52 protein-coding genes and 5 pseudogenes are annotated in these 55,859 nt (G+C 61.0%); 32 read left to right on the forward strand and 25 right to left on the reverse strand.

Annotated elements, in window-relative coordinates; all coding sequences use genetic code 11:
- Positions 1–206: 206 nt before the first annotated feature.
- Together HFO71_RS16450 and HFO71_RS16455 are read left to right on the forward strand one after the other, a co-directional pair.
- Positions 207–557, forward strand: a pseudogene (locus HFO71_RS16450) (transposase); the annotation flags it as partial.
- Positions 534–786 (forward strand): annotated as a pseudogene (locus tag HFO71_RS16455) (ISNCY family transposase); the annotation flags it as partial. The pseudogenes HFO71_RS16450 and HFO71_RS16455, both read left to right, overlap by 24 nt.
- A 72-nt stretch (positions 787–858) precedes the next feature.
- On the opposite strand, the gene HFO71_RS16460 reads toward HFO71_RS16455, so the two are convergent.
- From HFO71_RS16460 to HFO71_RS16470, 3 genes are all read right to left on the reverse strand, one after another.
- Positions 859–1,884: an ABC transporter permease gene (locus HFO71_RS16460; RefSeq protein WP_131642692.1), complete on the reverse strand. Its 1,026-nt coding sequence runs from the start codon at positions 1,882–1,884 to the stop codon at positions 859–861.
- Positions 1,885–1,928: 44 nt separating this feature from the next.
- A complete protein-coding gene (locus tag HFO71_RS16465) occupies positions 1,929–3,470 on the reverse strand; it encodes a sugar ABC transporter ATP-binding protein (RefSeq protein ID WP_168258405.1) in 1,542 nt (513 codons plus the stop codon).
- Between the two features lie 79 nt (positions 3,471–3,549).
- Complete coding sequence (locus HFO71_RS16470) at positions 3,550–4,512, reverse strand: sugar-binding protein (protein ID WP_131642690.1); 963 nt, start codon at positions 4,510–4,512, stop codon at positions 3,550–3,552.
- Between the two features lie 348 nt (positions 4,513–4,860).
- Here HFO71_RS16470 and HFO71_RS16475 point away from each other — a divergent pair, with 348 nt between their 5' ends.
- Together HFO71_RS16475 and ilvB are read left to right on the forward strand one after the other, a co-directional pair.
- The gene (locus HFO71_RS16475) at positions 4,861–5,949 is read left to right on the forward strand and encodes a LacI family DNA-binding transcriptional regulator (protein WP_131642689.1); all 1,089 of its coding nucleotides are present in this window, start codon (positions 4,861–4,863) and stop codon (positions 5,947–5,949) included.
- Positions 5,950–6,371: 422 nt separating this feature from the next.
- A complete protein-coding gene (gene ilvB, locus HFO71_RS16480) occupies positions 6,372–8,078 on the forward strand; it encodes a biosynthetic-type acetolactate synthase large subunit (protein ID WP_131642688.1) in 1,707 nt (568 codons plus the stop codon).
- Positions 8,079–8,245: 167 nt separating this feature from the next.
- Here ilvB and HFO71_RS16485 read toward each other — a convergent pair whose 3' ends face one another.
- A complete protein-coding gene (locus tag HFO71_RS16485) occupies positions 8,246–8,596 on the reverse strand; it encodes a type II toxin-antitoxin system RelE/ParE family toxin (protein WP_072638442.1) in 351 nt (116 codons plus the stop codon).
- Between the two features lie 2 nt (positions 8,597–8,598).
- Positions 8,599–8,850, reverse strand: a complete 252-nt coding sequence (locus tag HFO71_RS16490) for a ribbon-helix-helix domain-containing protein (RefSeq protein ID WP_027665810.1) — start codon at positions 8,848–8,850, stop codon at positions 8,599–8,601.
- A gap of 274 nt (positions 8,851–9,124) precedes the next feature.
- On the opposite strand from HFO71_RS16490, the gene HFO71_RS16495 reads away from it, so the two are divergent.
- Positions 9,125–12,370 carry an adenylate/guanylate cyclase domain-containing protein gene (locus HFO71_RS16495; protein WP_168258404.1) on the forward strand — a complete coding sequence of 1,082 codons (3,246 nt, stop codon included), beginning with the start codon at positions 9,125–9,127 and terminating at the stop codon, positions 12,368–12,370.
- 74 nt (positions 12,371–12,444) lie between these two features.
- Positions 12,445–13,125: a peroxiredoxin-like family protein gene (locus tag HFO71_RS16500; protein ID WP_131642686.1), complete on the forward strand. Its 681-nt coding sequence runs from the start codon at positions 12,445–12,447 to the stop codon at positions 13,123–13,125.
- A 61-nt stretch (positions 13,126–13,186) separates the two neighbouring features.
- Here HFO71_RS16500 and HFO71_RS16505 read toward each other — a convergent pair whose 3' ends face one another.
- The 3 genes from HFO71_RS16505 to copM all read right to left on the reverse strand — a co-directional run bounded on the left by HFO71_RS16505 (position 13,187) and on the right by copM (position 14,629).
- Complete coding sequence (locus tag HFO71_RS16505) at positions 13,187–13,741, reverse strand: c-type cytochrome (protein WP_077980980.1); 555 nt, start codon at positions 13,739–13,741, stop codon at positions 13,187–13,189.
- 112 nt (positions 13,742–13,853) lie between these two features.
- Complete coding sequence (locus tag HFO71_RS16510) at positions 13,854–14,186, reverse strand: four-helix bundle copper-binding protein (RefSeq protein ID WP_221988231.1); 333 nt, start codon at positions 14,184–14,186, stop codon at positions 13,854–13,856.
- Between the two features lie 11 nt (positions 14,187–14,197).
- Positions 14,198–14,629, reverse strand: a complete 432-nt coding sequence (copM, locus tag HFO71_RS16515; protein ID WP_131642685.1) for a CopM family metallochaperone — start codon at positions 14,627–14,629, stop codon at positions 14,198–14,200.
- 520 nt (positions 14,630–15,149) lie between these two features.
- Here copM and HFO71_RS16520 point away from each other — a divergent pair.
- From HFO71_RS16520 to HFO71_RS16570, 11 genes and pseudogenes are all read left to right on the forward strand, one after another.
- Positions 15,150–15,653 (forward strand): cytochrome b, encoded by a 504-nt coding sequence (locus HFO71_RS16520; RefSeq protein ID WP_077980984.1) that lies wholly within the window; start codon positions 15,150–15,152, stop codon positions 15,651–15,653.
- Between the two features lie 162 nt (positions 15,654–15,815).
- On the forward strand, positions 15,816–16,220 hold the full coding sequence (locus tag HFO71_RS16525) for a hypothetical protein (RefSeq protein ID WP_077981266.1): 405 nt from the start codon (positions 15,816–15,818) through the stop codon (positions 16,218–16,220).
- A 94-nt stretch (positions 16,221–16,314) separates the two neighbouring features.
- Complete coding sequence (locus tag HFO71_RS16530) at positions 16,315–16,542, forward strand: hypothetical protein (RefSeq protein WP_077980985.1); 228 nt, start codon at positions 16,315–16,317, stop codon at positions 16,540–16,542.
- Positions 16,539–18,005, forward strand: a complete 1,467-nt coding sequence (locus tag HFO71_RS16535; protein WP_132609453.1) for a TolC family protein — start codon at positions 16,539–16,541, stop codon at positions 18,003–18,005. Before HFO71_RS16530 ends, HFO71_RS16535 begins: the two co-directional genes overlap by 4 nt.
- A gap of 15 nt (positions 18,006–18,020) precedes the next feature.
- Positions 18,021–19,367 (forward strand): multicopper oxidase family protein, encoded by a 1,347-nt coding sequence (locus tag HFO71_RS16540; protein WP_131642681.1) that lies wholly within the window; start codon positions 18,021–18,023, stop codon positions 19,365–19,367.
- Between the two features lie 30 nt (positions 19,368–19,397).
- Positions 19,398–19,877: a cupredoxin domain-containing protein gene (locus tag HFO71_RS16545; protein ID WP_072638454.1), complete on the forward strand. Its 480-nt coding sequence runs from the start codon at positions 19,398–19,400 to the stop codon at positions 19,875–19,877.
- A 22-nt stretch (positions 19,878–19,899) separates the two neighbouring features.
- On the forward strand, positions 19,900–20,187 hold the full coding sequence (locus HFO71_RS16550) for a copper-binding protein (RefSeq protein WP_077980988.1): 288 nt from the start codon (positions 19,900–19,902) through the stop codon (positions 20,185–20,187).
- A 56-nt stretch (positions 20,188–20,243) separates the two neighbouring features.
- A complete protein-coding gene (locus tag HFO71_RS16555; RefSeq protein ID WP_168258402.1) occupies positions 20,244–20,705 on the forward strand; it encodes a DUF411 domain-containing protein in 462 nt (153 codons plus the stop codon).
- A gap of 113 nt (positions 20,706–20,818) precedes the next feature.
- Positions 20,819–20,979: pseudogene (locus HFO71_RS35845) on the forward strand (AhpC/TSA family protein); the annotation flags it as partial.
- A gap of 167 nt (positions 20,980–21,146) precedes the next feature.
- The gene (locus HFO71_RS35850) at positions 21,147–21,485 is read left to right on the forward strand and encodes a hypothetical protein (RefSeq protein ID WP_168258401.1); all 339 of its coding nucleotides are present in this window, start codon (positions 21,147–21,149) and stop codon (positions 21,483–21,485) included.
- A gap of 169 nt (positions 21,486–21,654) precedes the next feature.
- Positions 21,655–22,188 carry a YidB family protein gene (locus tag HFO71_RS16570; RefSeq protein WP_221988234.1) on the forward strand — a complete coding sequence of 178 codons (534 nt, stop codon included), beginning with the start codon at positions 21,655–21,657 and terminating at the stop codon, positions 22,186–22,188.
- A gap of 18 nt (positions 22,189–22,206) precedes the next feature.
- Here the strand turns inward: HFO71_RS16570 and HFO71_RS16575 are convergent, their stop codons facing one another.
- The gene (locus HFO71_RS16575; RefSeq protein WP_168258400.1) at positions 22,207–23,715 is read right to left on the reverse strand and encodes a winged helix-turn-helix domain-containing tetratricopeptide repeat protein; all 1,509 of its coding nucleotides are present in this window, start codon (positions 23,713–23,715) and stop codon (positions 22,207–22,209) included.
- 143 nt (positions 23,716–23,858) lie between these two features.
- On the reverse strand, positions 23,859–24,770 hold the full coding sequence (locus tag HFO71_RS16580) for an agmatinase (protein WP_168258399.1): 912 nt from the start codon (positions 24,768–24,770) through the stop codon (positions 23,859–23,861).
- 345 nt (positions 24,771–25,115) lie between these two features.
- Between HFO71_RS16580 and HFO71_RS16585 the strand changes: the two genes are divergently transcribed.
- The 3 genes from HFO71_RS16585 to HFO71_RS16595 all read left to right on the forward strand — a co-directional run bounded on the left by HFO71_RS16585 (position 25,116) and on the right by HFO71_RS16595 (position 27,567).
- On the forward strand, positions 25,116–26,228 hold the full coding sequence (locus HFO71_RS16585; RefSeq protein ID WP_168258424.1) for an MFS transporter: 1,113 nt from the start codon (positions 25,116–25,118) through the stop codon (positions 26,226–26,228).
- 116 nt (positions 26,229–26,344) lie between these two features.
- Positions 26,345–26,833 carry a MarR family winged helix-turn-helix transcriptional regulator gene (locus HFO71_RS16590; protein WP_132609467.1) on the forward strand — a complete coding sequence of 163 codons (489 nt, stop codon included), beginning with the start codon at positions 26,345–26,347 and terminating at the stop codon, positions 26,831–26,833.
- Positions 26,833–27,567, forward strand: coding sequence for a GNAT family N-acetyltransferase (locus HFO71_RS16595; protein WP_168258398.1), 735 nt, complete (start codon positions 26,833–26,835; stop codon positions 27,565–27,567). The genes HFO71_RS16590 and HFO71_RS16595 overlap by 1 nt, the downstream gene beginning before the upstream one ends.
- Here the strand turns inward: HFO71_RS16595 and HFO71_RS16600 are convergent.
- On the reverse strand, positions 27,510–30,428 hold the full coding sequence (locus HFO71_RS16600; RefSeq protein ID WP_168258397.1) for a M16 family metallopeptidase: 2,919 nt from the start codon (positions 30,426–30,428) through the stop codon (positions 27,510–27,512). The two genes, HFO71_RS16595 and HFO71_RS16600, sit on opposite strands and share 58 nt — an antisense overlap.
- Before the next feature lie 229 nt (positions 30,429–30,657).
- Between HFO71_RS16600 and HFO71_RS16605 the strand changes: the two genes are divergently transcribed.
- Positions 30,658–31,638 carry a substrate-binding domain-containing protein gene (locus HFO71_RS16605; protein WP_168258396.1) on the forward strand — a complete coding sequence of 327 codons (981 nt, stop codon included), beginning with the start codon at positions 30,658–30,660 and terminating at the stop codon, positions 31,636–31,638.
- A gap of 71 nt (positions 31,639–31,709) precedes the next feature.
- On the opposite strand, the gene HFO71_RS16610 is transcribed toward HFO71_RS16605, so the two are convergent.
- The 6 genes from HFO71_RS16610 to HFO71_RS16635 form a co-directional block, all read right to left on the reverse strand.
- Positions 31,710–32,975, reverse strand: a complete 1,266-nt coding sequence (locus tag HFO71_RS16610; RefSeq protein WP_077980993.1) for an ABC transporter substrate-binding protein — start codon at positions 32,973–32,975, stop codon at positions 31,710–31,712.
- Between the two features lie 26 nt (positions 32,976–33,001).
- Positions 33,002–33,838 (reverse strand): carbohydrate ABC transporter permease, encoded by an 837-nt coding sequence (locus tag HFO71_RS16615; protein ID WP_077980994.1) that lies wholly within the window; start codon positions 33,836–33,838, stop codon positions 33,002–33,004.
- On the reverse strand, positions 33,835–34,758 hold the full coding sequence (locus tag HFO71_RS16620; RefSeq protein WP_077980995.1) for a carbohydrate ABC transporter permease: 924 nt from the start codon (positions 34,756–34,758) through the stop codon (positions 33,835–33,837). The genes HFO71_RS16615 and HFO71_RS16620 overlap by 4 nt, the downstream gene beginning before the upstream one ends.
- Positions 34,751–35,977: an ABC transporter ATP-binding protein gene (locus HFO71_RS16625; protein WP_168258394.1), complete on the reverse strand. Its 1,227-nt coding sequence runs from the start codon at positions 35,975–35,977 to the stop codon at positions 34,751–34,753. Before HFO71_RS16625 ends, HFO71_RS16620 begins: the two co-directional genes overlap by 8 nt.
- Entirely contained in the window at positions 35,974–36,804 is an 831-nt protein-coding gene (locus HFO71_RS16630) for a metallophosphoesterase family protein (RefSeq protein ID WP_131642670.1), read from the reverse strand. The genes HFO71_RS16625 and HFO71_RS16630 overlap by 4 nt, the downstream gene beginning before the upstream one ends.
- Positions 36,805–37,005: 201 nt before the next feature.
- Entirely contained in the window at positions 37,006–37,401 is a 396-nt protein-coding gene (locus tag HFO71_RS16635) for a hypothetical protein (protein WP_131642669.1), read from the reverse strand.
- A 145-nt stretch (positions 37,402–37,546) separates the two neighbouring features.
- Between HFO71_RS16635 and HFO71_RS16640 the strand changes: the two are divergent.
- Both HFO71_RS16640 and HFO71_RS16645 read left to right on the forward strand, forming a co-directional pair.
- Positions 37,547–37,848 (forward strand): annotated as a pseudogene (locus HFO71_RS16640) (hypothetical protein).
- A 156-nt stretch (positions 37,849–38,004) separates the two neighbouring features.
- Entirely contained in the window at positions 38,005–38,193 is a 189-nt protein-coding gene (locus tag HFO71_RS16645) for a hypothetical protein (protein ID WP_003539671.1), read from the forward strand.
- Positions 38,194–38,214: 21 nt separating this feature from the next.
- Here HFO71_RS16645 and HFO71_RS16650 read toward each other — a convergent pair whose 3' ends face one another.
- A complete protein-coding gene (locus HFO71_RS16650) occupies positions 38,215–40,587 on the reverse strand; it encodes an alpha-amylase family glycosyl hydrolase (protein ID WP_168258393.1) in 2,373 nt (790 codons plus the stop codon).
- A 255-nt stretch (positions 40,588–40,842) separates the two neighbouring features.
- On the opposite strand from HFO71_RS16650, the gene HFO71_RS16655 reads away from it, so the two are divergent.
- From HFO71_RS16655 to HFO71_RS16675, 5 genes are all read left to right on the forward strand, one after another.
- Positions 40,843–42,708 (forward strand): calcium-binding protein, encoded by a 1,866-nt coding sequence (locus tag HFO71_RS16655; protein WP_168258392.1) that lies wholly within the window; start codon positions 40,843–40,845, stop codon positions 42,706–42,708.
- A 164-nt stretch (positions 42,709–42,872) separates the two neighbouring features.
- The gene (locus HFO71_RS16660; protein WP_025394552.1) at positions 42,873–43,379 is read left to right on the forward strand and encodes a winged helix-turn-helix transcriptional regulator; all 507 of its coding nucleotides are present in this window, start codon (positions 42,873–42,875) and stop codon (positions 43,377–43,379) included.
- A gap of 13 nt (positions 43,380–43,392) precedes the next feature.
- Positions 43,393–44,658 carry a beta-ketoacyl-ACP synthase II gene (gene fabF / locus HFO71_RS16665; RefSeq protein ID WP_131661917.1) on the forward strand — a complete coding sequence of 422 codons (1,266 nt, stop codon included), beginning with the start codon at positions 43,393–43,395 and terminating at the stop codon, positions 44,656–44,658.
- An 81-nt stretch (positions 44,659–44,739) separates the two neighbouring features.
- On the forward strand, positions 44,740–45,168 hold the full coding sequence (locus HFO71_RS16670) for a DUF4864 domain-containing protein (protein WP_020049925.1): 429 nt from the start codon (positions 44,740–44,742) through the stop codon (positions 45,166–45,168).
- 109 nt (positions 45,169–45,277) lie between these two features.
- Entirely contained in the window at positions 45,278–46,363 is a 1,086-nt protein-coding gene (locus HFO71_RS16675) for an acyltransferase family protein (protein WP_221988235.1), read from the forward strand.
- 3 nt (positions 46,364–46,366) lie between these two features.
- Here the strand turns inward: HFO71_RS16675 and tgt are convergent, their stop codons facing one another.
- The 5 genes from tgt to coaD form a co-directional block, all read right to left on the reverse strand.
- Entirely contained in the window at positions 46,367–47,497 is a 1,131-nt protein-coding gene (gene tgt / locus HFO71_RS16680) for a tRNA guanosine(34) transglycosylase Tgt (RefSeq protein WP_025394548.1), read from the reverse strand.
- The gene (gene queA, locus HFO71_RS16685; RefSeq protein ID WP_168258391.1) at positions 47,494–48,579 is read right to left on the reverse strand and encodes a tRNA preQ1(34) S-adenosylmethionine ribosyltransferase-isomerase QueA; all 1,086 of its coding nucleotides are present in this window, start codon (positions 48,577–48,579) and stop codon (positions 47,494–47,496) included. The genes tgt and queA overlap by 4 nt, the downstream gene beginning before the upstream one ends.
- A 74-nt stretch (positions 48,580–48,653) precedes the next feature.
- On the reverse strand, positions 48,654–49,163 hold the full coding sequence (locus HFO71_RS16690; RefSeq protein WP_025394546.1) for a peptidylprolyl isomerase: 510 nt from the start codon (positions 49,161–49,163) through the stop codon (positions 48,654–48,656).
- Between the two features lie 29 nt (positions 49,164–49,192).
- Positions 49,193–49,765: a peptidylprolyl isomerase gene (locus HFO71_RS16695; protein ID WP_025394545.1), complete on the reverse strand. Its 573-nt coding sequence runs from the start codon at positions 49,763–49,765 to the stop codon at positions 49,193–49,195.
- A 51-nt stretch (positions 49,766–49,816) separates the two neighbouring features.
- Positions 49,817–50,311, reverse strand: a complete 495-nt coding sequence (coaD, locus tag HFO71_RS16700) for a pantetheine-phosphate adenylyltransferase (protein WP_020049920.1) — start codon at positions 50,309–50,311, stop codon at positions 49,817–49,819.
- A gap of 90 nt (positions 50,312–50,401) precedes the next feature.
- Between coaD and HFO71_RS16705 the strand changes: the two are divergent.
- The 3 genes and pseudogenes from HFO71_RS16705 to HFO71_RS36205 all read left to right on the forward strand — a co-directional run bounded on the left by HFO71_RS16705 (position 50,402) and on the right by HFO71_RS36205 (position 51,139).
- Positions 50,402–50,690 (forward strand): annotated as a pseudogene (locus tag HFO71_RS16705) (hypothetical protein).
- 122 nt (positions 50,691–50,812) lie between these two features.
- Entirely contained in the window at positions 50,813–50,968 is a 156-nt protein-coding gene (locus tag HFO71_RS16710) for a hypothetical protein (protein WP_003539654.1), read from the forward strand.
- 36 nt (positions 50,969–51,004) lie between these two features.
- Positions 51,005–51,139, forward strand: coding sequence for a hypothetical protein (locus HFO71_RS36205; protein WP_018445350.1), 135 nt, complete (start codon positions 51,005–51,007; stop codon positions 51,137–51,139).
- A 164-nt stretch (positions 51,140–51,303) separates the two neighbouring features.
- Here HFO71_RS36205 and gyrA read toward each other — a convergent pair whose 3' ends face one another.
- A complete protein-coding gene (gyrA, locus tag HFO71_RS16715; protein WP_168258389.1) occupies positions 51,304–54,141 on the reverse strand; it encodes a DNA gyrase subunit A in 2,838 nt (945 codons plus the stop codon).
- 236 nt (positions 54,142–54,377) lie between these two features.
- Between gyrA and HFO71_RS16720 the strand changes: the two genes are divergently transcribed.
- The gene (locus HFO71_RS16720) at positions 54,378–55,025 is read left to right on the forward strand and encodes a MarC family protein (RefSeq protein ID WP_012757442.1); all 648 of its coding nucleotides are present in this window, start codon (positions 54,378–54,380) and stop codon (positions 55,023–55,025) included.
- Between the two features lie 98 nt (positions 55,026–55,123).
- Here HFO71_RS16720 and HFO71_RS16725 read toward each other — a convergent pair whose 3' ends face one another.
- Positions 55,124–55,633 carry a single-stranded DNA-binding protein gene (locus tag HFO71_RS16725; RefSeq protein WP_012757440.1) on the reverse strand — a complete coding sequence of 170 codons (510 nt, stop codon included), beginning with the start codon at positions 55,631–55,633 and terminating at the stop codon, positions 55,124–55,126.
- Positions 55,634–55,859 lie beyond the last annotated feature (226 nt).

Below are 55,859 nucleotides of genomic sequence, written 5' to 3' on the forward strand. Positions count from 1 at the left end.
CTCCGGTCGGGGGCTTGCCTCAGCGCAAGTGGACATGCCGAGTGTCGCATTTCTAAATGGCTGAAGACACACCCAAAGTGACACTTCTACTTTGCACACAAACGGACATTCCAACCCTGCCGCCACAGTGTTGTAAGGGGGTGGGTTCAAGGATGAAGTGCGACTTGCAATAGATAACAACGGTTTATCCTTGCAAGGAACGAGACATGAAGCGCACCTACTCCCGGATCGATATCGATGAACGCCGCAAGATTGCCCGCTGGCGCACGGCTGGGGTCAGCGTTGATGTGATCGCCGAGAAGCTGCACCGACATCGCTCAACCATTTTCCGTGAGCTGCGCCGCAATACGTTCGAGGATCGTGAGATGCCGGACCTCAACGGTTACTACTGCGTGATGGCCAATGACATGGCGCGAGAACGGCGTGCCAAGCTGCGCAAACTTGCCCGGTTCGCGCAGCTCCGCCAATCGGTGATCGAGCGCATCATGCATGGCTGGTCGCCGCAACAGATCGCCGGCCGATTGCAGCTTGAGCGCCAGCCGAGCAACCGGCGCCACTGCGAGGAGTTTCGCAATGCGGCGCTGGATCTGATCCGGGAGCGCTATCTGGACGCTGGCTCGCGAGAAGCTGATCGAGCTGCACCGGATCTCGGTGGCCAAGGAAACGCTGCGGCAATGGATGACCGAGGGCGGCATCTGGGTCTCGCGTCGCGAGCGCAAGAAGCGGGTTTTCCAGCCACGCGGCCGGCGCGACTGTTTCGGGGAGCTGGTTCAGAACGATGGATCGGCGCCCTCACCCGCCCCGATCTAATCTTGCAACGGGGCAAAGGTCACGACACGCATGGCCCGATCAATTGACCTAGTCCTGATTGGCAACCGCTGGCAAACTGCCTTCGTTCGAAAGACGAGTTTCGGTCTGCCGGGCGGCCGAGACAAGGCGGCGCTTTGCGCGGATCGCGTGCCATTGTTGGTCAATCAGGACGCCGATGAGGATCACGCCACCCATGACAGCGAAATTCAACGACGAAGGGATACCAAGGAGATTCACGAGATTCTGCAACTCCTGGAGCAGGACCGTGCCCAGCACGACGCCGACAATCGATCCCTCGCCGCCGCGGAGCGAAAAACCGCCAAGTACAGCAGCAGCAATTGCGTAGAGTTCGTAGAACTGACCATGGCTCGCCGGCGAGATCGAGCGTGTGTACATGGCGAAATAAATCGCCGAAAGCGCCGTCAGCAGCCCACAGATGACATAAGCCGACATGACCATGCGGCCGGTACGGATACCGGAATAGCGGGCCGCCTCCTCGTTCTTCCCGATTGCGTAAAGATAACGCCCGAAGACAGAGCGATGCAGCATGATCCACATGACCACGGCAATGATGACGAGTGCGATGAAGGTGTTGGGAACGCCGTAAAACCGTCCAGCGGTCAGGAATTCGAGGTCTGGAAAATTCTGGCCGAAAGCAAAGCCCGCGGTTCCGTCAGCCGTATAGAAGCGCGCTGCCCCACGATAAATCAGGAGGCCGCAGAGGGTGACGACGAAGGGCTGCAGGTTGAGCCGGGTGATCAGCCAGCCGTGGACGGCGCCTATGACCGCGCCGAGCGCGAGAATGAGCGGCAGCGCCAGCATCCATGACATATCCTGGACCGCGATGAAATCGACGAAGAGCACGCCGAGAAGTGCTACCAGCGAGCCCACGGAAAGCTCGATACCGCCTGTAATGATGACAAAGGCCTGGCCGATCGACAGGATGCCGAACAGACCGATCAGGTTGGCAGTGTTGGCCAGGTTGATCGGCAGCAGGAAGCGCGGATTGATGATGGCGACGACGATGCCGACGACGACGATCAAAAGCAGCAGTCCGAGATCTTTTTTGATCATTCGAGATCCATCCCCCGATACCTTATTTTTATGTGCCGCAGCGGCTATTTTACCCTTTTGCCGACGGCAAGCAAAAGGACGCTTTCCTGGCTGATTTCGTCCTCTTCCAATATGCCGGCGATCTGGCCCTCGTGCATGACGGCGATGCGGTCAGAAACGCCGATCACTTCTTCCATGTCGCTGGAGATCATCAGGATCGCCACTCCGGCATCGGCAAGTGCTCGCATCAGGCCGTAGATCTCGTTCTTCGCGCCGATATCGATGCCGCGTGTCGGCTCGTCGAAGATCATCACCTTCGGGCTCATCGACAACCATTTGGCAAGTACCACCTTCTGCTGGTTGCCGCCGGACAGAGTGCCGGTTCGCGTTGAAACGGAGGGCGCCTTGATACCAAGGCGAACGCGCTGCTTTTCGGCCGCCGCCCTCTCCCGCTCGGCAGAAAGCATGAAGCGGCTGGAGAGCCGGGGAAGGTCGGCAAGGCTTATGTTCTGGGCGATCGGAAGATCAAGAAGAATGCCGTTGTGCTTGCGATCCTCCGGGACCAGGAAAATACCACGAGCGACGGCATCTCGGGCAGAACTGACCGCAATTTGCCGCCCGTCCTGCAGAATGGCTCCGCCGTAGCTCCGGTCGATGCCGAAGAGTACTTTTGCAAGCTCGGTGCGGCCCGACCCAACGAGCCCTGCAAGCCCCATGATTTCTCCATACCGGATTTCCAGATCAACGGGGCGGCCGGGATAGGCCTCGGTGCGCACGCCGCTTGCCTTCAGCGCAACCGAGCCGGGCGAGCGCTGCGGTTTTGCGGTCCGGGCCGCAAGCACCCGGCCGATCATCAGCTTGACCATCTGGTCGTGGCCGATGTCTTTCTTGGCAAGCGTGCCCACAAGCGTGCCGTCGCGCAGGACTACGACCCGGTCTGCGACGCGCTCAACCTCGTGGAGGCGATGCGAGATGAAAACCACACTGATGCCATCGGCTTTCAGCGATTTGATAATGCTCAGGAGACGCTCGGTTTCGGCCAGCGGCAGGCTGGACGTGGGTTCGTCGAAGATGACGAGCCTGGCATTGATGGACAGCGCCTTGGCGATTTCCACCATCTGCTGCTCGGCAAGGGAAAGCGATGCCACGGGTGTGTCGGCGGAAAAATGAGCCCCTACCCGCTTCAAGAGCGGCTTCACCATGTCTCGCAACCGATTGCGATCGACGAGCTTGAGAGGTCCGGCCTTCAGCGGCTCGCGGCCCAGGAAGATATTGGCGGCAACGTCGAGATTCTCAAAGAGATTGAGTTCTTGGTGAACGAAGGCGATGCCGGATGCGATGCTCGATTCCACAGTGAGGAAACGAAGCTCTGCTCCGTCGAGCAGAATCGTGCCTCGGTCGGGTGCGATCACGCCGCCGAGAATCTTCATCAACGTCGATTTTCCAGCCCCGTTCTCGCCGACGAGGCCGATGACCTCGCCTGGTATGATGTCGATCGACAGGCCCTCAAGCGCAACGACGCCCGGATAGGACTTGCCAACGCCGGAAAGCGAAAGGAACGGCGTTGCAAGCGCGTCCGGTGACGGGAAGTCGGAGCTGTGGTTCATCGCCTGTCCATAGCTGCTAATGCTGTCGGCATGGGACGTCTTTCGCGGCGGCGGCAAGTGCCCCCGCCGCGAAAGAGGGTTATTTTCCAGACATGGCCTTCAGGCTGGCGGCATATTTGTCAACGTCATCCTTGCCGATGATTACCGTCGGTATGATGATCAAGCCGTTGCTAGGAACGCCTGACTTGTCGCCCTTGAGGTAGGCCGCCATCAGCTTCATGCCCTGATAGGCCCATTCGAACGGCTGTTGCACGACGGTCGCTGCGACCGTGCCTTCCTTGACGCCGCCGAGCGTGATCGGATCGTCATCAAAGCCGACGACGGTGATCTGGCCGAGTTTGCCGGCGTCGCGCAACGCCTCATAGATGCGCGGCGTATTGTAGGAGTAGAAACCGACCATGCAGGTGACGTCGGGGCTGGCCACCAGCGCATCCTCGACGTTCTTCTTTGCGCGCGTCTGGTCGATATCGTCGCCGCGTACATCTGTCAGCTCGATCTTCGTGCCCTTCAGGCCGTCCTTCATGCCCTGGATGCGTTCCTTGGCATTATCGGCGCCGAGCAGGCCGACGAAGCCGATACATTTGCCGCCGTCCGGCATCGCTTTCTTGGCGATTTCGGCGGCCTGCATGCCGGCGTCGATATTCGATGAGCCGATATAGGCGACGCGGTTGGTCTGCGGCGCGTCGCTATCTGTGGTGAAGAGAGCAGTCTGCGAGCCGATCTTGTTCAAACCGTCCGTCTGGGTCTTGGGATCGACTGCGGAAACCATGATCCCCTTGACGCCGGCACTGACCAAGTCTTCCATAAGCCGTTGCTGAACGGCGACAGATGCCTGCTCAGGGTACTTCAGCTCCATCTGGTAGTCGGGCATCTCGCCCTGCGCCTTCTTCACGCCCGCCTCTGCGGCTTTCCAGAAGTCGGATGCGCCGTTGACGACAAATGCGAGTGTCGGCTTGTCGGCAGCATTTGATACGGCAATCGGTGCCGCGCTCAGCATCAACCCGGCGAAGAACAAGGCTGCATTGCGTTTCAGCTGTTTCATAATACACCTCCCGAGGGCCGCAGTTGCACGGGCCCGTTTCCGATTTACGGCCGGCCGGATGCGCGCCCCCTCCTAGGGCCGTCGCAAAGCGACGAGTGGCATTGGTTCCGATCGCTCCTTGACGGTATACAAGAAATTTAATTAGTAAATAGTATTATCAATGCAGATCAAAACATTTCATCGTGCAATGGCTACGATGGCGATTTTGTACTGACACTTGCCAATAACTGATAGAGTTGCAACAATTCCTGCAATTGCCAGCGCTTTCAGATAGATGATAATATTAATTACCAAAACCGACAATCAATCACCCTGAACCGTTATCCCAAGCAGAGACAGTCTCCACGAATGCGAAAGTCCAAGACCCAAAATAAGCCTGTGCGCGTGACGATGATGGACATCGCCGCGGCGGCTGGCTGCTCGCAGGCGGCCGTCTCCTTCGTCCTCAACGACACACCCGGCACCCGCATCTCACAGCAGACGCGCGATCGCGTATTGGAGGCGGCGCGCGCGCTCGGTTACATGGAGAAGACCTATACGACGAAGGCCTCTTATTCGGGACTGGACAACGTCATCGGTTTCGCCGTGGATCAACTCGCCACCAGCCCGGAAGCGATCGTTGCGATCGAAGGCGCGCGGCAAGCCTCCTGGAACGCCGGCAATGTCCTTCTGGTAACCCAGACGCTCAGTGACCCCGTCATGGAGCCGAAAGCAATCGAGGCGTTGACGAACGGAGGCATATCGGCGCTCATATATATGACAATTTATACTCGCCAGGTGGAGCTTCCATCCTATGTCAGCAAGCTCAACATCCCGACGGTCCTGCTGAACTGTTATACCGCGGACCATGCCTTTCCCGCCGTGGTGCCGAGTGAGATCGCCGGAGGGCAGAGCTCTACCCGGCATCTGATCATGCACGGACACCATCGTATCGCGACGATCACCGGTGAAATCTGGATGCAGGCGGCGCAGGACCGGCTGACGGGATATCGCCGCGCGCTGGCGACCGCCGATATACCCTTCGATCCGGAATTGGTCATTGAAGGCGACTGGTCGGCCAGTGCCGGCTATGCCGCCACGATGAAACTGCTTGCTCTGAAAGAGCCGCCCACTGCGATCTTCTGCCAGAACGACCGCACTGCCATCGGGTGCTACGAAGCGCTCAAGGATGCAGGGCTTCGCATTCCCCAGGACATGTCGGTGGTGGGTTATGACGACGAAGAAATTTCACGACATCTCGTACCCCCGCTGACGACTTCGGTCCTTCCCCATCTTGCCATGGGGCAATGGGCGATCGAACATCTCAACCCGGAAAGTGTGCCCGGCAAGCGCTATCCCATTGCGAAGCTCGAATGCTCGCTCGTTAAGCGTCATTCCGTCGCCGCGCCGCGGGCCGAGGCGCGGCAGATCCTCGATGGTGCATATACGTCGCCATAGCGTTCGCGCCGGGTCACTCATCCACTGAGTGGAGCCCAGCTCGCTCGGAACTCCTGACCGGCCCACATTGGAGGAAGTGGTAGAAATCACTTCTCGAGCGATAGAGCGGGCAGAGCTTGCCGTTGGTCGATAGGCTTGCGAACGGATCGCCCTGCCCTTGCGTCGTCACTGACGAACCACCGATCTCAAATAATCTCAACCACAGATACAATCTACGCAGAGGCGACGTTGACGACGTGTGGATTTAGAGCTAGCTCTAGCGCCATGAAAATCGCAATGGTTCTCGTAGTGGTGATATCGCGCATGGGCAGGACGGTCTGATCGTCCGGCAATAGCCACCCATGCGCCGAAAACAGGTCCCTGACGGGGCCTTTTTTTATGCCCCGTCGCACCCATCACCTCACTCACGACGGAACCCAGATATGACCGGCGAGACAGCCAACTCTTTTCTCAACACCCCCTCTGATCGTCGCATGAACGGCGGCGAGATCGTTCTGCAGGCGCTGTGCGACAACGGTGTCGAACACATTTTCGGTTATCCCGGCGCAGCGGTGCTGCCGATCTATGACGAAATCTTCCAACAGGAGGACATCAAACATTTCCTGGTGCGCCATGAGCAAGGCGCCGGACACGCCGCCGAAGGCTATGCCCGCTCGACGGGAAGAGTTGGCGTCATGCTGGTGACATCGGGACCAGGCGTTACAAATGCGGTTACGGCGCTGCAGGATGCTCTTATGGACTCCGTTCCGCTCGTCTGCCTCGCCGGCCAGGTGCCGACAAGTCTCATCGGTACCGACGCTTTTCAGGAATGCGATACGGTCGGCATCACCCGCCCCTGCACAAAGCACAATTTCCTCGTCAAACACGTCGACGATCTGGCCAAAACGATCCATCTGGCTTTCCGGATCGCGGCGGCCGGCCGACCCGGCCCTGTTCTCGTCGACATGCCGAAGGACGTGCTCTTCGCCAGCGGGACCTACGTTGCACCTGACCAGGTAGCTGCGCTGACGAGCTACCAGCCGGCAATGCAAGGCGATCGGAACGCGATCCGAGCGGCGGTCGCATTGATGGCCGAAGCCCGGCAACCCATCATCTATGCCGGCGGCGGCATCATCAATTCGGGACCGGAGGCGTCGAGATTGTTGCGTGAGTTCGTCGACCTCACCGGCTTTCCCGTAACGTCGACTGTCATGGGGCTTGGAGCCTATCCCGCCAGCGGGCGGAACTGGCTGCGCGTCGCCGGACAGGACGGATCGCATGAAGCCAATATGGCAATTGGCGACTGCGATCTGATGCTCGCCATCGGCGCGCGGTTTGACGATCTCGCGATCTCGCGCGTCCATGAGTTTTCGCCTCACTCGAAGAAAATCCAGATCGATATCGACGCCTCGTCGATCAACAAACGCGTTCCCGTCGACATCGGCATTCAAGCCGACGCCGCGCATGTGCTGGCGGATATGATCCATGCTTGGCGGTCGCTCTCCACTATGCCCGACCAGAAACGGTTGCGGGCGTGGTGGACGCAGATCGACCATTGGCGAACCCACGATTCGTTTTCCTACGAGCGGCTGGACCATGCAATCATGCCGCAACATGCGCTGGAGCGTCTGTATGCGCTGACAAAGCCGCACGACCCGATCATCGCCACGGAGATCGGTCAGCAGATGTGGGTGGCGCGGTTCTTCGGTTTCGACAGGCCCAATCGCTGGATTACCTCAGGGGGATTGGGGACTATGGGTTTCGGCCTTCCTGCCGCGCTGGGGGCGCAGCTCGCAAATCCCGGCCGCCTTGTCATCGACATTGCCGGCGACGCGTCGGTGCAAACGACGATGAAAGAGCTGTCGACGGCGATACAGCATCAAGCGCCGATCAAGATTTTCGTCTTGAGCGATGAGCATCCGGGCATGGCGCAAGAATGGGATTCCATACCGGATGGCAACAGTCGAGCGCGCTCTTATTCGGCCTCACTGCCCGATTTCACCAAACTCGCGGAAGCCTATGGCGCCATCGGCCTTCGTTGCGAAAGCCCAAGCGAACTCGACGCCAAAATCAAGGAGATGATCGACGCGGACCGGCCGGTGCTCCTCCACTGCCGGGTTGCAAGGCTGACCGATACCCATCGGCAGTAACGGCTGATGATCGAACACCCCAAAAGCAAGCCGTGCGATCGTGCAGCCCGCAGTCATCGTCTATCCTAGCCGAAGACCTCATGATCGAGACTGGCGTCTCGATCATGGATTTATGCCGTTCTATGAGATCGATTTTCTTCAGCCCGCTTCTGATCAAAGATGCTGTGTCACGACTCTTTGTTTGAAAGAGCGGCCAAGTCCTCTTTAAGCCGCACCGGTAAATCCATCCGTTCGTGAAGAATGCTCATGACGCCAAGATCACCGTTCTCAAGCTCACGAAAGAATAGGTAGTGATGCTCATAGCGGCTGAAATAGGCCCGACGCCTGATGTCAGCGGGAACTGCCAACCGTTGCGGAAGCTGTCGCCAGATCAGTCGATCTTCGCATAAACGCTGCAAATAAACATGCAGCCCGAGAATGTACGCATCTGCCTGTTTTTCTCCCCACGCTTCGAAAGTGTCACGCCAAATCTTGTCCTGCGCGGCGTCAGCGCGTGGATAAAACCGATAGGCTACCATGCTCAGCGGCGCTTGTTGCGGCGGATAACGTCTTCAGCGGAAACGACGACAAACTCGCTGTCGTCGGCACGCATTGCGGGTGCAAGCTCCTTTTGCAGGCCATCCCATGCCTCGTCGCGCGTTTGCAAATCGCGTCGGATCAGGGCGCGAATGTACTCGCTCGCATTCTCATAGAGGCCGTCGTCACCGATCTGCTGCTGAATGTGATCTTGCAGCACGCCGCTGACCTTCACATGAATGCTGCCCGATGCCATGGGCATACCCTTTCGTTCTTCCTCTATCGTGGTGCAGCGTAGCATATATTGTCCATATTCATCACAAAGAATTCAATCGTGACATGGTTTCTCGAACCTCGCTCGGCGACTCGGCTGGCTTAAAGATGTTGCGAACAGGATCATCATCGTCGGTTCGCCGTTTGTTTAGTGCTTGCGGGCCTGGGGCAGCAGGTTCATGCTTGTTCCTGTTTTGAGGCCCGCTGGTTGCGGCTGAAATAGCCGTAACAGTTTGGGCTTTCGTGAGACGCGTGCGATGGAGTGCGCCGGCTGCGGGTTCAATATTCAGAGCGGTTTTGCTTTCTGTCCGCGATGCGGCGCAAGGCAACCGATCTCGTGCGCTGCCTGCGGCTATCCCTGTCAGCCCGATTTTGCCTTCTGCCCCAGCTGTGGCGCGTCGGTTTCAGGCAAAGTCCAACCCGCGTCGAAGCCAAACATCGAGACGGTGCAGTCTAAATCTGACGGCGATGCCGACCGGCGGCCGGTGACCGTGCTCTTTGCCGATCTCTGCGGCTTCACGACTCTGAGCGAGCAGATCGACCCTGAAGTCATGCGGGTGCTGCAGAACGAATTGTTCGAAGAGATGACCCAGGCGGTCGAGGCCTATGGAGGCTTCGTCGACAAGTTCGTCGGCGATGCGCTGCTGGCGCTGTTCGGCGCGCCGGTCGCTCATGAGGACGATCCGGTCCGGGCGCTTGGTGCCGCACTCGATATGATCAGTCGGGCCACGCAGGTCGGCGAGCGCTGGCACGCCCGGGCCGGCGTGCCGCTGCGTCTGCATATTGGAATCAATAGCGGCCCTGTCGTTACCGGCGGCTTCGGTGCGGTCAGTACAAAATCCTATTCGGTGACCGGCGACACGGTGAACACCGCCCAACGCCTGCAATCCATGGCCGGCGAAAACGATATCCTTGTCGGGCCGCTGACCTATCGCCTCACCCGCCATGCCTTTGCCTTCGAGAGTCTCGGTGCGCAGGCGTTGCGCGGCAAAAGCGGAAACGTCCTTGTCCATCGGCTGACAGGGCTGTTGGAAGCGCCGCATGCGGCGCGCGGGCTCGAGAGTCTCGGCCTTCAGGCGCCGATGATCGGACGAGATACGGAAATGTCGCGGTTGCTGACATGCCTCGATCTTGCCTGCGGCGGGGCAGCACAGCTTGTCCGCCTGATCGGCGAAGCGGGTATCGGGAAGTCGCGGCTGGTCAATGAATTCGTCGTGATAGCCAGCAATGCCGCTCGTTTCCAGGGCCTCGCCATCCGCAAAGCGACCTGCTCTCCCCTCGGCGAACAATCCTATGGCACGCTCGGCGCGGTCGTGCGCAGCGCCTACGGCATTGGCGAGCGAGACGATCTCGACAGGGCGCGGCAATTGCTGGCAACGGGGTTTCGCGCGCTCGATCTGACGCAGGAGGAGGTCGAGGGACTTCTGCCGCTCTTTCTGCATGTCCTCGGCCTCGGCGATCCCGATGGCGCGTTGCGGTACATCGAGCCGGAGCAGCTGCGGCGGCAGATCTTCTATGCCGTCCGCACCGTCTTCGAGCGGCGACTGGCGCAAGGTCCCCTGCTGCTTGTCATTGAGGATCTGCACTGGGCGGACGCTGCCTCGCTGGAAGTGCTTCGCTTCATGATGGACCGGCTGGAGCGCAGCCGGTTGATGCTGCTGGCGGTCTACCGGCCGACATCGCAGACCGACCCACTGGACTCCAATCGTGTCAGCGTCACCGTCCAACGTCTTGCCCCACTCTTTGCGGCCGACGGGCAGAAGCTGCTTGCTGCGTTTTTTGGCGAGAGCTATGCCAAGTTGCCAGTGACGATGCGCAAACGCATCCTCGACCGCGCCGGCGGCAATCCGCTTTTCATCGAAGAAACCCTTCGGGCGCTGATCGACATGGGCACGTTGCACAATGACGGCCAGCGCTGGCATGTCGCAGCGGAAGACACGGATGTCGATATACCGGTGAACCTGCAAGCCCTGTTGCTTGCCCGCGTCGATCGTCTGCCGCAGGAGATCAGACGGCTGGCGCAAGAGGCGGCGGTGGTCGGCCCGAAGTTCGATACCGCCCTGCTCCGCACCGTCGCCACAGACCCGGCCGCCATCGATGCTGCATTGGATCATCTCTGCGATGCCAATATCATCGAGGAATTGCGCGGGCCGGATGCCGGCGGCTCGCCGGGCTATCGCTTCAGCCAGACGCTGATGCATGACGTCATCTACCACAATCTCCTGCTGCAACGGCGCATGGAGCTTCATCAACGGATCGGCCGGGTTCTGGAACGTCAATATGGTGCAGCGCCCGACCGGCCCGAGCATCTGGCACAGCTCGGCCATCACTTCAGCCTGACCACCGAAAAGGCCAAGGGCGCCACCTATCTGATGGCGGCGGGCGATCTGGCGCGCAAGGCCTACGCCAATGACGATGCAATGCGCCTCTATCGTCAGGCCCTTGCGGCCTTCGCAAACGAGGCGGAGGTGACACCAGAGCAACAGGCGCTCCTGGAGCGTCTTGCCGATCTCTGCGGTCCCGCCGGCCTGCGCGACACCGCCTTGAACCATTATCAGCGGGCGCTGACGACCCATCGCACCAAAGATGACCCTATCGCCGCGGCGAGGATATTGCGCAAGATCGGCCGTTTGCATCTCGATGCAGGACGCCGCGATCAAGCGGAGACACATTTGGCCGAAGCCGAAGCGATGATCGCAACGATCGACGCGCCGGTCGAACGTGCACATGTTCTGCAGGAGCGCGGCCATCTGGCCTTCCGCATGGGGGATCAGTCCGCTGCCGCAGAGTGGGCGACGCAGGCGCTGCAATGCCTGCAAACGCTGCCGATCGACGGGACGACCGAGGCCGGACGGGAGACAGCGCGAGCGATGGCGGAGGCGCTGAATACCAAGGGGGTAGCCTTTGCGCGGCTCGGACGCCGCCGCGAGGCCGTGCAGGAAGTGGAGCGTAGCCTCTCTGTTGCCGAAAAGGCGGATCTGCAAAGTGCTGCCTGTCGCGCCTATTCCAATCTTGGTGTTCTCTACACGATTGTCGATCCTGCTAACGCCATCAGAATCTGCCGGCGCGGTCTGGAGGTTGCGATCCGTATCGGCGATCTCGGCTTCCAGGCGCGCCTTCTCGCCAACCTCGCAGTTGCCTGCTGTACCTTCACTGATCGCTGCGCCGCCGAGGGTGTACCAGCGGCGGAGAAGGCCGTCGAAATCGACCGGGCGCTCGATCAGCGTGACCACCTCTCCGTGCCGCTGATCGTGCTGGGCCAGATTCATCAGTGCCACGGGAAGCCGAAGCTAGCTCGTAAGTATTACGAAGAAGCCCTTGAGGTTGCGAAGGAAATTGATGAACCGCAACTGCTCTTTCCGTGCTATGATGGCTTGGCGACACTCAGCCTTGAGCATGACGACATGGACGAGGCGGAACGGTATTTCACGCTGGCACAGGATGTGTGCATCCGCCACAACCTCGACCCCGGCACGCTCGTCGTCTTGCCGTTTCTCGACTGACTTGTCCTCGTTGCAGTGATCGCCGGAGATCGATTAGGAAAATCGATTCAAGAAGATAAAGGGAGGAACGAAACATGCAGGAGAACCACGCCGCAAGACCGTTACAGCCGGGAGATCGCGCACCGAACGTGGTGCTGGATGCGATCACCCGCCAGGGCAAGGTCGCCATCGACGATTTTCGCGGCCAGAAGCCGGTGCTCATCGGTTTGTTCCGCGGATTGCATTGCCCCTTCTGTCGCCGGCAGATCGCCGCCATGGCCGAACTCACCGATGCCTTGCAGGAGAAAGGCATCGACAGCCTGACCGTCGTCAACACGCCGATCGACCGCGCTCGCCTCTATTTCCGCTACCATCCGCTTCCCAATCTGCTGGCGGCCTCGGACCCGGAACGGGTATCGCACAAGGCCTTCGGCCTGCCGAATCTGCAGTTCACCGAAGATGAGAATGAGTGGCCGCGCAAAGTCAGCATGAACACGGTGATGTCGATGCGCATCGACATGCCGGGCGAGCTTCCAGCGCCTATGGACCCGATGGCGGCGTCGGAATTCCTCGACAAGGCGGACGGCTATGAAATCACCGAGGATGACAAGCAGATGATCGCCGCCGGCCACGGCCAGCTCGTCGGCGAATTCCTGCTCGATCGGGATGGCGTCGTGCGCTGGTGTTTCACCGAAGTCGAGGAGGATGGCCGCCATATGTTCGGCGGTCCGGCCCCTCGGGAAGTGATGTCGGCAGCGTCGAACATGGCTGTTTGATGGGGCCGAAAGGTCGGACGCTTGAACAAGGCGAGCAATTCCCGGTCCCGCGTGATCGCCCCTATTCCATCCTGAATTTGGCGTGGCAGGTCGTACAGGTCTGAAGCATAAGGTGGAACGCGTGTTCCGCCGGCATTGCCAGCAGTTCCTGCTCGTTGCGAACATGGGTGCCGAGCGGGCCGCCACCCATCGCTTCCCCAGGCTTCATGCGCATGCTGGCGGACATCTGTCCTGGGTTATTCTGCGCGGCGGCGTCCAGCGCGACGGCGTAGTCGCGCAGGTCGTTGGCGATGCGGTCGAACCGGTCGCGCTCCTTAAGGATGTTCGGCCCGGCCTTCGATTGCCGACTGTCGGCCTCGGACGCGAAAAGTGCGGAGAGAATACTCCCGGACTTGTCGCGGATGGTGTCGGCCGCCCATTTGAACTCGCTGGCGTTGTAGGCCGCCGGATCCTTGAACATGCCGGAGATCGTCTTCGCCGCGGCGGCCATGGCCTTCATGTCCGCCTGTCGACGGGAGACGAGGTCCTCCGAGGCTGGCGATGGAAGCCCGGCCATCAGGACTGCTCCCACGATGGAGAGCAGCCCAGCCTTCTTCATATAAGCGGGTTGTTTCATAAACGCTGCGTTCCAAACCGGGCCATGCCGCTTGCTTCGGATATCCGTCGCTTCAACGGATATCCGTTCTCATCTGGGCAGGAAGGGGGCGGACGGAGAACGCCCTCCCCGATCACGCCGCCATCTTGCGGCAGCTATCGGCGCAACGGCGGCAGGCGTCGACGCAGCTTTGCATGTCGCCCACCCGCTCGCGGTCTTCGGCGCACTGTCCGCAGATTTCTGCGCATTCCCGGCAGACATGCTTATGGTGCTCCGAGCCGATCAGCATGAAGTGCGCGGAGGTCCGGCAAATCTCCGCGCATGCCATCATCAGCTTGAAGTGCGGAGGCTTGGTGTGCTCCCCGCCCAGTTCCAAGCAATGTCCCATGGCCATCGACAGGCATTCGCTGTAGCAAGCGAGGCAATTGTCGATGCAGGCTTTCATTTCAGTCGACATGTGATGCATGGCTCAATCTCCTATTTGGCTTCCTTGTCCACCCACTTGGACATCTCTTCGATCTCCTTTTTCTGGGCTTCGATGACCTTTTTGGCCATCTGCTTGGCCTCTTCATTGTCGCCGTACTTCAGTTCGACCTCCGACATGCTGATCGCGCCCATGTGGTGGGCGATCATGCCGCAGACGAAGGAGACGTCGGCGTCCTTCTTCATCATCCCCTGCATCATGTTCATGTGCATATCCTTCATGCCGTCCATCGACGCCTTCTGGTAGTCGGTCATGTCGCCCATCGGCATGCCGCCCGAAGGCATGTCCGCCTTCGACATGTCCATGTCTTTGGACTTGCATTTTTCCGGATAGGCCATCGTCGACTGGGCGGAAACCGCCGATGGCAGGATAGCAAAGCCGGTGGCGACTGCCGTGCACAAGGCAAGCTTGGTGAACGTCTTCATTTTTCGATCTCCGAAATCTGGTTGATTGTTTGGTCCGTCTTAGCCCGCCTGAAATCGGGGCGGCGGATCGATTGAACGGACCAGCAGGAGCGGCCTGTCGACGGGCTCCGTCCGTTCATGCCTCCCCGGTTCGAAGCGCGGAGCCGCGACCTTGGCAAGTTCCGCAAGGATCGGACAGCAGTGCATCGCCGAACAGCACCCGGCCTGCGTGCCGCAGGCATGCCCCGCATGGCGATCACGCTCCCCCACGACGGCACAGTGCTGGCTTTGCAGGGTGCTCGGCGCCGCGGCCATGCCGAAAGAACTCGCCGCCACCAGGAGAGCGACGAGCAAAAGCTGAGCGTACCGGAAGATGCTTCCAAGTCTCATTCGGCTGGGTTCCCTTCCGGCGCCGAACTGGGCGCCAGCAGAAATGTTCCAATGGAAGGTTGATCTGTAGCACTTATTTCTTTTAGCAACGGCCGATGAGGAAGCATTAACCGTCGCGGGCTAGTCTGCGCCTCTCGCTCGGAAAAATTCGATGAAACCTGGCTATTCGCTGGCCCAGATAGGACTTCACTGGCTGATCGCCCTCTTGGTGCCGGTCCAGTATCTGACGGGCGGCAGCATCGAGAGAACCCATCACGCCGTCCACATGGGCATGACTCCGGCGTACTGGGACGTCGTCCAGCACCATCTCCACAACTACGCGGGTATGGCGATCGGCCTGCTGATGGGCCTGCGGTTGGTTCTTCGTCTTCTTCAGCCCTCCGAAACCAGCGCACCCAGCTCATGGAGTGAGCGAGCAGCCGCGGCGCTTCACCACGCCTTCTACGCCGCGATCATTGGACAGGCCTGCATGGGCCTCGTCGCGAGCTACTTCTGGTTCGGGATTGCGCCATACCACGTCGTCGGATCGAGGATAATCCTGGCGATGGTGGCGCTGCATCTCACGGCGGCGATTTGGCACACGATCGTCGCTCGTGACGAGACGGTCGACCGGATGGTGTTCCCGCGCCGGAAGCGGTCAGCCGAGGATCTGTAACGTGGCGAACAGCAGCACGACGTAGCGGCCGGTGTTGGCTGAGAATCCAGGATCTGAACGGCAAGCGGTTCCGTGCCACATAAAGGACGCGAACATCGACGACAGATGAAGTCGCAATTGAAATCGAGCTGCATTGCGTGTAGTTCGAGGAGCATGGGCAAGATGTACCGAATCGCAATGAGCAGGCTGCTCGTGATGATGCGGCTGGTGATCATCGTATCACTGGCGGGGTACTCGCTGTCGAACGCCAGCGCCGCCATGCATGGCTCCTCCTTCCCCGAGGCGGCAGCGGTACTGTCCGAGTCCGATGCAATGCAGCATCATGATGGCCATGACATGACGCAGATGACTGTCCATGACCACTCCCAGGGCGACGTCAGTGATGACGCCGATGGCGTATCGAAGCCTGTCAAGCAAGAATGTTGCAAGGATTTCTGTGGCGGGCTCGGCATCATTTGTGAAGGCCAGGATGTCGACGGACCCGTCGTAACCTCGATCCGGCAGTTCATCGACGACCGGACGACCCTTGGCGAGCTGCCGCCCCTCCACCGTCCCCCGAATATCTGAATAGAGACCTACCCGTTTGATCGGGTCTAGTCGGACGCTTGCCTGCTTCCGGGCGAGCGCGCCGTAAGGCTATCTCCTATTCGGAAATTTCATAATGAAACCCTCGCTTTTCGTGGTGGGGCTGCCGCTTGTCGTCGGCGGCTGCGCATCCACACTTCCTCCCGACGTGGTGGCGTTTCCCACCGCTGTCGACCAGCCGTCCGCACCTCCGGCGGCATACAGGTCGCCGATCGCAGGCTACGTCGCCCGGCAGCCGGTCGATCCCAAGCCCTGGCGCAGACAGAACGATCTGCAGTCTCCCATGAATGGAGACGACTCATGATCGGCACCAGAAAACTGATCTTGGCGCTGGCATTTCCGCTCGCTTTGAGCGGCTGTGTCACAGGCGCCGAGTATTCCCGCAAAGAGGCGGGCTTCACCTCCGTTGCCAACAAAACCGCCACCGTCACGGCGAAAGAGACCGTCTGGATCCAGAACCAGAACCAGGCTCGATCGGCGGCAGCTCAAGTCAAAAGCCTGCTTCCTCGAACGAAGCCTCTCGACGTCGAGACGGCCGTCCAGATCGCGCTGCTCAACAACAAGGGACTGCAGGCCGCCTACGCCGATCTCGGCGACAGCGCGGCCGACGCCTGGCAAACGACGATGTTCCTCAACCCGTCTGTCTCCATCGGCACTACCGGCATGGGCGCGCCGGGCCTGGAGGCGTTCAAGACGATCGAAGGAATGATTGCGACGAACATCCTGGCGCTCGCCACGAAGAACAGGGACATGGCGATCGCCGACACCCGCTTCCGGCAGGCGCAATTGACCGCGGCGGTGAAGACACTTCAGGTCGCCGCCGACACGCGGCGCGCCTGGATCGGCGCGGTGGCGTCATGGGAGACCGTCGGGCAGCTCCAGCGTGCCCAGGCGACCGCCGACGCAGCCTCGGAACTCGCGGAGAAGCTTGGCGAGACCGGCGCTATGACCAAGGGCGCTCAAGCCCGTGAGCATGTCTTCGTCGCCGAACTCGCCGGAGAAACGGCGAAGGCCCGCCTCTCCGCCCGTCTTGCCAAGGAGGAGCTGACGCGGCTGATGGGCCTCTGGGGCACCGACCTGGACTATCAGGTTCCCAACGGTCTGCCGCCGCTGCCCAAGTCCGTCATCAGACGCGATACCATCGAGGCCGAGGCTCTCAGGAACCGCATCGATCTGCAGATCGCCAAGCTCGACCTTGAGGCCACGGCCAAGTCCTACGGCCTCACCGAGGCGACGCGCTATGTGACCGACCTCGACATCCTGACCGGTTTCGAAACGGAACGCGAAATCGAGGACGACGAGAAGAAAACGCGAACCACTGCGCAAGTCGAGCTTGAGTTCGCCATCCCGATCTTCGACACCGGCAAGGCGCGGATGCGCAAGTCTGAACTGGCCTACATGCGGGCGGCGAACCTGCTGGCGGAGAAAGCCGTCAACGTCCGCTCAGAAGCACGCTCCGCCTACGAGGCTTACCGCTCGAACTACGACATCGCGCGGCACTACCGCAACAGCGTCGTGCCGCTGCGCACCAAGGTCGAGGAGGAATCCCTGCTGACCTACAACGGCATGATCTCGAACACCTTCGAGCTGCTGACAGACACCCGCGACAAGATCAACTCCATCCTGCTCTCCGTCAACGCGAAGCGAGATTTCTGGCTGGCCGAAGCCGATCTGGCGCCTGCGATCTACGGCGGCGGCGCGACGAAGGCGTCGGCAGAGACCGAGGTCGCCACTGCTTCCGAAAGCAGCGCTGGCGGCGGTCATTGAGAAAGGAACATCGCTATGTTCAATAGAAGACAGATCATTGGAGCCAGCGCCGCTCTGCTTTCGACGGCCGCCTGGACAAAGACGTCGGCAATGGGCTTGCCGGACGCACCGACAATGGAATCGGCGGATATGCAGCCGCCGCTCCAACCAACATCGGGACCAGATTACCAGCCAGTGGTTACGCTGAATGGCTGGACCCTGCCCCATCGGATGAACAACGGCGTCAAGGAGTTCCACCTCGTCGCCGAGCCCGTCGAACGCGAGATGGCCGACGGCATGACCGCCTATCTGTGGGGCTACAACGGCCAATCTCCGGGGCCAACCATCGAGGCCGTCGAAGGAGATCGCGTCCGCATCTTCGTCACCAACAAGCTGCCGGAGCACACGACGATCCACTGGCACGGCATGATCTTGCCATCGGGCATGGACGGCGTCGGCGGCCTGACGCAGCCGCATATTCCAGTCGGCAAGACCTACGTCTACGAGTTCGACCTCGTGAAATCCGGCACCTTCATGTATCACCCGCATTCCGACGAGATGGTGCAGATGGCCATGGGCATGATGGGTTTCTTCGTGATCCATCCGAAAGATCCCAAGTTCATGCGCGTCGACCGAGACTTCGTCTTCCTGCTCAACGCTTACGACATCGACCCCGGCTCCTACGTGCCGCGGATCATGGAGATGACCGACTTCAACATGTGGTGCTGGAACAGCCGCGTGTTCCCGGACATCAGCCCTCTGGTCGTGTCGAAGAACGACAGGGTGCGCGTCCGCGTCGGCAACCTGACGATGACCAACCATCCGATCCACATGCATGGCTACGATTTCGAGGTGACCTGTACCGACGGTGGCTGGGTGCGGCCGGAAGCGCGGTGGCCGGAGGTGAGCATCGACATTCCCGTCGGCGCGATGCGCGCCTATGAGTTCGACGCCAAGTATCTCGGCGACTGGGCGATCCATTGCCACAAATCGCACCACACGATGAACGCCATGGGTCACGACATTCCAACCTTCATCGGTGCGGACAAATCGAAGGTCGCCGAAAAGATCAGGAAGCTGCAGCCGGAATACATGCCCATGGGCACCAAGGGCATGGCCGACATGGGCGAAATGGAAATGCCTATCCCCGAGAATACCGTTCCGATGATGACCGGCTGGGGGCCGCATGGTCCGATCGAAATGGGCGGCATGTTCTCAGTCGTGAAGGTCCGCGAGGGCATCTCGGCAGACGATTACACCGATCCGGGTTGGTACGAAAACCCACCCGGGACCCAGGCTTGGGAATGGACTGGCGAATTGCCAGACGCGACCAAGGCCAAAGACGCAAAGACGCAAATTACGCCGAAGCCGACAAACGGCTGAGGTCCATCTCAACATCGAAAGGAATTACGGATGAAGAATTATCTCATGGCACTGGCGCTCGTCGCCCTCGCGTCTCCAGCGCTCGCTTCCGGCAATCATGCCGGTGGCCACGGTGAGAAGATGGCTGTCGGAGAACCCGGCGACAAGGCCAAAGCGACACAGACCATCCGCGTCACGATGAAGGAAACTGACGACGGAAAGATGCTCTTCACCCCCGCGGTCTTCAACGTCCGCAAGGGGCAGACCGTCAAGATCGCGATCAAGAATGCCGGAACCATCGACCACGAATTCGTGCTCGATCAGGAAGACAAGATTCTGGAACACAAGAAGGTCATGGAGAAGTTCCCGGAAATGGAACATGCCGACGCCAATTCCATCCGTCTTCCGGCAGGCCAATCCGGCGAGATCGTCTGGAAATTCACCACCGACGGCGAGTTCAAGTTCGCCTGCCTGATCCCCGGCCACTATGAAGCCGGCATGCACGGCGACGTCACCGTTGCCGGGAAATAATCCGCAAAAAGGAGCTACGAACATGAAAACTGCCATGATCAAAATCAGCGTGGCCGCCCTGCTCTCTGCCGGTGCGGCTTTCGGTGCGTTCGCCCAGGAATTCACCAAGGGTGTCGTCAACAAGGTCGACGCCAAAGCGAACAAGGTGACCATCAAGCATGAGGACCTGAAGAGCCTCGACATGCCTGCGATGACGATGGTTTTCCGGGTCGAAGACCCAGCTCTGCTCGAAAGGCTGAAGGAAGGTTCGAAGATCGAATTCGTCGCCGAACGGGTGAACGGCAAGCTGACCGTCACCGAAGTAAAATAGTGGGCTCCTGCCGCCCGGTCTCAATCCGGGCGGCAGGACATCAAGGAGTGGAGATGATGTACAGGAGAAGCTTCATTACAATGGCGGCATCCGCCATGGCGTTTCTTGGCGGAGGGACACGTGCCGCCACGCCGACGAAGATGACGGTCTACAAGGATCCAAACTGCGGCTGCTGTCATGAATGGTCGCAGGCGATGGCGGCAGCAGGATTTTCGCTGGACACTCGCGACACCGACGACCTTTCAGCGATCAAGGCGCAGTTGGGCGTGCCGGCCGACGTGCAGGGCTGCCACACCGCCGTCATTGAGGAATACTACCTCGAGGGACATGTGCCGCTCGAGGCCGTCCAGCGCCTGTTGCAGAAGCGGCCGTCGGTCCGGGGGCTGGCCGTGCCGGGCATGCCGTCCGGCTCGTTGGGAATGGGCGACGACCCGCAGGCGTCCTATGACGTGTATGCGATCCCATCGGGAACCGGCGCGCCATACGTATTCATGGAGGTCCGTCCCCGGAAGGGCTGAGGTTGCGATCGATCTGGCCAGAACCGGACGACCGATCAGGAAACCGGAGCGGAACCACCGTGCGCCAGACTGAGACTGATCGACCGGTTGCCGCCGAACGACGCTGCGTGATCGCCATCGGCGAAGGCCAGCCCGCAGGCGAATTTCTGCTCGATCGGATGGTGTCGTGCGCTGGTGGGTGTTTCACCGAAGTCGAAGCGGATGGCCGCCATATATGTTCGGCAGTCCCACCCCGCGGGAGGTGATGTCGGCAGCGTCGAACATGGCTGTTTGAAGCGAATGATCTTTAAAGCGCGTCGCATCGAAATTGGATCCATGTGACGCGCTTTCCATGAGACGAACTACAAGTTCGTCGCTCGCATCGACTCCTCTTATCTCAAGGAACAAATCTCGCATGGCGATGTTGTCATTTATATAAACATTGAACCATGGGAGGAACTCATGCGGAAATCTCTTCAGTTCGTACTGGTCGGCTTGGCCGCGATAACCGGGTTGACGATCTCGCCGACGATCGCGGCCGCGCAGGATTTGGAGCTGCGGCTCGGCCCCGGTGGCGTCGGCGTTTACGACCGGGATCGCGATCGTGATCGATATGGATATGACCGCCGCGGACCGCGAGGCTGCGACCCGGATGATGCTCTCGACATCGCGCGGAGCGAAGGACTTCGCAGAGCACAGATCGTACGCGTGTCTCCCCGCAGAATCGTTGTGCAGGGGATGACGCGCCGTGGACCGGAACGAATGACCTTCGCAAACCAGCGCGGCTGCCCGGAAATCTGACCGCGGCGTGAGCCATGAGGTGGGACGGCCGGCCTTCGAGACCATCGAAGGATTCCAACCGTGCGGCCTTGTTTTCAAAGCGACGGAACCTTTGGCCCCTCTGGACATTGCTGCCCATGCAGCGCTCTGCTTTGGGTCGCGTGCATTGAGCACCATAGGAGGATTCATCATGATGAGCGGTCAATTGAAGGCGCTTCTCGCCGTGCTTGCCGTTGCCGGCTACCAAAATAGAGACAAAATCGGAGAGCTCCTACGGGGCATTCAGAATCCTCAGCAGGCCGGCGCGGGAAACCAGCAGCCCGGCGGGCTTGGCGGCCTTCTTGGCGGACTGGCCGGTTCGGGTGGTCTCGGCGGACTTCTCGGCGGGCTGACGTCCGGAAGCGTCGTCAGCGGCGGTTTGGGCGATCTGCTGAAGACGTTTCAGCAGAATGGTCACGGTGACAAGGCGGAGTCGTGGGTAAAACCCGGTCCGAATGCGGACATTAATGACGGCCAGCTCGCGGAAGCACTGGGACCGGACGTTCTCAACGAGATCGCGGCCAGTACCGGCCTTTCGCATGAAGAGATTCTGGGGCGCCTCAAGCGCGGTCTTCCCAAAGCGGTGGACGACCTGACACCCGAGGGAAGAGTACCCACCGCCGAAGAGAGCTTTTTGTCTTCTGCAAGTCAATCGACCACCAGTGGACGACCCGGCACCCTCTAATTTCGTCGCACCAGCGCATCACTCGGGGAGACCGGCCTTGCGGTAGCCGTCGATGAAATGCGCAAGCGTCCGAGCGTCACGGAACGGTTCGGCCGCCGCCCAGTGGCGGGTTGAAAAATGCGGGTTGGCGACGAGGAACAATTCGACCTCGGCATGCGCCTCGTCGAGCCGGCCGAGTTGGGCAAGGCTTGCCGCCAGGAAACGGCGTGAGCTCGTGCGATAGGTCTCGTCCCGGCGCAGCGTCTCGATGGCGGCTTCGTACTGGCCGGCGGCATATTGCGCCTGGCCGAGCGTCAGATAGTACCAGCTTGCCGGGAACGGGTTCAGCCGAAAGGCCTTGGCGATGTGCTCAAGGCCCTCCCCGATCCGCCCGGCCAGGACCGCGATGTCGGATAATGCCGCAAAGGTGTCGGCGTCGTTGGGGTCGAGCTCGATCGCCCTGGCGAATTCCGCATCCGCCTCGGCGAAACTGCGCTCATAGGCAAGCAGGTAAGCCAGGACCCAGCGGCAGCCGGCATCGTTGGGATCGATCGCTACAGCCTTGCGCGCCAGTTGCAGAGCATTCTTGCGCGTAGGCTCCGTCGGTCCGCCGGAATGCACCTCACCCATCCAGTGGTTTATGGCAAGCCAGCGATAGGGCTCGGCATAATCAGGGTCGAGCGAAATCGCGCGTGTCAGCATCAGATGCGCTTCCCGCGCCGTCTGTGGCGTATCATCCATCAGCCTGCGCGCCCGTACGCAGAGATCGTAAGCGTCGAGATTCTTGGGCCGGTTGCGCGGCGGCGGTGTGCGCAGCCGGCCGAGCAAGGCCTCCACGATCTTGGCCGTCACCTCGTCCTGAACGGCGAAGATATGGTCCAGACTGCGATCGAAGCGTTCCGCCCACAGATGATCGCCACTTGCCGCATCGACCAGTTGGGCGTTGATGCGCACCTGTCCCGCTGCGCGTCTTGCGCTGCCCTGCAGCAGGTAGCGCACGCCGAGCTCCTCGGCGATTGCGCGCACGTCCTTCGCCCTTCCCTTGTAGGCGAAGGCCGAGCTGCGGGCGATGACGAACAGGCCCGGCATCCTGGAAAGGTCGGTGATCAGGTCTTCGGTCAGGCCATCGGCGAAGGATTCCTGCTCGGGATCGTTGCTGATATTCACGAAGGGCAGCACCGCTATCGATGGTTTGTCGGGCAGCGGCAAAGGTTTTCGCTTCACACCGCCGAGCTGATCGATGGCGCCGGTGAAGCGGTAGCCGACACGCGGCACCGTGGAGATCCATTCACCGCCGTCGGCGGCCGGACCGAGCAGCTTGCGCAGCTGCGCGATCTGGACGGTGAGGTTGCCTTCCTCGACGGCCAAGCCCGGCCAGGCCGCATCCATCAACTCGCCCTTCCCCAGGATTTCTCCGGGTCGTTCGACGAGCGCTGAAAGCAGCTTGACACCCCGGTGGCCAATGGCAACGGGATCATCGTTCCGAAGGAGGGTTCCAGCCACCGGATCAAGCACAAACGGACCAAAGGCAAAGCGCGATCCCTGCATCGAGCGCATCCTAGAGACTTTCAGCCTTCGTTGGAACTGTTCAGCAGGGGACAATTCGGTCCAGTTCAAGGCTCTAGCCGCATCAGAACACCCTTTCGCTCGTCGATGAAACCTTGTCCGGCTACGATGCCGCGAGCCGGATCTCAAACCTGCCGGGCGATGGCGCCGACTACATTGACGAGAAGGCGCGCGGCGGTCAGCGCCGACAGGCGGTCGATGTCGGCGGGAGGATAGAGCTCGACAAGATCGAATCCTGCGATCCTGGCCCGCCTGCCAAGGCCGGCGATCAGGTCGATTACCTCGGTATAGGTGAGGCCGCCGGGCGTCCGCGCCGCCACACCCGGCATGATGCTGGGATCGAGGCTGTCGCAGTCGAGCGTGACGACGACCCGCGCTCCTTGCGGAATATGCCGGAGAGCGGCTTCGGCGCCCTCAGCATGAATTTCGCGGGCAGTGACGAAGCGGCTGCCGTAACCCCGCGCCGCTTCGATGTCGGCGAGGCGTGCGCTGCCGACACTACGGAGGCCAACCTGCACCATGCCGGCGACATGCGGCATCTCGCTCGCCCGACGCATCGGGCTCGAATAGCCGAAACGCTCGCCATGCACCTCGTCACGCCAGTCGATATGGGCGTCGACCTGCAGGATCCAGACCGGTTCGTGATCGGCAAAGCCGGCGAGGAAAGGAATGGTCACGGAGCAGTCGCCGCCAAGCAGGATCGGCATGGCTGGCATTGACAGGATCTCGCGCGTCTTCACCTCGATCCGGGCGCGGTTGCCGGCATTGTCATGCATGGTGGTTTCGACGACACCGGCGTCGATGCAGCACACCGGTTTGCCATCGAACAACGGTCCGCCGAGATCGAAGTCCCAGTGCTCGACCAGCGCGGCATCGTCCTGGCTCACAGCGCGGATGGCGTCGGCGGCCAGGACATAGCCGCTGCTGTCCTTGCCGGGATAGGTGCTGCCGTGACCGGCCGCGAAGATCACCGCACGGGGCAAACGGCCGTCGGTGAGGCGATTTGGAAGGCCAAGAAAGGAAGGCGAGGCGGTCATTTCCAGATGGTCCTGATGATGTCCGGCGGAATTGCTGTGGTGAGGGCTTTTGGCCGGGGAAAAATTCTATGCAGACCTGTTTAGTCCCTTTGGAAGTTTTTGAGAACTTTTTGGACGCGCTTAATTACGGCGCTCGCCGTATCCCGCAGAATTCATCCTCTTTTGAGCTTGAAGGTTCCCGCACCTTCAAACCCCATGGAGGCTGCCATGAACGATACTTCCACCCCTGCATTGGCGCCGCATCACGCGGCGCGGGCGGGAACGTCTGTGGAGTCGTCGGACGTGTCGGATCGGCACTTGCCCGGCACGACATCGCTGCAAGCGGATCGGATCCCATGGGCCGCGATGGCGGGCATCATCGCGACCGTCACGGTATTTGCCGTGGCGCAGGGGCTGACCTATCCGCTGCTCAGCTTCATCCTGGAGCGGCACGGGACCACATCAGCCCTGATCGGATTGTCGGCGGCTATGACGCCGCTCGGATTCATTCTATCGGCGCCTTTCATTCCGGCGCTTTCGCGGCGCGTGGGTGCGGCTCGGCTGGCGATCCTGTGTTCGAGCCTGGCCGCGCTCACCCTGATGACGATTGCCTGGGCGCAGGACGTCTGGGCCTGGATGCCGCTGCGCTTCCTGCTCGGCGTCTTCGCCAATCCGCTTTACGTGATCAGCGAAACCTGGCTGATCTCGATCACACCGGCGCCGCGCCGGGGCCGGATCATGGGTCTCTATTCATCGATCGTTTCGGGCGGCTTCGCCATCGGCCCGCTGTCGCTCTGGCTCACCGGCACTGAGGGTTGGCCGCCTTTCGTGATCGGCATTACGGCCTTCCTCCTCTGCGGCCTGATCGTGCTTGCGGTCGTCCCACGCCTGCCGGACATGCCTGGTGAAGGCGAGGCTACAACGGTGGGCCGCTTCTTCGCGCTGGCACCACTGCTGTTGTTTGCCGTTTTTGCCGCTGCCGCCTTCGAGCAGATCCTGCTTTCACTGTTCGCGGTCTATGGTGCAGCACTCGGCAGCGCCGAAGGGCGCATCGCTTCGCTCATCACCTGTTTCATCGCCGGCAATGCCATGCTGCAGATTTTGCTCGGGCGCTTGGCCGAACGGTTCGGCTCGACACGGATGATGTTATTCTGCGTCCTGGCCTGCCTCGCCAGCTGCCTGCTGCTGCCGTCGGCCTTCAATTCGTGGCTTATCTGGCCGCTCGTTTTCGTCTGGGGCGGGGTCTCGTTCGGGATCTACACCCTATCGCTGATCCAGCTCGGCGAGCGTTTCACCGGCCAGGCCCTGATCGCCGGAAATGCGACCTTCGCCTTGGTATGGGGCATCGGCGGCATCGTCGGATCGCCTGCGACAGGACTGGCGATGCAACTGAACGGACATCAGGGTCTGCCGTTGTCCCTTGGCCTGCTCAGCTGTGTGCTGGCGGCGTTGCTAATGGCCAGGAGATGGCGGGGCTGATCGAGGCACTTGCTTGTGCCGCCCTGCCCCGGCTTGACCTGCCGGCCCTTTGCTCAGGAGAATTGCCATTTAATGTATAACATGTTATATAATTTCCCATACAAATGGAGATCGGCATGGTCGAGGATGTGGTCCGGACGCTGGGATTTCTGTGCATGGGCAGCCGGCTGCGGCGCATCGGAGAAAGGCTGCAGGCCGATACGCAGCAGGTCATCGACGAAGCAGGCCTTGGCATCCAGGCTGGCCAATATCCATTCCTTGCAGCGATCGATCGGTCTGGGCCGCTGACGATCGGCGAGCTCGCGCAGGCGGTGGGCATCACCCAGCCCGGCGCAACCCGCACCGTCGGCCAGCTTCTCGAACTTGGTTACGTCGACATGCAGCCGGCCCCGGATGATCAGCGTCGCAGACTGGTCTCGCTGACCGACAAGGGACAGGACCTCGTCGACCATTCGAAAAAGGTGATCTGGCCGCGCATCGCCGCCGCCGTTGCAGATCTCTGCGGCGATCTCGACGGGCCGATCCTCGAACAGCTCGCGGCCATCGAGGACGGGCTTGCGGCGGTGCCGCTTGCGCGCCGCAACGCCGCCGAGGAGGAACGATAATGCCCCATATCCTCGACCGACCGATCTGGAGCGCGCTGGAGACCGCCCATGCCTATCTTGCCGAAGGCGGCAAGTTCGCGCGGCGATACCCTCCCTCCATCGTCCCTTTCGCGGCGTCCGCCGACGAAACGCCGGAGAGCCTCGACGCCCTGGAGAACCTGCTTTCGCAGGAGGAGAGCATGATTCTCGTCGAATCCGGTCCGATCGCCATTCCACCGGGTCTTGCCGTCGCAACGGAGGCATCGGTGGTCCAGATGGTTGCCGAGCGGCCCCATGAGCGGATTTCCGATCCTCGCATCCAACCGCTGACGGAGTCCGATGCCGCCGACATGCTTGATTTGGCGACACTGACGAAACCCGGGCCGTTCACGTTGCGAGCCCAAAGCCTCGGCAGCTTCTGGGGGATCAAGAGCGAGGGCCGCCTCGTGGCGATGGCCGGGGAACGGATGCGGCAGACAGGCTTCATCGAGCTCAGCGGGCTTTGCACCCATCCGGATTTCAAGGGACGCGGCCTCGGCACCCTGCTCTTCCGCTTCGTTGCCGGCGAAATCGCATCGAGCGGCGACACCGCCTATCTGCACGCCTATGCGGCGAACACATCGGCCATTTCGCTCTACAAGACACACGGCTTTGCGCTTCGCGCGGAGATGAACATGCGCGTGGTGAAACGCCGTTCCTATCGCACCGCCGGCGGCAGCACTTCGAATTTCCAGAATTTTTCCGGGCTGAAATAGGTCGTGGCAAAAGCGCGAATATCTGCGGCGGCAACCTTCTCGTAGCCGCTGAGATTGTCGCGTATCCGGTCTAAACCACGCGAATCCGTCTGAGCGCCGTGCAGATATTCGATCCAATATTCGTTACCCTGCTGCTGATGCTTCAGTGTCTCGATAATGGGTTCCCGGGCGCGCGTGAGTTCGTCCGGGGAGACATCACGCGACCGCAGATCCTTGGCGATCTCGTCGACGAGTGCGTAGAAGCGCGCGACCTTTGCCGGGTCTGTCTCGACGTAGAAATATGCGTAGCCGTAGCCAGGGAGTTCACTTGACAGGTCAGCATCGCCCTCCATCACATAGCTTGATCCCTCTGCGATACGAAACTGGTCGATCAACCTGTTTTGGAAAATCTGGGTGGCGAGATTGGCGGTGAAGGACCGCGGCAGGTCGGAAAGCAAATCGCCAATGGGAACCCCTACCGCGGCGGCGGCGTTATCTGCCCTGCCGTTATGGGCCTCCACAACGGGCTTCTCGGTCGTCGCCGGAAAACGCACGTCGCTCCCGTCGTCGCTCGACGTCGTCTGCGAGCGCGGCGGCAAGGCGCCAAAGGTTTCAGCTGTCAGCCGGATCGCGTCGTCCACCGTCACGTCGCCGACGATGGTGATATCGATTGGGCCGTTGGAGATCATAGGTTGGAACAGCGCCTCGAAATCGTCTGGATGAGCGGCCGACAACTGTGCGCGATCGGGGAAGGTCCAGCGCGGGTCGCCCGAATGGACGAGACCTGGGAAATCGCGGCTGACAACGCCGCCGGGCGTCGCCTCATACTGATCGATACCGCTCAAATAGGCTTGCTGCACACGCTTGAAAGCCTCGGGGCGATAGGCGGGATCGGAGGTGTATGCGGTCATGAGCTGCAGCTGCGTTGCAAGATCTTCAGTCCTTGTACGACCGTCGAACCTGAAGGAGCTATCGCCTACCGAGAAATCGATGCCGACGATGTTGGCCGTCAGCGCTTTCTGGATATCCTGGTAATCTATGGCCTTGACGCCGGACAGCACGACGGCCGGAGATGCCCAGATCGGGGCGGAACGGTCGTGCGGCAGGTCCAGCCGACCACCGCCGATATTTTCACGCACCAGCACTTCGTTGGCACGCAGCTTGGTTGGCTTGACGGTAAGCCGTACGCCGTTGGAAAAGCGCACCATGGCCAAGCCGAGATCGTCGACGGCGCGGCGTTCGACCACGGCGCCCGGCGCGCCGAAATGGGCGTAGGGCCAGGCGACGTCAGCTGCATTGGATAGCGCCGAGACGGCAACGGCATTCGAAGCATCGTAGACTTGCCGAACCGCGTCGGCTCCGCCCTCAGGTGATTGGGCCGTCTGTAGCACGACCTGCGGACCGTTGCCGGAGAACGCACGCTGCAGCGCCTGATTGACCTCGGCCGCCGTGACGCCGTTCGTCATCGTCTCGAACAGCGAGAGGTCTTCGGCAGGCGAGGTGAAGACTTGATAGTCATCGACGCTGCTCGCCAGCAGGGAAGCGACGTCGGTGGTCGTGCGCGTCGCGGCTCCGGCCGCAGCAGCCTGCAGGGCCGAACGATAGTCGAGGATTTCGCGATCGATCTCCGCCTGCGTAGCGCCGAACTCCTGGATACGACGCTGTTCCTGGTCAATGGCCGTGAGCGCCGCCTGCCATTTGTCCGGCTCGGAGTTCGCCGCAATCAGCACGACATGAGCGGAATCGACGATATCCTGAGAGCCGACACCCGCACTGATGAACGGGGCATCCGCCTTGCCGGCGATGGTGCTCACCCGGCGATTGAGCACCATAAGTCCGAGACTTTCAATAAGTTCGGCCCGGCGCTTGGCGAAGGTGTCAGGCGCCGCGTCAAAGAGACGTGTCCAGGCGACCTGTACGCTCGTCATGCCGCCGGGAACAACGATGAGGTCGGCGCTTTCGCCTTTCGTCACCAGCGTGCCGAGATCCGGCTTTGCCGGCGCCGGATCGACGGCCTTCCAATCGCCGAAGCGCTGCAGGATTTCCGTTTCCATGGCGGCGGGGTCGATATCGCCCACCACCATCAGCGTTGCCCGATCGGGTCGGTAATTGGCCCGGTAATAATCACGGACGAGGGCCACAGGCGCATTGCTGATGATGTCGGCTTTACCGATCGGTGCCCGCATGGTCGCACGCTTACCGGCAAGCAACGAATTCATGATTTCAAGCGCCGCGCGATACTGCGGTGTGTCGCGCAGCCGCTCCTCCGACAAGATGACGCCGCGTTCGCGATCGAAGGCGTCGGCGTCGAGGCTCAACTCGCTCGCCGTTTCTCGCATCAGCATCAGGCCCGTCGAAACCGTGTCTGCATCGACCTCGGGCAGATCGAGTGCATAGACAGTCTCGTCATATGAGGTATGGGCGTTGGTGTCCGGCCCGAAGGCCAAACCCTTGCGCTGCAAGATACGGATCATCTCCCCTTCGGCGACATGTGTGGAACCCTTGAAGGCCATGTGCTCGAGAACATGCGCCAGACCCTGCTGGTTGTCGTTTTCGTCGAGCGAACCGGAGCCAATGCGAAAACGGATCGCCGCCTGTCCGGGCGGCGTGACATTGCGCATGATCGCAAATCGCATGCCGTTGGCGAGCATGCCGAAACGCACGTGGGGATCGGCTTGGATGTCGCTTTGCGTTTGTGGCCAGGGCACGGACGGGCTGTCCGCATAGGCTGGCGACATGAAGTTTGCGGCGAGGGAGATCGTCGCGAGAAACCACCACACCGTGGAGCATTCCATTTTTTTGTGAGACATTCTTGTCCAGGTGATGAGAATGAAGAGGGTAGATCGCGCCAACCTGACTATTCCACAGGTTGCATTCCCCATCAACTTCCATGTTTGTAATGAATAAGAAGTAGATAACTCTCCCTAGGACAGGATGATTTTACGCCCGGTCGGCCAAAAATCTGAATCCTGTTCTCAATTAAAGAGTTAGAGCATGATGTCGTCCGAAAACTGCTCACAGGTTTCGGCATCATGCTGTGGGTGTCAGACCAATGTCATCGAACCCGCCTAAGGGATTGCGCCTCGATACTGTCACCAGGAGGCGTTTTCGATGGCGACATTGGAGCAGGTCGCGTTCCGGGCAGGATGCTCGCTGGCGACCGCAAGCAGGGTTCTCAACCGCAACGGACCGGCCAGCGACCTGATGGTGCGCAAGGTGCGCCGTGCGGCCGCCGAACTCGGTTATCGCCCGGCCGGCTCGTCCGCCGGCAGGCTCGGACGCAGGCCTGTGATCGGCGTGCTGATTCCGAGCATCACCAATCCGGTGTTTGCCTCGTCGCTGTCGAGCATCCAGAACCGCATGCTGGTGGCCGGCCATGGCGTCCTGATCGCCCAGTCGAATTATGATCCGGCGCGCGAGGCCGATGCCGTCGCAGCACTCCTGAACGACCGGCCGACCGGGCTGATCCTCACCGTCTGCAATCCGTCGACCAGCCAGGCGCTGCTTGCGAAGCTCCCGCCGACCGTGCTGCTCAACAACCTGCCGACGGCGCAGTTTCCGGCGGCTGTTACCGCCGACAATCGTGGCGCCGGCCGCGAGGTCACAACATTTCTGATCGGCATGGGCCATCGCCGCATTCTATTTCTCTCCGGCAATTTCGCCGCCTCCGACCGCGCCCACCTTCGCTACCGCGGTTATCTCGACGCTATGGCCGAGAACGGGCTGACACCACTCGATGCCGTACAGATCCCGTTCGTCAGCGGCTATGACCAGCTCGATCTTGGCGTCGCGATGACTTCGCTTGCGCCGACGGCGATCATCGCCTCCAACGATCTCCTGGCGCTCGGCGTCATCGGCGCGCTGAAGCGCGAGGGGCTTTCCGTGCCTGGGGATGTTTCGGTCGCCGGCTTCGACGGCATCGCCATCGGCCGGCTGATCGATCCACCGCTGACGACCATCGAAATGCCGGATGCCAGCATGGGGGCGACGGCCGCCTCGCTGCTGCTCGACATGGCGGAGAATGCCGCCCCTGCCCGCCATCTTAATGTCGCCTATACGCTTCGCCGCGGTGGCACCGTGCGCGCCATCTGACGCTTGCGAAACAACAAGGCCGCCACGCGCTCGGCGTGGCGGCCCTGCCCTGTTCCCGATTGGGAAACCGATCAGCTGCGCGGCAGCATGCCCTCGACATCGGCGGCTGCGTCATCGAGCGCTTCCTTCGGCTCGGCCGACTGGTCGACGATGCGCGAGAGATTGTCGACGATGGTCTGCGTGACCTTGACGCCATTCGAGCCTGGGAAGGCATACCAGGGGATCATCACCGGCATCTGGCTGAGGCCTGCCTGGAACAGCGGGTTCTGCTTGTAGAAATCGCCGAGATAATCGGCCGACTTCGCGGCGAGCTCGTTGTTCGGGACATAACCGGTGCCGGGCACGACGACGGAAGCGCCATAAGGGCCGGCGGCGAATTTGGCGAACTTCCAGGCGGCATCCTGCTTGGCGGCGTCATGCGTCAGGATGACGACGGCGTTGCCGCCGGTCGGCAGGCGGCCGTTCACCGGATCGATCAACGGGATCTTGGCGGTGCGCAGATCGAACTTGTTGCCGACATTCTTGATCGTGTTGCGCAGCGCGCCTGTGGTCTGAAACTCAAAACCGACCTTGCCGGCTGCGAAAGCCTGTTCGCCGGCGGCCTTGGTGAACACAGGCATACCGCCTTCGGTGACCAGGCGATGCAAGACTTCGACGGCCTTCTGGCCTTCCGGCCCATTGAAGGCAACCTTGCTTTCGTCGTCGCTCAGCATCTTGCCGCCGGCGCCGAAGAGCAGTGCCGAAAACATCCAGTCGTCGCCCTGCCAGCGGAAGTCGATGCCGTCGACGCCATTGCCGAGCGCCTTGATCTTGCCACCGAGCGCGATGACCTCATCCCAGGTCTTCGGCGGATTTTCCGGATCGCCGCCGGCCGCCTTCACGAGATCGGCGTTGTAATACATGATCGGGTTGGAGGTCGCGAAAGCCAGGCCCACCTGCTTGCCCTTGACCTGAGCAAGCTTGAGGATCGTGTCGGAGAAGCCCTGCTCGCCCATGTTGCCGTCCTTCTGGACGAGCGGACCGAGGTCGACGGCGACGTCGCGTTCGTCGAGCATGCGCAGGCGATTGAGGCCGATGAAGGTGATATCGGGCATTTCGCTGGTGCCGACCTGGCGAAGGATCGTCTGGATGCCTTCTTCATAGGTGGCCGACGGGCTGGCGAACTGGATCTTGATATCGGGATTTTCTTCCATGAACTTCTTCGAGATCGTGTCCATCACGTCCTTGAAGAAGCCCGGCATCGGGTAGTGAACCGTCAGCGTCGTCTCGGCATGCGCGGGAAGCGCGATTGCCATCGAGACGGCCGCTGCGGCGAGAAGCTGGGTGATATGTTTCATCGCTCGTTCTCCTGGGTTGAAACCGGTCAGCCTTTGAGACCGGTCATGGTGATGCCTTCGACGAAGCGCTTCTGCGCAAGCAGGAAGGCGATGACGAGGGGAAGGGTAATGGTGAGGGTCGCCGCCATCAGCGCGCCGTAGTCGTCGCCGGCCTCGGCGGCGCGGAAATACATCAGGCCGAGCGGCGGTGTGGCATAGTCCTGCTTGCTGATGACGATCAGCGGCCAGTAGAGATCGTTCCAATGGGCGACGACCGAAAAGATGGCGAAGGCCGTGACCGCCGGCCAGGCATTCGGCACGATGACGCGGGCGACGATTCCGAGTTCCGACATACCGTCGAGACGTGCGGCATGGATGAGATCATCAGGCATGGCGCGGAAGAACTGCAGGAACATGAAAATTGCGAAGACCGAAATGGTGAAGGGCGCGACCAGGGCGGCATAGCTGTTGAGCAGCGCGGCGCGGTCGAAGGCGACATAGAGCGGCAGCGCGGTCGCATGGATCGGCACTAGCAGGCCGAGCATGACAAGCACCATCATGGCGCGGGCGGCGCCGAAGCGCAGCTTTGCCATGGCGTAGGCGCAAGGGATCGCCACCAGCACCTGGAAAAAGAAGATCAGCCCGCAGACGACGACGCCGTTCCACAACAGATGCGCCATCGGTACCCGGCTCAAGGCCTTGGCGAAATTTTCGGCATAGGTGAAGTGCGCCGGGATCAGCGACAGCGACGAGGTGAAGATGTCGCTTTGGGCCTTGCCGGCCGTCGAGATCATGAAGACATAGGGCGACAGGAAGATGATTGCGCCGAGCGAAAGCAGCGCCAGGCGGATGATCCTGCCGAGGGAAGAAGCGTTCGTCATCATGTGTAATGCACCCGGCGATCGAGAACGCGGTACTGCAGGAACATCAGCACCACCAGGATCAGCAGAAAGACCACCGTCATCGCGGAGGCATAACCGACGCGCAGATAGACGAAGCCTTCCTGGTAGATCGTGAAGAGCAGCACCTCCGACGCCTTGTTCGGGCCGCCCTCGGTCAGCGTCTTCACCGTCTCGAAGACCTTGACTGAATTGGTGATGCTGATGGTGATGACGAAAAGCGTCGTCGGCCCGAGCATCGGCCAGGTGACGAGCAGGAACCGGTCGAGGGAGGATCTGGCGCCGTCCACTTCGGCTGCCGCGTAAAGCTCGCGCGGGATTGCCGTCAGTCCGGCCAGGAACAGCACCATATTGAAGCCGGCCGATTGCCAGACGCCGATGATCGAGAGGCTGTAAAGCACCGTGCCGGAGCTGCCCAGCCAGTTCGGGCCGGGAATCCCGACGAGGGCGAGCAGTGCGTTGAGCGGGCCGATTGTGGGGTGGAACATATATTGCCAGACGGTCGCCATAGCGACGATCAGCGAGGCGACCGGGAGGAAATAGGCAGTGCGGAAGAAGCTGCGCGCCTTCGTCTCGCTCTCGATCAACATGGCGATGCCGAGACCGAGAAGGATCGAGACGGGTGCTACGACCGCGGTATAGACCGTCGTATTCCACAGCGACTTGCGAAACGTGCGGTCGGTGACCAAATGCGCGTAATTCTCGAAGCCGACGAAACGGAACTTGCCGTAGCCGAGTTCGAAATCGGTGAAGCCGAGCACGATGACTGATGCAACCGGCAAAAGCACGAAGAGGAATAGCAGGACCATCGCCGGCATCACCAGCATCCAGGCGATGCGGGCCTCGCTGCGCCGATGCGCAACGGCGGCATCCTGCGGCACGGCCATGGAGACGATGCTAGCCATGCGCCCTCTCCCGCTGGGCATCGCTTATTGCGAGCCCGGCATCGCTTGTAGCGAGCCCGGCATCGGCAGCGCCGAGCCCTGCATCACCCACTGCAACGCCGCCGGCCAGCCGGCTGCCGTCTTCGGCAAAGATCAGCGTGCGGTCGGGCAAAAGCCGCAGCCCGACCGGATCGCCGGCAACAAGGCCGGAGGCTTCGGCCGGTTGAACCTTGGCGACGATAGTCTCGCCGATCGCGTCCAGCCGGCAATGGAGGATGACTTCGGAGCCCAGGAATTCGACGCGTTCGATACTAGCGGCAAGGCCGTCATGCCGGCTCTTGGAGACAAAGACGAATTCCGGGCGAATGGCGAGCGTGACCGGCATCTTGCCGCCGGGCGCATTCTCAAGCGCCAGGCGCAGGCCGCCGCAGAGAATGACGCCGCCTTCGGCAAAGGCCGGCAGGAGATTGATGCGCGGCTGGCCGATGAAGCGGGCGACCTCGATATGGGCGGGATCGTCGTAGATGACCTCGGGGCTGGCGATCTGCAGCAACTTTCCGCCCATCATCACGGCGACACGGTCGGCCATGGAAAGCGCTTCCGCCTGGTCGTGAGTGACATAGAGCGTCGGCACGCCGGCGCGGCGATGCAGGTCGACGATCTCGCCTCGGGCGTGAACGCGCAGATTGGCATCGAGATTGGAGAGCGGTTCGTCCATCAGGAAGATGCTCGGCTGGCGCACCATGGCGCGGGCCAGCGCCACGCGCTGACGTTGGCCGCCCGACATCTGGCCGGGCTTGCGGTCAAGCAGGTGGTCGATCTTCAGCGATGTCGCCATATCCCTGACGTCGCGGGCGATCGCCCTCCGGGTGGCGCGCTGGCCCGGCATCAACGACCCGATGAAGGGCAGCCGCTGCATCCTCGACAACCGACGCATCGCCAAAGGCACGGCGATATTCTCAGAGGCCGTCAGATGCGGATAAAGCGCGTAGGACTGAAAGACCATGGCGATGTTGCGGTCGGCGGCCGCAACGCCGGACATATCCAGCCCGCCGATCAGGATCTCGCCCTGGTCGGCGTGGTCGAGGCCGGCAAGGACGCGCAACAGCGTGCTCTTGCCGCACCCGGAAGGACCGACCAGCGCGATGAATTCGCCGGCGGCGACATCCAGGCTGACGCCATCAAGGATCTGGTTGCCGCCGAACGCCTTAGCGATGCCGCGAAGCGAGAGCGCGCTCATTCGACGGGTTCCCGCTGCTTGACCGCCTGGGGGTAGACCTCGTGCACGACATCGTCGAGCACATGCGCGGTCATGCCGGGAACGGCGACGATCGTGCTTTCGACACCAGTATCGAACTCGTGGACGACAGCGCCGATCAGGCGCTCGCCCGGCATCTCGCGCTCCATCTTGTCGATGATGAAGGCGGCCGACGGACCCCATGTCAGCTGGGTATTGCCGAAGCGACCCTGCCAGGCCCAATGGAGATGGCCGCTTGCGAACAGCGCCACGTCATGAGCAGCGATCAGATCATAGAGCCGCCGGCGCTGAGCCGGGCGAACGCTCCAATATCCGGTATCGCCTTCGTCGGGTGCATCGACGAATAGCGGCTTGTGCGCAAACAGCGCCACCCGCCGCCCTGCCCTGTCGGACAGCGCCTGGTGAAGCCATTCGAACTGCGCCTCTTCCTCGTCATCCTCATGACCGAGAAGCAGCGAGTTCAATCCGATGAAGCGCCATCCGGCCGCATCTTCCAGCCAGCGGTCGTCGCCGGCAAGGCTGCGCCAGCGGGACAGCCGCTCGGCAGTGACGGGCTGATCCGATCCCTTGAGGTGGCCGATATCGTGATTGCCGGGGACGATCAGCATCGGGATCGACACCTGACGCATCAGATCCATAGAGAAGGTGATGTCGTCGTCCTTGTCGGCGCCATCGACGGTGAGATCGCCAGTATGGACGATCAGGTCGGCACCGGTCGCTTCGATCCAGGTCAGAAGCGGCGCCCAGTTGCCGTTGAAATGCGGCTTGCCGGGGCTGAAATGGGTGTCGGTGATCTGAATGATTTTCATGGGGGCGCGTCTCCGAGACGTCGGCAGCGCCTCACGGGCGCTCCCTTCTCGTGCCCTCTCTAGAAGGCTCCCATGTCAATCACACAGCTGGAATTTTCACCTGTTTCTCAGTTTTGACATCAATCTGTCATGTAAGAAGAAGGCTGCCCGCGGGAACCGGGGCAGCCTTCGCCTGCATTTGGAATTGAGATCGCGGTGAAATCAGTGCCGTCGTGCGTTGGCGGGAATGGATGATACCGTTGCCGAGACAGGGTCGCTTGCAGGAAAGCTGTCCTCGAGGCCTTCATCGAGTTCCTCTTCCAGCGTTTGCCTGTCGCCGGCCGAACGCGCACTCGGCTGGCCGATCAAGCCCTTGCTGCCTTCGTCGAAATTGCCGTTGCTCAAGGCATCGTAACGGTTGATGCTGCCGTCTGCTTCTGCGCCGGCAAAGGCGGTCACCTGAACCATCATGACCTTGGCGTGGTCGACCGCCGTCGTATCGTCGAGCTCGCCATGGGAGTTGTCGATTTTGACGGAAATCGATTCTCCTCCCTCGCCCAGGAATTCGACGGTGAAGATGTCGCCGGCTTGTGTCACCCGAGTATCGATCAGCTGCATGGAAACCTCCTGTGTTCATGCACCTCAACGGCCATCGAGGTCCGGAGTTCCATTTCAATGCAAGCGGCCGGCCTCGCGACGATTGACCGGCTCGGGAACAAATAATGCGGATGCGAGCTCGTTCGAGGTTCAACAGGTCGCGTCCATGTCGAAGTCACCACTGTCGCCCTCTGAAAAACGCTCGTTCTGCGATATTCCGGCAGATCGGAAACGCGCATTGATATCGAGCTATTCGGAGGCGTTGCGCAAACTCGCCAGATCGGCCGAAGCGATCGGACGGGCCGACATGCTGCCAGCGCTGATTGAGGTGGCGGACGGATTGAGAGCATGGCAACCACGATTGCCGAGACAGAGGCCGGCGCCGAAGTGCTGGCGCGCACGGCGCGGCTGGTCCGCGCGACTGAGGGAATGCTGGCGTCGATGTCCTCGTCGTCAAACGTCCATTGAACGTTCCTGAGAACGATCGCGGCTGTCCGGCTAGGCCGGCGGCGATCTCCTTTGCCGAAGACCGGCATTTATGGTTAATTTATTAATAATTGCGGGATTATGAATGGAACCAGACAACCTTTCCAACTGTTGATGCTGCGCCGTGGAGGAACCCCGATGATCCTGAAAATCCTTGCACCCAAGATCGACGCCGATTGCCATGACACCGGCACCTGGCCCGATGGGATCTTTGCCGAAAACCGGATCGATCTTTCCGCTCGCCGCGACGGCCGTCGTCGCTCGCCGCATGAGCGCGACTACGGCAATGACAGGAAAGTGGAAAACCTGCCGCTCGGCTTTGCCTGACCATACGGGACGTCGGAAGCGTCAGAGCCTGCGAAAGACCAGAACGCCTGATGCCGGCAACACGGCATTCAGCACTCCCGCCGTTGCTCTGATTCTTCCGCCGCCATTTCCGACGTTCCAGCCGCCATATATCTGAGCATCGGTGTTGAAGATCTCCTCCCAGAGGTCATCGCCCAGGCGTTCGCTGTACAGCCGATAGCCGTGTTCGAAGGGAGCGTCGTTCAGCGACCCCACGACGAGGCAATCCTCGCCGTCGTTCCATCGATGAAACGCGATCACCCGATTTTCGTCGTGAACCACGGGAATGGCGATGTTGCGGGATCGAATAGCATCCTGATGGACGCTGAGCGCGATGAGATCGCGATAACAGCTGAGCATCCCCGCGCCGCTACCATCAGCTTCGCCGAGAATATTCTCCCGGTTCTCGAGGAAATCATTGTAGCGATAGGGTTTCTGGGCGCCGATTTCCTCACCCATGAAAAACATCGGCGTCCCCGGCGATAGCAGCGTCATCGCCGCTGCGAACCGGGATCTCGCCTCCGCCCACGCCCTGGTCTCACCGGCGATTGGCGCGAAATTGACGGCGATAACAGCGGTTCGCGCCGATCCTTCACGATTGCCGCAATCGTCATGCGACTGGTTGTAGACCACCTTGGATCGCGCGCTCGTCTGCAGCGCGCCGGCAAGAGACGACATGGTCAGCGCCCGCTTGTCGCCGAAACCGGCATTCTTCAACAGCTGCGCCTGCGCGCCGCCGTGATATTCGACGAGGTTGTGATGAAAATCACCGTACCAGGTCGCATCGAAGCCGAGCCCGTCGCCGGTCAGGCTTGGCTCGGTCATCGCCGACCAATCCGAATAATCCTCGGCCGTCAGGAAAAGCTGCGGCTTGATCAGCCGCATCGTGCGGGTCCACTGCTTCAGGAACTTGGCCCCGAAGGCCGCGGCCCGATCGGCGCGCCGGCCATCGGCATGCAGCACCGGATATTGATGGATCGAACTGGTCTGATCAAGGCGGAAACCATCGATATGGCAGACGGAGACGAGAAATGCCGCGCTGGAGATGAAAAGCTGGCGCACGGCTTCCTCATGGAAGCGGGGCGCCCATCCCGTGGAGATGTTGTCGATATAGCCGCCTGTCGGATCGGCGTAGTCGCCGGGGCGTCCCTCATACCAATAATAGATGTTGCGGGTGTGATCGGTGGAATCATAGGCCCATTGCGCCCGCTCGCCATCCGGATCGAAGTGGTTATAACAGACATCGAGGATAACGGCGATGCCGCGCTGGTGGCAGACCTTGACGAACATCTTCAGCCGATCGGTACCGCCAGCCCCCTGGTCGGCGGCAAAGAAATGCGACGTGCCGTAACCCCAGTTGGCCCGGGTCTCGAATTCCGCAATCGGCAGCAGTTCCACGGCGTTGACGCCGAGCGCCGACAGATGCTCAACGAAGGCAATGGCATCATCAAGTGTGCCGGGCGCGGCCTTGCCGAAACCGAGTGCGCCGACGTGCAATTCATAGATCACCAGATCCTCGAGCCGCTCCGGAAGTGTTCGGCCGCCAACGAATTCGTCAACCCAGAACGTCTCGGCGGCAACCTCCTGCCCGGATGGAAGTACGACCCGCTTCGGATCGCAGACGACCGAGCAGCTTTGCGGTCCGTCCAATGCCGCCGGCGATCCGTGATAGACGGCTCCATCCGGATCGAAGTCTCCGGCGCCGATCTGCATGAGCGACCAGATATCCGTGCGGTAAGCAACCGATCCATCATCCCTGGTGATGCGGTACATATAGGGCGTGCCGACCATGCTGTCGAAATCGGAAAGGCCGTCGTCCTCGCCGGTTTCAACGCTCCAGAATCCATCAACGGTCCTTCGCATCCCGATGGTTGCGACCGTTCCGGTGCCGTCGTCGGCGACGTAGCCGATGGCAGGATCGGCTATCACGAGCGAAATCGCCCTGGCGTTTGGCGCCCAGACCGAAAAGCGGATGCCGTCGGAACTGTTGGGCTTCTCAACCCGGTTCGCTCCCAGACGGCCGATCCACGTCAGATAATAGGTCTGCGGCCCGATTCCCTGCTGGAGATGGAAGGAGCATTCGCGGCGCGAGGAGGCCTCATCGTCCAATTCAGCGGCGATCGCCCATAGGTCTGGAATGCCCGGCCGATCGAGTTCGATCCCCCAGCGAAAATGCGTACCGATCTCGCCATCGGGAAAGGGCACGCGGGCGACAAAAACATCATAGCCATCCTCGTCACGAGAGCGCTGCATCGGATGAGACGTCCACCCGTTCGAGGGACGGCCTTGGTCGTCCCAACTGCCGCGGAGACGGACATTGTCGAACGCCATCGAAGGCAAACCGCTGCGAAACCGGAATTGAACATTGACGGTCATCGGATCCTCCAAGCCGTGTCGGATTTGCGGTCCCCGCTCATGCGGCCATCTCACTCGGGCATGATCAGCCGGCTGAATACAAAAATGCAAGCATAGATTCGGCATTCAATGCGATCCGGAACGGGCCACATTCATGACAACATATCATGGTTAACGGGCAATACTGCGCAGCCCTCCTTCTGTATTAAATCGAATCGGCATCAGAAATGGGATAAATTCCCATCGCCAATTCCCTCATGAACTGGGAGAAAAAATTTGGCTCAAGCCGTTAGAACAAACGATATTATTCGTTCCTTTGGAATTGATACGCATATCGACTATACCGACGGAAAATATTCCAATGTTGGAGAAGTTGTTAAGGCTCTCGACTATCTTGGCCTTGATACGGTCCGCGATCACGCCCCAAACTCCGCTTCCGACCCCAATGGCCAAACGCATCTGGGCGATGCGGCCGAGGCCGGCGTGCAATTCGTCTTCAGTGCCCAGCGGGAAGTCGACCCCGCCACCGTCGCCCAACGGCTGCACGCCTTCGTGCAGGCCCATCCCGGATCGGTCGTTGGCATCGAAGGTCCGAACGAAGTCAACAACTGGCCGGTCAGCTATCATGGCCTGAGCGGCCAGGCAGCAGCGGTTGCCTATCAGAAGGATCTGTTTGCGGCCGTCAGCGCCGATCCCTTGCTGAAGAATATCCCCGTCCTCGGCTTTACCGGATATACGGTCGCGTCGGCCTCCGACTACACGACGATCCACACCTATGCGAAGGATGGCGACCAACCATTCTCATGGCTTTCCCGAGAATCCGGCGTTCAGCGCGCTGCCGATCCGGGCAAGCCGCTGGCGATCACCGAGACCGGTTACCACACCTCGCTCACCGCCGACACCAATGGCGGCTGGGAAGGCGTCAGCGAAGCGACGCAGGCAAAGCTCCTGCTCAATACGCTGATGGACGGCGCGGCACTCGGATCGAAACAGACATTCATCTACGAACTGCTGGACGCCTATTCCGACCCGCAGGGCGCCAATCAGGAAAAGCATTTCGGCCTTTTTCATCTCGACTATTCGGCCAAGCCGGCTGCGACGGCGATCCACAACCTCACCGAAATCCTTGCGGATGACAGCGCTCAGAAGGCGAGCTTCAGCGCCGGAGCGCTCAACTATTCGATCGACGGCCTGCCGTCCTCCGCCCGCAGCCTGCTCACGGAAAAATCGGATGGGAGCTACCAGATCATCCTCTGGAACGAGCCCGATATCTGGAACCAATCCTCCGACACCGCCATTCAGGCTGCGACAACAGCCGTCAAGGTCAATCTCGGCGCCTCGTTCGGCTCCGTTAAGGTCTTCGACCCCGTGACCGGAACGACGGCGATCAAAAGCCTCAGCAACGTCTCATCCCTGACGCTCGATGTCGTCGACCATCCCTTGATCATCGAGGTAGCAGGCAGCGGCGCCAGCACGCCGCCGCCGGCCAACAGCCATCTCTATGGCGGCACCGGCAACGACACCTTCACCGTGACCAATGCCAACCAGATCGTCGACGAAAGCCGGGGCGGCGGAACGGATACCATCAAGGCGTCGATCTCCTTCAGCCTTGCCGATCAGAAGCATACGATTGGAACGATCGAAAACCTCACCTTGACCGGAACGGCCAATCTCAGCGCGACAGGCAACAATACGGCCAACATTCTGACCGGCAACGACGGAAACAATTTCCTCAACGGCGGGAAAGGGAACGACCGATTGATCGGCGGGCTCGGCAACGACAAGCTGATCGGCAAAACCGGTGCTGACGTTCTCACCGGCGGAGGCGGAGCCGATTCCTTCGTCTTCGATGTGAATCCCAGCAATTCCAGCGTCGACAAGATCGTGGATTTCTCGTCAGCCGCAGGCGATAAGCTGGTGTTCGACGATGCTGTCTTCACCGGGCTCAAGCCATCGAGCTTTTCGGCCGAGAATTTCGTTCTCGGAACAAAAGCGCTCGAGGCTGATGACAAGCTGATCTACGATCAGGCCAGCGGCATTTTATCCTATGATGCGGATGGAAGCGCAGCGGGCGGGGCAATCCATGTCACCGATCTCGACAATTCCGCCGCACTTCACTTCAAAGATCTCCTGCTTGTCTGACCCTGTCGGCCGGTCTCCTTGGGGGGGCGGTCTCCCGCTCTTAGCCTAGATCCCGGCCACATTCTCCATTGACGCCACGCGTGCCGCAACGGTGAGGCCTTTGAGGGCGACGTTTGATACAACTAACTTGCATGATAATAGTCACTGCTGTAGTGACATCAGCCATGCAGCGGACGAGCTTCAGCGACTTCAAATGCCCGGCGGCGCGTGCGCTCGACAGCGTCGGCGACTGGTGGAGCATGCTGATACTGCGCGATGCCTTTCAGGGGCTTTCGCGCTTCGACGAATTCCAGAAAAGCCTCGGCGTGGCGCCGAACATCCTGACGCGGCGGCTCAAACATCTGACGGAAAAGGGGCTGTTCGAACGGCGGCTCTACCATCAGCGCCCTGCCCGCTACGAATATCTGCTGACGGAAAAGGGCCGTGATTTCTTTCCTGTTCTGATGACGCTGTTTTCCTGGGGAAGCCGGCACATCCCGGAAGAGGACCTCGCCTTTCTCTTGGGCGATGCCGCTTCCGGCAGAGAGCGCCAGACGATGCTGGTCGATGCGCGGACCGGCGAAGAAGTGACCCCCGAAAACACCAGCCTGCTTGCGGGCCCCGCCGCCGACAACGAGGTGCACGAGCGGATCAACCGCATGCGCGCCTGGTATCTCGGTATCGACGCATAGAAAGGACAAAAGAATGGATCGCATTGTTGTCACCGGCATGGGACTTGTCTCGCCACTCGGCACCGGTGTCGAGCCCGCCTGGAAGCGCCTTCTCGATGGCGGTTCGGGGCTGCGGGTGCTGGCGGAGGATATCGTCGGCGAGCTCTCGGCCAAGGTCGGCGGCATCGTTCCCGGTATCGCGGAAGATGCTGAGGCTGGTTTTGATCCCGACCGTTACATCACGCCCAAGGACCAGAAGAAGATGGACCGCTTCATCCACTTCACCATGGCGGCGACGGAGGAAGCGGTGAGGCAGGCCGGCTGGATGCCGACCGACGAAGTCGAGCGCGAGCGCACGGCAACGATCATCGCGTCGGGCGTCGGCGGATTTCCGGCGATCGCCGAAGCGGTGCGGATCGGCGAAACGCGCGGCGTTCGGCGGCTGTCGCCTTTCACCGTGCCGTCCTTCCTCGTCAACCTCGCCGCCGGCCAGGTCAGCATCCGCTATGGCTTCAAGGGGCCGCTCGGGGCTCCGGTGACGGCGTGTGCGGCCAGCGTCCAGGCAATCGGCGATGCGGCGCGGCTGATCCGCTCCGGCGAAGCAGATGTGGCGATTTGCGGCGGTGCAGAGGCCTGCATCGACAAGGTGAGCCTCGGCGGCTTTGCCGCTGCACGTGCCCTTTCCACCGGTTTCAACGAGACGCCGGAGTTGGCGTCACGGCCCTTCGACACGGCGCGCGACGGTTTCGTCATGGGCGAAGGTGCAGGCGTCCTGGTCATCGAAACACTGGAGCATGCGCTTGCCCGTGGCGCCACGCCGCTCGCCGAACTCGTCGGCTATGGCACCGCTGCGGACGCCTACCACATGACCTCAGGCCCAGAAGACGGCGACGGCGCCCGCCGGGCGATGGAGGCAGCACTCAGGCAGGCGAAGATCCCCGCTTCGGAGGTCAGGCATCTGAACGCGCATGCGACCTCGACACCGGTCGGTGACAGAGGCGAGATCGCGGCGATCGGCACGGTCTTCGGCCGCAATGGCGATATTGCCGTCAGCGCGACGAAATCGGCGACCGGCCACCTGCTTGGCGCCGCCGGCGGCCTGGAGGCGATCTTCACCATCCTTGCGCTGCGCGACCAGATTGCACCGCCGACCCGCAACCTCGATGAGGCTGATCCGGCCGCCGACGGCATCGATATCGTCGGCAAGACGGCGCGGCCGCTAGCGATGAACTATGCGATCACCAACGGTTTCGGCTTCGGCGGGGTGAATGCCAGCGCCCTGTTCCGCCGCTGGTCGTAAAGTTCACTTTCCTTGCGCTGAAAATCGCCTACACTTCTGCTTTATCGGCGATCCTTTCCCCGATAGAGCCGGAGGTACACCATGCGCGCCTTCTTCGCAGTTCTTATTCTGTGTGCCGCGTCCTTTCTCTCCCCTGTCTCGGCCCGCGCCGAAGATCCGATCGACACGACGCGGACGATGATCGAGGACCAGATCAAGGCCTTCCTCAAGGACGATGCCGAGACCGCCTATTCTTTCGCTGCTCCCGGCATCCGGGCACTGTATCCCGACAAGAACCTGTTCTTCGCCATGGTGAAGAAGAGCTACGAGCCGGTCTATCACCCCGGCAATTACGCCTTCGGCCGCAGCCGCTCGATCGACAATGGCGCGCTGATCTATCACGAGGTGCTGATTTCAGGCCGCGACGGCAAGGACTGGACAGCGATCTACCAGATCACGCGTCAGCCGGACGGCAGCTACAGGATCAACGGCGTGCAGATCATGCCGGACGCGGACAGCAAGGGCATCTGACGCGCTGTTTCCACTCTTCGGTGGAAACTCGACAGATTACACGGTTTCGTTGCAATAACGATTTCGAAATCCTCCTGGAGTAACAACGTGCCAACGGAGGGTTGTTGCGTTGAACGCCGGCAAACAATTTTTTACAGCTCTTGAGGCGTTGCGAGGAATTGCGGCTATCATGGTCATGTTCCTCCACACGGGTGGTACGCTGGGTCCGATCCCGGCGAATATCAGTTACCTTGCCGTTGACCTCTTCTTTCTGTTGAGCGGCGTCGTTCTTGCAAATTCATATGAGAAGCGACTGACAAGGGAGCAGATTTCGCCCACCGGGCTTCTGCTACAGCGTATCATTCGACTCTACCCTCTTTATCTTCTTTCGCTTCCGATCGGACTTTTCAGCTATGCGCTTAAAAACGGGTTGGACTACTCCACCCTGGCGGACCTTCTGCTGAGGGCAATTCTGTTCGTTCCAAGCGCAAGCCAAGAAGGTATCTTTCCCTTCAACGGGCCCAGCTGGTCGCTCTTCTTCGAGCTCTGGGTCGGAGTGCTGTTCTCCGTGCTTCTGATACGACTGTCATTCAGAAGCTTGCTCGCCATCGCCCTGGGTGCGGCCGGCATCACCATCTTTGGGGCATCGGTCGCAGGTAACTTCGATATTGGTCCCGAGGCGGGCGACTTCAGATTTGGCTTTTCAAGAGTGCTGTTCTCGTTCTCGCTCGGAATCTGCCTTTACAGGTTATATGACGTCCAGAAACCGAATACAGCCAATAACGGCAACGTTATCGGCCTTCTTCTCTGTGGTTGTCTGATCGTCATCGCCAACATACCAGCCCGCATATTCTTCGGTTTCCCATATTTTGATTTTTTAATATGCCTCGTGGTCTTCCCGGCCATTGTCTGGCTTGCGATGCGCACGAGACAGACCGGCCTGGTCGAGCTGGTATTCCGTTGGCTGGGGAGGCTTTCCTATCCGATTTATATCCTGCATGGCCCCATCTTCAGTCTGCTGCAGTCGCTGCGGCAAAAGGGCTTTGACCTTCCTACCTCTCCGGCAGCCGGTATGGTCGTCGTAGTCGGAATTTTCATTGTGGCTGGCATCGCCGCCGTCCACTTCGACGAGCCAGTGCGAAAAAAACTTAGAATAATGGTTGCGCCAAACCCGGCGTCCGCAGTCCCCGCGGTAAGCAACGCGGGGCCGGAGTAGCCTTTACACCGGTTCGAGATCGCCCCTCGCCCATTGCTCCTGCGTTTCCGCCATGAAATCGGCGAAGCGGCCTTCGGCGATCGCCTTGCGGATGCCCTGCATCAGCTCCTGGTAATAAGCGAGATTGTGCCAGGAGAGCAGCATGCCGCCGAGCGCCTCGTTGGAGCGGACGAGATGGTGCAGATAGGCGCGCGAATAATCACGCGAGGCCGGGCAGTTCGACTGTTCGTCGAGCGGGCGCATATCCTCGGCATGGCGGGCATTGCGGATATTGACCTTGCCGCGGCGGGTAAAAGCCAGACCATGGCGGCCCGAACGCGTCGGCATGACGCAGTCGAACATGTCGATGCCGCGGGCGACCGATTTCAGGATATCATCAGGCGTGCCGACGCCCATGAGGTAACGCGGCTTTTCCAGAGGAAGCACGGGCAGCGTCGTTTCCAGCATCTGCAGCATGACATCCTGCGGCTCGCCGACGGCAAGGCCGCCGATCGCATACCCCTTGAGATCGAGCTGGGCCAGCGCCTCAGCCGAGCGGATGCGCAGCGCCGGGATATCGCCGCCTTGGACGATGCCGAACATCGCCTTGCCTGGCTGCTCGCCGAAGGCGACCCTGCAGCGCTCGGCCCAGCGCAGCGACATTTCCATGGCGCGCTCGATCTCCTTCGGCTCGGCCGGCAGCGCCACGCATTCATCGAGCTGCATCTGGATATCGGAGCCGAGCAGCCCCTGGATTTCGATGGAGCGCTCTGGCGACATATGGTGGAGGCTGCCATCGACATGCGACTTGAAGGTGACGCCCTGCTCGTCGAGCTTGCGCAGGCCGGATAGCGACATCACCTGGAAACCGCCCGAGTCCGTCAGGATCGGGTGCTCCCAGCGAATGAGCTTATGCAGGCCGCCGAGACGGGCGACACGCTCGGCCGTCGGCCGCAGCATCAGGTGATAGGTATTGCCGAGGATGATATCGGCGCCGGTCTCGCGCACCTGGTCGAGATACATGGCCTTAACCGTACCGACGGTGCCGACCGGCATGAAGGCCGGCGTGCGGATCTCGCCGCGCGGCATGGAGATTTGGCCGAGGCGTGCGCCGGCATCGGTCTTCTTCAAGGTGAATTGGAAGTTGTCTGTCATCTGTCTTTCCGGAAAAGAAGGCTCGCGTCGCCGTAAGAGTAGAAGCGGTAGCCCGTCGAAATGGCGTGTTGATAAGCCGCGTGCATGGTCTCGAGGCCGGCAAAGGCCGAGACCAGCATGAACAGCGTCGAGCGCGGCAGATGGAAATTGGTCATCAGCATGTCGACCGCCTTGAAGCGATAACCAGGCGTGATGAAGATGCCGGTAGCGCCGGCCCAGGGCATGATCTCTCCGCTTTCCGCGGCCGCACTCTCGATGAGCCGCAACGAGGTGGTGCCGACACAGATGATGCGCCCGCCTCTTTCCCGCACGGCATTCAGCCGGGCGGCGATCTCAGCGCTGACATAGCCGCTTTCCAGATGCATCTTGTGATCGGCGGTATCGTCGGCCTTGATCGGCAGGAAAGTGCCGGCACCGACGTGCAGCGTGACGAAATGGCGTTCAATGCCGGCCCTATCGAGCGCTTCGAACAGGCCCGGTGTGAAATGCAGGCCGGCGGTGGGGGCGGCAACGGCGCCCTCCTCGCGGGCATAGATCGTCTGGTAGTCGGCGCGGTCGCGTTCGTCCTCGGGACGTTTGGCGGCTATATAGGGCGGCAGCGGGATATGGCCGACGGCGGCGATCGCCTCGTCAAGCGCCGGGCCTGAGAGATCGAACAGCAGCGTCACCTCGCCGGCCTCGCCCTTTTCCTCGACGGTGGCGTCGAGCGAGCCGAGAAAGCAGCTTTCGCCGGAATGGCCGAAGGAGATGCGGTCGCCCTGCTTGATACGCTTGCCCGGCTTGGCGAAGGCCTTCCAGCGGCTGGGGCCGGTGCGCATGTGCAGCGTTGCCGACACCTGCTGGCCGCCGGCGCCGTCACGATGGCGGATGCCCTCGAGCTGGGCGGGAATGACCTTGGTATCGTTAAAGACCAGCGCATCGCCGGGCCGCAGAAAGGATGTGAGATCGCCGACGCGATGGTCCGACAGGCTGTTTTCCGCATTCGGATCGATGACGAGCAGGCGCGCGCTGTCGCGCGGTTCGGCGGGCCTCAACGCTATACGTTCGTCGGGCAGATCGAAATCGAAAAGGTCTACGCGCATCAGGGCACTTTCAGGCAAAGCGAAACCCGCCCCGCGCAGCTATGCGCAAGGGCGGGTTTCAGCAGAAATCACAATCAGACGTCGGCGGCAACCCGCATGGAGACGATCGAGTCCGGATCGGAAACCGGCTCGCCGCGCTTGATCTTGTCGACGTTGTCCATGCCTTCGATGACCTGGCCCCAGACGGAATACTGCTTGTTCAGCCAGGGCGCGTCGGTGAAGCAGATGAAGAACTGCGAATTGGCCGAGTTCGGGTTCTGCGAACGGGCCATCGAGCAGGTGCCGCGCGTATGCGTGGTCGCAGAGAATTCGGCCTTCAGATCCGGCTTCGAGGAGCCGCCCATGCCGGCGCGGCTGGGATTGAAGGTTTCCGAGCCCTTCTTGCCGAATTCGACATCGCCCGTCTGGGCCATGAAATCCTGGATGACGCGGTGGAAAACGACGCCGTCATAGGCCTTCTCGCGCGCGAGTTCCTTGATGCGGGCGACATGCTCCGGAGCAACCTGCGGCAAAAGCTGAATGACAACCTTGCCCTTGGTGGTTTCCAGAATGACGGTGTTTTCGGGATCCTTGATCTCGACCATTGTCTTCTCCTCTAGTTTTCTCTCGTAACTTACTTGTTGCCCAGGGTGACCTTGATCATCCGGTCGGGACTTTTGACTTCGCCGTTCTGGCCTTCGCCCTTCTTGATCTTGTCGACGTTCTCCATGCCGGAGACGACCTTGCCGACGACGGTGTACTGGCCGTTCAGGAAGGAACCGTCGGCGAACATGATGAAGAACTGCGAATTGGCGGAATTCGGATCCTGCGAGCGGGCCATGCCGACCGTACCGCGCACGAACGGGGTCTTGGAGAATTCAGCCGGGATGTCAGCCATGTCAGAGGAGCCGGTGCCGGCGAGACTCGCATCGAAGCCCTTTTCCATGTTGCCGTATTTGACGTCGCCGGTCTGAGCCATGAAGCCATCGATGACGCGATGGAAGGCGACATTGTCGTATTCGCCCTTCTTGGCCAGCGCCTCGATCTGGGCAACATGCTTCGGCGCCACCTCAGGCATGAGTTGGATGACAACAGGGCCATTCTTCAGCTGGATGGTGAGATAATGATCGGCCGACTGGGCGAAGGCATCCCCCGCGAAGGAGGCGAGATACAACACGCCGGCAAATGCGAGATAAAAGAGTTTCATATGAGCTCCATTGCGGCGGGTTCCGCCTAGTCTTTGCGCTTGCTAGTCTTGCTAGTTTGGGCGCTTGGATGTGAGGGCTTGCAAGACGGCGGCCGGCACGAAAGCGCTGACATCGCCGCCCATGGCGGCGATCTGGCGGACCAATGTGGCGGTAATGGGCCGCGAGGCCGTGCCCGCCGGCAAAAAGATGGTCTGAATATCGGGCGCCATCGTCCGGTTCATGCCGGCCATCTGCATTTCGTAATCGAGATCGGTGCCGTCGCGAAGACCGCGGATCAACAGCGTGGCGCCATGGGTGCGGGCGGCATCGACGACCAGATTGTCGAAGGCGACGACGGTGACGTCGCCGGTCTTGCCAGGCAGCGCTTCAGCCAGTGAACGGCGGATCAGCTCAGCTCTCTCCTCAAAGGAAAAGAGCGGCGCCTTGCCGGGATGGATGCCGATCGCGACGATCACCTTTTCGGCGACGTTGAGCGCCTGGACCAGAACATCCACATGCCCATTGGTGATCGGGTCGAAGGACCCCGGATAGAAAGCTGTCGTCATGTGGCCCGACCGTTGGTTTGACGCCTTTTGTCACGGATGACGCCTTCTCGCAAGTGATTTGGCCAGTCGTTCCGGGCGGCTGAACGGCGGATGAATGTGCCGTTCAAGGCGGTTTCAGACAGGATCTGCTTAACTCGGATCATCAAGGCAGCCGATGCCATTCTGGCATCCGGCGCTCCCCGAAAGACCAGGTCCATGCTGATCGTGCTCGTTGCACTTGCCGTCGTTTCCTCCCTCGCCGCCGAGATGGCTTATGGCTATTTCGCCGATCGATACGAGATGAGCTGGGTGCGGCCGGAGCTTGCCGAGCATGCGGCGATCGTGCGTGCCCAGGGCCGGCTGCGTGAAAAAAAGAGCTTCGAATCTGAATGCCAGATGAACGAGACATTCAAGGTCGCTTCAGATCGGCATTGGTAAACACCCGATCAACATCCGGCGGAACCATTTACAGACGGATGCGTTCATTCAACCGATACATAGAGCGGCGCGGAAGGAATAAAAATGCCCGGTAAGATTACGATGATTAACGTGCTCTGGATGGTAATGGTCACGGGCATGCTGACCGCAACTGTCGCTCTCTATGATCAGAAGGTCGATACGTCCAAGGTTTATGGTCCCTATGCTTCGGCCCGGACGGCCGTGCTGGGCCAGTACTGAGGGGCGAGAACGCAACTCCCCAGGAAAGGAATGCCTATGTTCACGATCTTGACAGTGCTCACCGCCCTCATCAGCGTCATGTTCATCGTGTCTGTGGCCTCAACGATTTCAGCGCTTCGGCGCGAAGGCGAAGAGGTGAAGGCTCTGAACGAAAAACATAGAGCGTTCTGACGTTCCTTTCTCTCCTCTTCCCACCCTTGAGCGGCACCCTTCCGTCGCCAGGGCCATTCAAAGCCGGATGCACCCAGCGTCCGGCTTTTTCTTTGGGTGCAGTCCTCAACCATCATCCTGCTTGAAAAGAAAAAGGGCGGCTCGAAGCCGCCCCGTTCATTTGATCATTCCTCGGCAGGCCCGGCCGGATCGCCATCGGCAATCGGCGCCTCGTCGCCGCCACCTTCGCCGGCAGCACCCTCATCGGTAGCGAGCGCGCCTTCGGCGACCTCGACAGCCTCTTCCGTCTCATCCTCCTCCGGCTCGCTGATGCGCTCGACCGAGACGACCTTCTCGTCCTTGGCCGTCGAGAAGATGGTGACGCCCTTGGTGGCGCGGCTGGCGATGCGGATACCGCCGACCGGCACGCGGATCAGCTGACCACCATCGGAGACCAGCATAATCTGGTCGCCGTCATCGACAGGGAAGGCCGCGACCAGCTCGCCGATCTCGCCGGTCTTCGACGTGTCGGTGGCGCGGATGCCCTTGCCGCCGCGGCCGGAGATGCGGAAGTCGTAAGAGGACGAACGCTTGCCGAAGCCCTTCTCGGAGACGGTGAGGACGAACTGCTCGAGCTGCTTCAGCTCCTCGTAACGCTCGTCGCTCAGCTGTCCCCCTTCGGTGACTTCCTCGCCGACCAGCGCGATTTCCTCGGCCTCGCCGGTCGTCAGGCGGCGGTCGTTGGCGGCGCGCTTCAAATAGGCGGCGCGTTCCCACGGCTCGGCGTTGACATGGCGCACAATGGTCATCGAGATGATGCGGTCGCCCCCGGCAAGCGTGATGCCGCGCACGCCGATCGAGTTGCGGCCGGCAAAGACCCGGACGTCGTCGACGGAGAAGCGGATGCACTGGCCGAGCGCCGTCGTCAAAAGCACGTCGTCATCTTCCGTGCAGGTCTCGACGGAGAGGATTTCGTCGCCCTCCTCCTCGAGCTTCATGGCGATCTTGCCGTTGCGGTTGACCTGGACGAAGTCCGACAGCTTGTTGCGGCGAACCGTGCCGCGCGTCGTCGAGAACATGACGTCGAGATTGTCCCAGCTCGTCTCGTCCTCGGGCAATGGCAGGATGGTGGTGATGCGCTCGCCGGGTGCGAGCGGCAGCATATTGATCAGCGCCTTGCCGCGCGAGGTCGGCGTGCCGATCGGCAGGCGCCAGACCTTCTCCTTGTAGACGATGCCGCGTGAGGAGAAGAACAGCACCGGCGTATGGGTATTGACGACGAATAGCCGGCTAACGAAATCCTCGTCGCGGGTGGTCATGCCGGAGCGACCCTTGCCGCCGCGGCGCTGGGCGCGGTAGGTAGTCAGCGGCACACGCTTGATATAACCGAGATGCGAGACGGTGACGACCATGTCTTCGCGGGCGATCAGATCCTCGTCATCCATTTCGAGACCGCCATCGATGATCTCGGTGCGGCGCGGCGTGCCGAACTCGTCGCGGACGGCGAGAAGTTCGTCCTTGACGATGGTCTGGATGCGGACGCGCGAGGAGAGGATGTCGAGATAATCCTTGATTTCCTCGCCGATCTTGTTGAGTTCGTCGCCGATTTCGTCGCGGCCAAGCGCCGTCAGGCGGGCAAGGCGCAGTTCGAGGATGGCGCGGGCCTGCTCTTCGGAGAGGTTGTAGGTGAGATCCTCGTTGATGCGATGGCGCGGATCGTCGATCAGACGGATCAGGCTTTCGACATCTTCCGCCGGCCAGCGGCGGGTCATCAGCTCTTCGCGGGCCGACTGCGGATCGGGCGCCTGGCGGATAACGCGAATGACTTCGTCGATATTGGCGACGGCAATGGCCAGACCGACCAACACATGGGCGCGGTCACGCGCCTTGCGCAGCAGGAATTTCGTTCTCCGGCTAACGACCTCCTCGCGGAAGGAGACGAAAGCGCGCAGCATGTCGAGCAGCGTCAGCTGTTCGGGCTTGCCACCGTTCAGCGCCACCATGTTGCAGCCGAAGGAAGTCTGCAGCGGCGTATAGCGATAAAGCTGGTTGAGGATGACCTCGGCGTTGGCATCGCGCTTCAACTCGACGACGACGCGATAGCCCTGGCGGTCGGATTCGTCGCGCAGGTCGGAGATGCCTTCGATGCGCTTGTCGCGCACCAGCTCGGCCATCTTTTCGATCATCGTCGCCTTGTTCACCTGGTAGGGAATCTCGGTGATGATGATCTGCTCGCGGTCACCGCGCATCGGCTCGATAGCGGCGACGCCGCGCATGATGACGGAGCCGCGGCCGGTTTCATAAGCCGAGCGAATGCCGGCACGGCCGAGGATCTTCGCGCCCGTCGGGAAATCGGGACCGGGAATGATCTGGATCAGTTCCGGCAGCTCGATGGCCGGATCGTCGATCAGCGCGATACAGCCGTCAATGACCTCGGAGAGATTGTGCGGCGGAATGTTGGTCGCCATGCCGACGGCGATGCCGCCGGCGCCGTTGACGAGCAGGTTCGGGAATTTGGCGGGCACCACGACCGGCTCGGAGAGCGTGCCGTCGTAGTTGTCGCGGAAATCGACGGTTTCCTTGTCGAGATCGTCGAGCAGCGAGTGGGCAGCCTTTTCCAGGCGGCATTCGGTATAACGTTCGGCTGCCGGCGGATCACCATCGACCGAGCCGAAATTGCCCTGACCATCGATCAGCGGCAGACGCAGCGACCAGGGCTGCGCCATGCGGGCGAGCGCATCATAGATCGCGGAATTGCCGTGCGGATGGAATTTACCCATCACGTCACCGGTGACGCGGGCGCATTTGACGTATTTCTTGTTCCAGTCGATGCCGAGCTCGGACATGCCGTAGAGGATGCGCCGGTGCACGGGCTTCAGGCCGTCGCGCACGTCGGGCAGCGCGCGGCTGACGATGACGCTCATGGCGTAATCGAGATACGACCGCTGCATTTCCTCCATGATGGAGATGGGCTCGATGCCTGGCGGGAGCTTCCCGCCGCCGGGGGGTGTTTGCTCAGTCAAAACAGATCACGATCTCTTCTAGAATCACTTGAAGATTTATAGCGGAAAGCCTGTTGCCGCGCCAATTTCACAGCGCGTTTTGAACAGGCTTTTGCGGCTTAAAGAGGGTAAAACATGCAAGTTGCGCGGCCGGACCGGACAAATCCGCCGCGGCCCGCCGCGGGATATTTGCCAAATCGAAATCCCCGCTTCACAATCATCAAAACCACGCACCCATATGGGGTTCCGGAGAGCCGATGGCAAGCGCCGACCAATTGATCAACGCCTTCACGACGCTGCTCGTCACCATCGATCCACCGGGGCTTGCGCCGATCTTTCTGGGGTTGACGACAGGCATGAGCCGAACCGAGCGCAAGCAGGTGGCGCTACGCGGCTCGGTTATCGCTTTCATCATCCTCGCCGTATTCGCGCTGTTTGGCGCCGGCGTGCTCGGCGTGCTCGGGATTTCGATCGGCGCCTTCCGCATCGCCGGCGGGCTGCTGCTGTTCTGGATCGCCTTCGAGATGGTGTTCGAGAGGCGGCAGGAGCGCAAGGAGAAGGCGACCGAGGCGGCGATCACCAAGGATCATATCGAGAATATCGCCGTCTTCCCTCTCGCCTTGCCGCTGATTGCCGGCCCGGGTGCGATCTCGGCGACGATACTGCTTGCCGGCACGCTGGCCACCTCGATCGGGAAGGCGCAACTGATCGGCGTCATTGCCGCCAACCTGCTGCTGACCTTCGTCATGCTGCTCATCGCCGAAAGACTGGACCGTTTCCTCGGCGTCACCGGCCGGGCCATCCTGACGCGGCTCCTCGGCGTCATCCTCGCAGCGCTCGCCGCACAATTCGTCGTCGACGGCGCGAAGTCGGCGTTCAATCTGATCAGCGCGACACCGCATTGAAATGGCGGCATCTGCCGCGAGATTTACGAAAAAAGAGCATGACGCCATCCAAGGCATCATGCTCTCAAGTCTTTCATGAAGCCAGAAAAGGCTACCGATCAGAACGGGATGTCGTCGTCGAGATCCCGCGAGAAGTTGCCGCCGCCGCCACCGCCGCGGCTCGGCGATGAAGCGGGAGCCGGGGCGCCGTAATCGTCGCCATAATCGTTGCCGCCGGCGCCACTGCCACGGCCGCCGCTCGCGCCGCCGCCTTCACCGCGGCCGTCGAGCATCGTCAGTGTCGAACCGAAACCCTGCAGCACCACTTCCGTGCTGTAGCGATCCTGGCCCTGCTGGTCCTGCCATTTGCGGGTCTGCAGCTGGCCTTCGATATAGAGCTTGGCGCCCTTTTTCACATATTGCTCGACGACCTTGCAGAGGCCCTCGTTGAAGACGACGACAGTGTGCCATTCGGTCTTCTCACGGCGCTCGCCGGAATTGCGATCGCGCCACGTCTCCGAGGTCGCGATACGAAGATTGGCGATCGGCCGGCCATCCTGAGTGCGGCGGATTTCGGGGTCTGCACCGACGTTTCCAATCAGAATTACCTTATTCACACTACCAGCCATGCTTCTCACCCTACCTGCCGCCCTGCCCGGCGGCGTTTAATCGATCGGCGCACCTTAAACCATCACGGACCGCCGATGCGCATGGGCGGCATTTAATCCACATGTTTATCCATCAGAAAGCCGCATGCATCCATCAGGAATTTTGTTCTTTATTTGTTCTAGTTTATCCGTATGATCCTGTCAACAGAATCGAAAACCTTGAGCCCTTGCGGATATTCAGCCTCGA

It is taken from the genome of Rhizobium laguerreae (assembly GCF_019778565.1).
Taxonomy (GTDB): domain Bacteria; phylum Pseudomonadota; class Alphaproteobacteria; order Rhizobiales; family Rhizobiaceae; genus Rhizobium; species Rhizobium laguerreae.

Excerpts from the sequence above, each read along its gene's own strand:
- HFO71_RS16460 (WP_131642692.1), bottom strand. The coding sequence starts at position 1,884 with ATGATCAAAAAAGATCTCGGACTGCTGCTTTTGATCGTCGTCGTCGGC.
- HFO71_RS16465 (WP_168258405.1), bottom strand. The coding sequence starts at position 3,470 with ATGAACCACAGCTCCGACTTCCCGTCACCGGACGCGCTTGCAACGCCG.
- HFO71_RS16470 (WP_131642690.1), bottom strand. The coding sequence starts at position 4,512 with ATGAAACAGCTGAAACGCAATGCAGCCTTGTTCTTCGCCGGGTTGATG.
- HFO71_RS16475 (WP_131642689.1), top strand. The coding sequence starts at position 4,861 with ATGCGAAAGTCCAAGACCCAAAATAAGCCTGTGCGCGTGACGATGATG.
- ilvB (WP_131642688.1), top strand. The coding sequence starts at position 6,372 with ATGACCGGCGAGACAGCCAACTCTTTTCTCAACACCCCCTCTGATCGT.
- HFO71_RS16485 (WP_072638442.1), bottom strand. The coding sequence starts at position 8,596 with ATGGTAGCCTATCGGTTTTATCCACGCGCTGACGCCGCGCAGGACAAG.
- HFO71_RS16490 (WP_027665810.1), bottom strand. The coding sequence starts at position 8,850 with ATGGCATCGGGCAGCATTCATGTGAAGGTCAGCGGCGTGCTGCAAGAT.
- HFO71_RS16495 (WP_168258404.1), top strand. The coding sequence starts at position 9,125 with ATGGAGTGCGCCGGCTGCGGGTTCAATATTCAGAGCGGTTTTGCTTTC.
- HFO71_RS16500 (WP_131642686.1), top strand. The coding sequence starts at position 12,445 with ATGCAGGAGAACCACGCCGCAAGACCGTTACAGCCGGGAGATCGCGCA.
- HFO71_RS16505 (WP_077980980.1), bottom strand. The coding sequence starts at position 13,741 with ATGAAACAACCCGCTTATATGAAGAAGGCTGGGCTGCTCTCCATCGTG.
- HFO71_RS16510 (WP_221988231.1), bottom strand. The coding sequence starts at position 14,186 with ATGCATCACATGTCGACTGAAATGAAAGCCTGCATCGACAATTGCCTC.
- copM (WP_131642685.1), bottom strand. The coding sequence starts at position 14,629 with ATGAAGACGTTCACCAAGCTTGCCTTGTGCACGGCAGTCGCCACCGGC.
- HFO71_RS16520 (WP_077980984.1), top strand. The coding sequence starts at position 15,150 with ATGAAACCTGGCTATTCGCTGGCCCAGATAGGACTTCACTGGCTGATC.
- HFO71_RS16525 (WP_077981266.1), top strand. The coding sequence starts at position 15,816 with ATGTACCGAATCGCAATGAGCAGGCTGCTCGTGATGATGCGGCTGGTG.
- HFO71_RS16530 (WP_077980985.1), top strand. The coding sequence starts at position 16,315 with ATGAAACCCTCGCTTTTCGTGGTGGGGCTGCCGCTTGTCGTCGGCGGC.
- HFO71_RS16535 (WP_132609453.1), top strand. The coding sequence starts at position 16,539 with ATGATCGGCACCAGAAAACTGATCTTGGCGCTGGCATTTCCGCTCGCT.
- HFO71_RS16540 (WP_131642681.1), top strand. The coding sequence starts at position 18,021 with ATGTTCAATAGAAGACAGATCATTGGAGCCAGCGCCGCTCTGCTTTCG.
- HFO71_RS16545 (WP_072638454.1), top strand. The coding sequence starts at position 19,398 with ATGAAGAATTATCTCATGGCACTGGCGCTCGTCGCCCTCGCGTCTCCA.
- HFO71_RS16550 (WP_077980988.1), top strand. The coding sequence starts at position 19,900 with ATGAAAACTGCCATGATCAAAATCAGCGTGGCCGCCCTGCTCTCTGCC.
- HFO71_RS16555 (WP_168258402.1), top strand. The coding sequence starts at position 20,244 with ATGTACAGGAGAAGCTTCATTACAATGGCGGCATCCGCCATGGCGTTT.
- HFO71_RS35850 (WP_168258401.1), top strand. The coding sequence starts at position 21,147 with ATGCGGAAATCTCTTCAGTTCGTACTGGTCGGCTTGGCCGCGATAACC.
- HFO71_RS16570 (WP_221988234.1), top strand. The coding sequence starts at position 21,655 with ATGATGAGCGGTCAATTGAAGGCGCTTCTCGCCGTGCTTGCCGTTGCC.
- HFO71_RS16575 (WP_168258400.1), bottom strand. The coding sequence starts at position 23,715 with ATGCAGGGATCGCGCTTTGCCTTTGGTCCGTTTGTGCTTGATCCGGTG.
- HFO71_RS16580 (WP_168258399.1), bottom strand. The coding sequence starts at position 24,770 with ATGACCGCCTCGCCTTCCTTTCTTGGCCTTCCAAATCGCCTCACCGAC.
- HFO71_RS16585 (WP_168258424.1), top strand. The coding sequence starts at position 25,116 with ATGGCGGGCATCATCGCGACCGTCACGGTATTTGCCGTGGCGCAGGGG.
- HFO71_RS16590 (WP_132609467.1), top strand. The coding sequence starts at position 26,345 with ATGGTCGAGGATGTGGTCCGGACGCTGGGATTTCTGTGCATGGGCAGC.
- HFO71_RS16595 (WP_168258398.1), top strand. The coding sequence starts at position 26,833 with ATGCCCCATATCCTCGACCGACCGATCTGGAGCGCGCTGGAGACCGCC.
- HFO71_RS16600 (WP_168258397.1), bottom strand. The coding sequence starts at position 30,428 with ATGGGGAATGCAACCTGTGGAATAGTCAGGTTGGCGCGATCTACCCTC.
- HFO71_RS16605 (WP_168258396.1), top strand. The coding sequence starts at position 30,658 with ATGGCGACATTGGAGCAGGTCGCGTTCCGGGCAGGATGCTCGCTGGCG.
- HFO71_RS16610 (WP_077980993.1), bottom strand. The coding sequence starts at position 32,975 with ATGAAACATATCACCCAGCTTCTCGCCGCAGCGGCCGTCTCGATGGCA.
- HFO71_RS16615 (WP_077980994.1), bottom strand. The coding sequence starts at position 33,838 with ATGATGACGAACGCTTCTTCCCTCGGCAGGATCATCCGCCTGGCGCTG.
- HFO71_RS16620 (WP_077980995.1), bottom strand. The coding sequence starts at position 34,758 with ATGGCTAGCATCGTCTCCATGGCCGTGCCGCAGGATGCCGCCGTTGCG.
- HFO71_RS16625 (WP_168258394.1), bottom strand. The coding sequence starts at position 35,977 with ATGAGCGCGCTCTCGCTTCGCGGCATCGCTAAGGCGTTCGGCGGCAAC.
- HFO71_RS16630 (WP_131642670.1), bottom strand. The coding sequence starts at position 36,804 with ATGAAAATCATTCAGATCACCGACACCCATTTCAGCCCCGGCAAGCCG.
- HFO71_RS16635 (WP_131642669.1), bottom strand. The coding sequence starts at position 37,401 with ATGCAGCTGATCGATACTCGGGTGACACAAGCCGGCGACATCTTCACC.
- HFO71_RS16645 (WP_003539671.1), top strand. The coding sequence starts at position 38,005 with ATGATCCTGAAAATCCTTGCACCCAAGATCGACGCCGATTGCCATGAC.
- HFO71_RS16650 (WP_168258393.1), bottom strand. The coding sequence starts at position 40,587 with ATGACCGTCAATGTTCAATTCCGGTTTCGCAGCGGTTTGCCTTCGATG.
- HFO71_RS16660 (WP_025394552.1), top strand. The coding sequence starts at position 42,873 with ATGCAGCGGACGAGCTTCAGCGACTTCAAATGCCCGGCGGCGCGTGCG.
- fabF (WP_131661917.1), top strand. The coding sequence starts at position 43,393 with ATGGATCGCATTGTTGTCACCGGCATGGGACTTGTCTCGCCACTCGGC.
- HFO71_RS16670 (WP_020049925.1), top strand. The coding sequence starts at position 44,740 with ATGCGCGCCTTCTTCGCAGTTCTTATTCTGTGTGCCGCGTCCTTTCTC.
- tgt (WP_025394548.1), bottom strand. The coding sequence starts at position 47,497 with ATGACAGACAACTTCCAATTCACCTTGAAGAAGACCGATGCCGGCGCA.
- queA (WP_168258391.1), bottom strand. The coding sequence starts at position 48,579 with ATGCGCGTAGACCTTTTCGATTTCGATCTGCCCGACGAACGTATAGCG.
- HFO71_RS16690 (WP_025394546.1), bottom strand. The coding sequence starts at position 49,163 with ATGGTCGAGATCAAGGATCCCGAAAACACCGTCATTCTGGAAACCACC.
- HFO71_RS16695 (WP_025394545.1), bottom strand. The coding sequence starts at position 49,765 with ATGAAACTCTTTTATCTCGCATTTGCCGGCGTGTTGTATCTCGCCTCC.
- coaD (WP_020049920.1), bottom strand. The coding sequence starts at position 50,311 with ATGACGACAGCTTTCTATCCGGGGTCCTTCGACCCGATCACCAATGGG.
- HFO71_RS16710 (WP_003539654.1), top strand. The coding sequence starts at position 50,813 with ATGCCCGGTAAGATTACGATGATTAACGTGCTCTGGATGGTAATGGTC.
- HFO71_RS36205 (WP_018445350.1), top strand. The coding sequence starts at position 51,005 with ATGTTCACGATCTTGACAGTGCTCACCGCCCTCATCAGCGTCATGTTC.
- HFO71_RS16720 (WP_012757442.1), top strand. The coding sequence starts at position 54,378 with ATGGCAAGCGCCGACCAATTGATCAACGCCTTCACGACGCTGCTCGTC.
- HFO71_RS16725 (WP_012757440.1), bottom strand. The coding sequence starts at position 55,633 with ATGGCTGGTAGTGTGAATAAGGTAATTCTGATTGGAAACGTCGGTGCA.